The organism is Streptomyces sp. 135 (assembly GCF_020026305.1).
Classification (GTDB): Bacteria; Actinomycetota; Actinomycetes; order Streptomycetales; family Streptomycetaceae; genus Streptomyces.
The window spans coordinates 4714924-4771199 of record NZ_CP075691.1 but is presented as its reverse complement, the minus strand read 5'-3'; the positions used below and the strand labels follow the sequence as shown (position 1 = coordinate 4771199).

Here is a 56276-nt window from a genome sequence, read left to right as displayed (position 1 = left end):
GTCATCGGCTCGATCGCGGTCGTCTTCGGCGGCTGCGCCCTCGGCGTGCTGATCGGGGGCCAGCTGTCGCGGCGCCTGCGCAAGGCGGCGACGGCGGCGAGCGAGGTCGCCCAGGGGCAGACCGACGTCAGCGTCCGCGAGGCGATCGGCGGTGTCGTCAAGGACGAGACCGACGACCTGGCGAGCGCCGTGGACGCGATGGCCGACGCCCTCAAGCAGCGCCTGGAGGCCGAGCGCCGGGTGACCGCGGACATCGCGCACGAGCTGCGCACCCCGGTGACCGGGCTGCTCACGGCCGCCGAGCTGCTGCCGCCGGGCCGCCCGAGCGAGCTGGTCAAGGACCGCGCCCAGGCCATGCGCACCCTCGTCGAGGACGTCCTCGAAGTGGCGCGCCTGGACTCCGCGGCCGAGCGGGCCGAGCTCCAGGACATCACGCTCGGCGAGTTCGTGACGCGGCGGATGGCGTCCCTGACCACGGACGTGACGGTGACGGTGGTGCACGAGTCGGAGGTCACCACCGACCCGCGCCGTCTTGAGCGCATCCTCGGCAATCTCGTCGCCAACGCCGCCAAGCACGGCAAGCCGCCCATCGAGGTCAGCGTCGAGGGCCGCGTGGTCCGGGTGCGCGACCACGGGCCCGGCTTCCCCGAGGCCCTCCTGGACGAGGGGCCGAGCCGCTTCCGCACGGGCAGCGCCGACCGGGCGGGGCACGGCCACGGCCTGGGCCTGACGATCGCGGCGGGGCAGGCGCGGGTGCTCGGGGCGCGGCTCACCTTCCGCAACGTACGCCCGGCGGGGGCCTCGCCCGAGGAGCCCTCGGAGGGCGCGGTCGCGGTGCTGTGGCTGCCGGAGCACGCGCCGACGAACACGGGGAGCTACCCGGTCCTTCAGCTGCCGGACAACCTCTGACAGGCAGCGATCAGGGGGGGTCAGCAGGACCAGTCCTTGTCGAGGTCGAGGCCGCCCTCGCGGCGCTGCGTGAACGAGAACCAGTTCCCGGAGTCGTCGCGGAAGAGCGCCTCGATGCCGTACGGGCGCTCCTGCGGATCCTGGAGGAACTCGACGCCGCGCGCCTTGAGCTTCTCGTAGTCCCCGTGGACGTCGTCGGTGACGAGGACGCCCGCGCCGAGGACGCCCTTGGCGACCAGCTTCTTCATGGCCTCGGCCGATTCGGGGTCCATGGCGGGCGAGCCCGGCACCATCAGGGTCAGCTCCACGTCGGGCTGGTCCTTGGCGCCGACCGTGAGCCAGCGCATGCCGCCGTCGCCCATCGTCATGTCCGTACGGACCTCCAGGCCCAGCTTCTCGGTGTAGAACTCCTTGGCCCGGTCCTGGTCCAGGACCCAGACGGTGGAGATGGCGAGTCCCTTGATCATGGCGTGCTCCAAGCGGGAGGGATGCGCGGAGCGGGGTTCCGCCCCGCCCGGACACCGTAGGCAGCGCGGGCCTCAGCCCGCTTCTTCAGAATTGCGGCTCTCCTGGCCCCGCTCCGGCTCGGGGAAGCCGCCGGCCCAGAGCATCGCGTAACACCCGGGGATGAGGGCGGCGCCGCGGCCCACGTGCCGCGCGCGGTACTCGCTGGGGGTCAGGCCGGTGCGGCGCTTGAAGGTGGACGAGAACGTGCCGAGGCTGCTGAAGCCGACGAGCACGCAGATCTCCGTGACGGACAGGTCGGCCGCGCGCAGCATGTCCTCGGCGCGCTCGATCCGCCGGCGGGAGAGGTACTGGCCGGGCGGCTCGCCGTACACCTCCTTGAAGGCGCGGATGAAGTGGTACCGGGAGTAACCGGCGTGGGCCGCCACCGCGTCCAGGTCCAGGCGGGGGTCGGCCCAGTCGCGGTCCATGGCGTCCTTGGCCCGGCGCAGCAGCCGCAGTTTCTCCACACTCCGATGCTGGCACGCGGCACTGACAACGGCCCCCGGCGCGAGGGCGCCGGGGGCCGTGGGACTGCCTGGAGGTGTGCGGCCGGGTCAGGCCGGACCCGAGCCGCGCAGCGGGGTCTCCTTCACGAAGAGCGAGGCGAGGAGCGCCGCGACGCCGACGGCGGCACCGAGCAGGAACGCCGCGTGCGTACCGGAGGAGACCGCGAACTTGTACGCGTCGCTCACCTGTTCCGGCAGCTTCGCGAGGCTGGCCGCGTCGAGCTGCGCCGACTTCTCGGTGACCTTGCCGCCCAGTTCCCCGGCGCGCTCGGCCATCACGTGCTGGACGCGGTCGTTGAAGAGCGCGCCCATGATCGCGACGCCGAAGGAGGAGCCGAGCGTACGGAAGAGCGTGGCCGAGGACGAGGCGACGCCCATGTCCTTCATCTCGACGCTGTTCTGGGCGACCAGCATGGTGATCTGCATCAGGAAGCCCATGCCGGCGCCGAGCACCGCCATGTAGAGGCCCGAGGTGAGCCGCGAGGTCCCGGTGTCCATCTGCGCCAGCAGGAAGAAGCCGACGATCATCAGTACAGTGCCGACGACCGGGAAGGCCTTGTACTTGCCGGTGGCCGTGGTGAACCGGCCGGCGAACATCGAGACGACCATCATCGAGAGCAGCATCGGGAGCAGCAGCAGCCCCGAGTTGGTCGCCGATGCGCCCTGCACCGACTGCTGGTAGAGCGGCAGGAAGAGCATCGCGCCGAACATCACGAAGCCGGTGATGAAGCCGATCACGGCCATCAGCGAGAAGTTGCGGCTGCGGAAGATGTGCAGCGGCATGATCGGCTCGGCGGCCTTCTTCTGTACGAAGACGAAGCCGACGAGGGAGGCGACGCCGATCGCGACGAGCTCCATGATCACGGCCGAGCTCCAGGCGTACTCCGTGCCGCCCCAGGTGGTGACGAGCACGAGCGCGCTGATGCCGACGGTGAGCAGGGCCGCGCCGAGGTAGTCGATGCGCCCCTCCGCCTTCTTCTTGGGCAGGTGCAGGACGGCGGTCACCATGGCGAGCGCCACGGCGCCGAGCGGCAGGTTGATGTAGAAGGCCCAGCGCCAGCCGAGGTGGTCGGTGATGGTGCCGCCGACGAGCGGACCGCCGATCATCGCGACCGCCATGACGCCGGTCATCATGCCCATGTACTTGCCGCGCTCACGCGGCGGCACGAGGTCGCCGATGATCGCCATGACGCCGACCATCAGCCCGCCCGCGCCGAGGCCCTGGATGGCCCGGAAGCCGATGAGCTGTCCCATGTCCTGCGCCATGCCGCTCAGCACGGAGCCGGCCAGGAAGATGACGATCGCGGTGAGGAAGGCGCCCTTGCGCCCGTACATGTCGCCGACCTTGCCCCAGATGGGGGTCGAGGCGGCGGTCGCGAGGGTGTACCCGGTCACGACCCACGACAGGTGTTCCAGGCCGCCGAGGTCGCCGACGATCGTCGGCATCGCGGGGCTCACGATCATGTTGTCGAGCATCGCGAGCAGCATCGCGATCATCAGTGCCATCAGCACGACGCGCACGCTGCGCGGCTGCGGTCCGGCCTCCCCCCGTGGCTCGGTCTCCTGCTCCGGTTCGGCTTGCGCCGTGCTGTTGTCCGCCATGATCCCCACTCCCCGCGCCTTCCAGGGCGCCCCTGGCGCCCCCCTGAACCCACCCGACGCCTTACTTGCCGCCCGGCTAGTTGACTACACTGAGGGAAGGTAGACCCCTAACTAGCCGGGCGTCAAGTAAGTTAAGTGGAGCCGAGGAGCACCCGATGGGCACGGGCACAGGCAAGCAGCAGCGCCGCGGGGACACCCGCCAGCGCATCCAGGACGTGGCCCTCGGACTCTTCGCCGAGCAGGGGTACGAGAAGACGTCGCTGCGCGAGATCGCGGAGCGCCTGGAGGTCACGAAGGCGGCGCTGTACTACCACTTCAAGACCAAGGAAGACATCCTGAACAGCATCTTCGAGGACCTCACCAGGCCCATCGACGAGCTGATCGAGTGGGGCCACCAGCAGCCGCAGCCGCCCTCCCTCGACATCAGGAAGCAGGTCCTGCGCCGCTACAGCGAGATCCTGGTCGACGCGGCGCCGCTCTTCCGCTTCATGCAGGAGAACCAGGCCACGGTGCGCGACCTGAAGACGGGGGAGAGCTTCAAGGACCGCATGATCAGGCTCTACGACATCCTCAAGGACCCGGGGGCGCCGATGGCGGACCAGGTGCGGTGCTTCAGCGCGCTCTTCACGATGCACGGCGGGATGTTCGTGCTCAAGGACATCGAAGGCGACCCCGAGGAGAAGCGGAAGGCCATCCTCGAGGTCGCCATCGATCTGGTCACGCAGGCGCACTCGGGCGACTGAGCCCGGCGCGCCCCGGCAGGAGCCGTACGGGTCAGACCTTCACGCGTCAGACCTTCACGCCCACCGAGCGCAGGAAGGCGACCGGGTCCACGGCCGTGCCGTAGTTGGGGGTCGTACGGATCTCGAAGTGCAGGTGCGGACCGCTGGAGTTGCCGGTGTTGCCGGAGAGGGCGACGCGCTGGCCGGTGGTGACGTTCTGGCCCACGCGGACATCGACCTGCGAGAGGTGCGCGTACTGGGAGTACGTGCCGTTGCTGTGCTTGATCACGACGGCGTTGCCGTACGCGGGGCCGTCGCCGGCGCCGTTGGGGCCGGCCTTGACGACGGTGCCGCCGTGCACGGCCGCGACCGGGGTGCCCACCGGGACGGCGAAGTCCTGGCCGGAGTGCTTGTGGGACCACATGCTGCCGCCGAGACCGAAGCTCGCGGAGAGCGTGTAGCGCTGGACCGGGTGGACCCAGGAGGCGGCGGCCGGGGCCTTCTTGGCCGCCGCGGCCTTGGCCTTCGCGGCGGTCTTGGCCTTCTCGGCGGCCTTGGCCTGGGCGGCGGCCTGCGCGTGGACGGAGTTCACCGTGACGCCGGGCAGCGCGCCGCCGCTCTGGGCGCTGTCCGCAGCGACCGAGACCCCGGCCCCGAGAACCGCCGACACCCCGAGGCCCGCGGCGACGACGGCCGCCCGCGTACGGGAGAGGGACGGGCGGGGATGGTGGGACTTGGTGCGCTTCGACATGAGGACGTCCTTCGGAGCTTGGTGACGAGACAGGCGTGAGAGAACCCGGCGGACGGGGAGCGGGTGAGGTCCCGCTGAGCACGCTTCGCCGGGTCGGCCATCCCTTGGTAACCCGCCCTCGGCGTACGCCCAAACCCGCCATCTACTACCTAAAGCCGTAGGAGGCCGTTGGGATTTCACCCTCTTGACACCATCAAATCCGGACAATTCCACCGATGCGCGATCATGGGATTCCGCACCACCGCAGAGGTTTAAGCCCACGTAGGACCGCCCCGCCGCCCGCGTGCGCGCCCGGCCCCCGCCCCGGACCGCCCGACGCGGCAAAGGTCCCGGGGGTTGCGGGCCGAAGGTCCCGCGTCCCCCTCCACCCGGTCCCACTATTCCGGCTAGTACCGGACAAAACCCCTGTGCGGCATGTCACCGGCCGACAAGATCCACCCCACCGCGGATGTGACGCCCACTACGCTCACGCCCATGGATCCCGCGGTCATCGGCACCCGCCTGGCATCGAGCGTCATCGGCCCGCTGATCAAGAGACTGTTCGTCCGGGAAGGGCCGGGGGCGGGCCTCGCGGAGCGGCCCGTGCGGCTGGGCGGGCTCGTCTCCTTCCGGGGCGAGAAGCGCACGCTGACCGAGCCGGACGTGCGCCGCCTCGCGCAGCGCCTCGTGAACCGGTCCCTGGCCGCCCCCGGTGAGGCCCCCTTCCCGCCCGACGAGGCCACCGTCGTCACGGACGCCCTGGCCCGCGTGCTCCTCGCCCTCGGCGACCTCGACATGGACGACGTCCAAGCGGTCCGCCTCGGCCACCGGAAGCTGGCCCGCGAGCTCATCCACAGCGCTTCGAAGGGCGGCGTCCCGGTCGCCGCGGGGCTGTCCGCGGACGCCGCCTCCTACCTGGACTCCGTCACCGAGTGGGCCTGCCTGCACATCCTCCAGTTCTTCACGCAGCGCTCCACGTTCGTGGCGGCGACGCTGGTCGCGCAGAGCCGCGGCCAGGACGAGCTGATCGCCAAGGTCGACGAACTGATCGCCCGCGACCCGCGCCCCGGGGCGCTGGACGCCGCCTTCGAACGCCGCTACCTCGCGTACGTGGCGAAGAAGCACGGCAAGCTGACGATCTTCGGCATCGACCTGACGGACACCCCGGGCAAGTGGCCGCTGGACGTGGCCTACCTGTCCCTTGAGGCGACGGCACCCGGACGCGTGACGACGGCCCGGTTCCTGGCCGGAGCCGAGTACCACGCGGAAGAGGTGGAGGTGGTCGAGCACACCGCCCCGCTCCCCGCCGACCAGGCCCTCGCCGCCCACGACCGCGTCCTGCTGCGCGGCGAGGCCGGCTCCGGCAAGACGACCCTCGTGCAGTGGCTCGCGGTGAGCGCCGCCCGCCAGGAACCGGCCGAGGGCCCCATGACGTACCTCTACGACCGCGTCCCCTACGTGCTGCCCCTGCGCGCCCTCACCCGCCACGGCGAGCGGCTGCCCGCCCCCGCGGACTTCCTCGCGTCGGTCGGCTGCCCGCTCGCCGGGACGCAGCCCGCGGGCTGGGAGGCGCGGGTCCTGTCGGCGGGCCGCGCCCTGGTCCTGGTCGACGGCATCGACGAGATCCCGGACGCCGAACGCGCCCGCACGCGCGCGTGGCTCACGGATCTCATCGACGCCTACCCCGGCAACCACTGGCTGGTGACCTCGCGCCCCTCGGCGGTCCGCACCGACTGGCTCGCCGAAGAGGGCTTCACGGAGCTGACGCTCCCCGCGATGAGCGAGCCGGAGGTGGCCGCGTTCATCGAGCGCTGGCACACGGCGGCGGCCACCGGCAACGCCGAGGAGGACGCGCTCCTCAAGGCGTACGAGAGCCAGCTCCTCGCGGCGGTGAAGTCCAAGCCGGACCTCGGCCTCCTGGCCACCAACCCCCTGATGTGCGGCCTGATCTGCGCCCTGCACCGCGACCGCCGGGGTTTCCTGCCGCTGGGCCGCAAGGACCTCTACACCGCCGCCCTCTCCATGCTCCTGGTCCGCAGGGACCGGGAACGCCACATGACCGTCCCCGAACTGCGCGAGGAGCCGCAGCTCCAGCTCCTGCAACGCCTCGCGTACTGGCTGATCCGCAACGGCCGCACGCAGATGGACCGTTCACGGGCGGAGTCGATCATCGCGGACGCCCTCCCGGCCGTCCCGGAACTGGCCGCGCTCGGCGACGCGGAGGCCGTCTACGGCCACTTCCTGCACCGCAGCGGCCTGCTGCGCGAACCGGGCCCCGGCACCGTCGAATTCGTCCACCGCACCTTCCAGGACTTCCTGGGCGCCCGCGCGGCCGTCGACGAGGGTGACTTCGGCGTCCTCGCCCGCCACGCGGCGGACGACCAGTGGGAGGACGTCATCCGCATGGCGGTGGCCCAGGCGCGGCCACGGGAACGGACGGAGATCATCCAGAACCTGCTCGCGGCCGGTGACGGGCACCAGGAGGACCGCGCCCGCAAGCGGATCCACCTCCTGGCGGCCGCCTGCCTCGAACACGCGGCGGAACTGGCCCCGGAGGTGCGGGCGGAGGTACAGCGGCGCACGGCCCAGCTGATCCCGCCGCAGAGCCGCCGCGAGGCGCGCGAGCTGGGCGCGGTCGGCCCGATGGTGCTCGACCTGCTGCCGGGCCCCGACGGCCTCGACGACGCGGACGCCCGGGACGTGGCGATCACCCTGACGCACATCCGCTCGGACAGCGCGATCCCCCACCTCGCGCGCTTCGCCCGCCACCCCGCCCTAGCCGTACGCGCCCAGCTCATGTGGGGATGGAGCCGCTTCGAACGCCGGGCCTACGCCGAGCAGGTCATCGCGCGGCTGGACGACGGCACGACCCACTTCTCGATCCGCGACGACCAGCAGGTGGCGGAGCTGGAGCGCCTGGGGTTGCGCCCGGAGCACCTGGACATCCGCGAGACGGTGTCGCCCGAGGCCGCCTCCCGCCTGCTGGCCGCCACGGCCCCCGGCTACCTCTCGCTCGGCATCTCCCCCGCCCGCCTCACCGACGCGGCACGCGCGGCCGTACGCGGCGTGACGGAGCTGCGGCTGTGGAACATCCGCGAGCCCTACACCCTCGCCCCGCTGCCCCCACAGGCCCCGCTGCGCACCCTCGGGATCTACGACACCGACCGCCGGCTGGGCGACCTGCACCACGTGGACCGCTGGCCGCACCTGGCGGGCCTGATGATCTCCCACGAGAGCGCCGCGCTCGACGGCCTGCCGTGGGACACCTTCGCGCGCCTGCCCCGCCTCACGATGATGACGCTCCCGTCCGGCTGCCTGGCCGACGCGCCGCCCGGCGTGCGCCTGCCCGGGGTCACCGAGCTGACCCTCAACGTCGAGAGCGGCTGGGAGGCCGCCCAGGCCCGGCTCGGCGAGCTCTTCCCCGGCGTGCGGCGCCTGCGCCTGGCCGTGCTCCCCGACCGGGAACCGATCGACATCGCCCCGCTGCCCGCGCTCCTGCCGGACCTCGACCTGGTGAGCGTCCCGGTCGTCCAGGCGTTCGGTTACGAAACCTTCCCCATGCACATCAAGGTCGACGCGTACGCCCTGCTGACCGACGACTGAGCCGCCGCCCATGCGAAAGGGGCTGCCCCGGAACCGTACGGAACGGTCCGGGGCAGCCCCTTCAAGCGATCAGCTCGGTGCGAGCGTCACGCCTCCTTGCTCAGGTTCGGGCCCGCGCCGCCACCGGCGGCCGACTCGATCGGCGGCACGTCGGGCAGTGCCGCCTTCTCCTCGCCGCGGAAGGTGAAGGTCTTGTTCTCGCCCTCGCCCTCCGTGTCGACGACCACGATGTGGCCGGGGCGCAGCTCGCCGAAGAGGATCTTCTCGGAGAGGGTGTCCTCGACCTCGCGCTGGATCGTGCGCCGCAGCGGACGCGCGCCGAGCACCGGGTCGTAGCCCTTCTTCGCGAGCAGTTCCTTCGCGGACTGGGAGAGCTCCAGGCCCATGTCCCGGTCCTTGAGGCGCTCGTCCACCTTGGTGATCATCAGGTCGACGATCTGGAGGATGTCCTCCCGGCTGAGCTGCGGGAAGACGACGACGTCGTCCACGCGGTTCAGGAACTCCGGGCGGAAGTGCTGCTTCAGCTCGTCGCTGACCTTGTTCTTCATCCGCTCGTAGTTGGACTTCGTGTCGCCCTGAGCCGCGAAGCCCAGGTTGAAGCCCTTGGAGATGTCACGCGTTCCAAGGTTGGTCGTCATGATGATGACCGTGTTCTTGAAGTCCACGACGCGGCCCTGGGAGTCGGTCAGGCGACCGTCCTCCAGGATCTGCAGGAGCGAGTTGAAGATGTCCGGGTGGGCCTTCTCGACCTCGTCGAAAAGCACGACGGAGAACGGCTTGCGGCGGACCTTCTCGGTCAGCTGACCGCCCTCTTCGTACCCCACGTAACCGGGGGGCGAGCCGAAGAGACGCGAGACCGTGTGCTTCTCGCTGAACTCCGACATGTCGAGGGAGATCAGCGCGTCCTCGTCACCGAAGAGGAATTCGGCGAGCGCCTTGGACAGCTCCGTCTTACCGACACCGGACGGACCGGCGAAGATGAACGAACCACCCGGACGCTTCGGGTCCTTCAGACCCGCACGCGTACGCCGGATCGCCTTCGAGAGCGCCTTGACGGCGTCCTTCTGGCCGATGACGCGCTTGTGGAGCTCGTCCTCCATGCGCAGCAGGCGGGAGGACTCCTCCTCCGTGAGCTTGAAGACGGGGATGCCGGTGGCCGTGGCCAGGACCTCGGCGATCAGCTCGCCGTCGACCTCGGCGACGACGTCCATGTCGCCGGCCTTCCACTCCTTCTCGCGCTTGGCCTTCGCGGCGAGCAGCTGCTTCTCCTTGTCGCGGAGAGAGGCTGCCTTCTCGAAGTCCTGGGAGTCGATGGCCGACTCCTTGTCGCGACGGACGCCCGCGATCTTCTCGTCGAACTCGCGGAGGTCCGGCGGCGCGGTCATCCGGCGGATGCGCATCCGGGAACCGGCCTCGTCGATCAGGTCGATCGCCTTGTCCGGCAGGAAGCGGTCCGAGATGTACCGGTCGGCCAGGGTGGCGGCCTGGACCAGCGCCTCGTCGGTGATCGAGACGCGGTGGTGCGCCTCGTACCGGTCGCGCAGGCCCTTGAGGATCTCGATGGTGTGCGGCAGCGACGGCTCCGCGACCTGGATGGGCTGGAAGCGGCGCTCAAGGGCCGCGTCCTTCTCCAGGTGCTTGCGGTACTCGTCGAGCGTGGTGGCGCCGATGGTCTGGAGCTCACCGCGGGCCAGCATCGGCTTCAGGATCGAGGCCGCGTCGATGGCGCCCTCGGCGGCACCCGCACCGACCAGCGTGTGCAGCTCGTCGATGAACAGGATGATGTCGCCGCGGGTGCGGATCTCCTTGAGGACCTTCTTCAGGCGCTCCTCGAAGTCACCGCGGTAGCGGGAACCGGCGACCAGCGCGCCGAGGTCGAGGGTGTAGAGGTGCTTGTCCTTGAGGGTCTCGGGCACCTCGCCCTTGACGATGGCCTGCGCGAGGCCCTCGACGACGGCGGTCTTGCCGACGCCGGGCTCACCGATCAGGACCGGGTTGTTCTTGGTCCGGCGGGACAGTACCTGCATGACCCGCTCGATCTCCTTCTCGCGCCCGATGACCGGGTCGAGCTTGGACTCGCGAGCGGCCTGGGTCAGGTTCCGGCCGAACTGGTCGAGCACCAGGGACGTGGAGGGCGTGCCCTCGGCAGGACCGCCGGCGGTGGCGGTCTCCTTGCCCTGGTAACCGGAGAGCAGCTGGATGACCTGCTGCCGCACCCGGTTGAGATCGGCGCCCAGCTTGACCAGGACCTGGGCGGCGACGCCCTCGCCCTCACGGATCAGGCCGAGCAGGATGTGCTCCGTGCCGATGTAGTTGTGGCCCAGCTGAAGGGCCTCGCGGAGCGACAGCTCCAGGACCTTCTTGGCACGGGGGGTGAAGGGGATGTGCCCGGACGGAGCCTGCTGGCCCTGCCCGATGATCTCCTCCACCTGCTGGCGGACCGCCTCGAGCGAAATCCCGAGGCTCTCCAGGGCCTTAGCGGCGACACCCTCGCCCTCGTGGATCAAGCCCAGGAGGATGTGCTCGGTGCCGATGTAGTTGTGGTTGAGCATCCGGGCTTCTTCCTGAGCCAGGACGACAACCCGCCGCGCGCGGTCGGTGAACCTCTCGAACATCGTTAATCGCTCCTCAGAGCGGTCAGGCAGTAAGGGGTCGGTCCCCTCCCTGTCCTTCCGCAGCTTAGTCCCGCAAGCGGGGACCGCTCATTCCAACTGCCGACACCCGGCCCTCCTCTCGGAGGAACTCCTAGACCCCGAACGCCGACAACTGCCTCAACCCGATGGTGCGAGACGATGTTCCCGCAGGCCAGGCAGTTACCCCCACCACCACTACGCCGATGGCGAACGTGAGACGCCCGGAACCGCGTGTCGCCCCTCCCCACTAGGGATGTCTTACCCGTCAGGACCGACAGTCCATGCGGCGCGCACCGGTTCCCTCCGCTACGGGCGAACACTCTTGCGCCGCCGAACACGCCTTTACGCCCCCTTTCCGGACACCGTACGCATCCGGACCGCGACGCTGCGTAACCCGAGCGGTCCTCGGGCTGTTGCTCGTACATGGCCCCCACAGTTCCTCAGCCCCGGACCCCGGTCGAGCAGAGCGACCCGGTGCGGCAGTGGTACGAGAACGAGCTCGGCTGGGCGACCGCGCCCGGACCCGGTCCGGTACGTCTGGTGACGGGACTGCGCTTCGACGTCCTGGAGCTGCCCGCGGAGGCGGGCTTCGCGGCGCTGCGCCACCTCGGGCCGAAGGCTCCGGTGGCGCTGCGCGGGGAAACGATGCGCCTCTTGGTGGGCGCGGGAAGCGCGGACGAGCTGCCGGGACTGCTCGACTGGCTGGAGTGGGGGGACATCCCCCTCGACCTCACCGCCGTCGGAGCGGGCGGGCGCATCGACGCGCCCACGCCTCCGGGGTGGTCCGGCTCGCGGGGGGCCGCCGTCTGGCTGCGACCCCCGGAGCCCGGGTGCGAGGTGGAGCCGACGCTGCCGGCGCTGGTGTCCCTGCCCGCGGTGGGGGGAGGCGGGACCGCGCACCACAGCGACCCCGCCGTGGGCTCCGATCTCGTACGGCTCGTGGACACGGCGGCAACGCAGTGCCACCGGGTCCGGCTGCGACGTCGCAGCCGTCAGCCGTTGGCCTTCTCGTAGGCCTCGCGGATCGAGGCGGGAACACGGCCGCGGTCATTGACCTCGAAACCGTTCTCCTTCGCCCAGGCGCGGATCGCGGCGGTGTCCTGGCCACCGCTCGTCGACGCCGCACGCGCCTTGCCGCGGCCGCTCGAACCCCGGCCACCGGTACGCCGACCGGCCTTGACGAAGTCCTCCAGGGCGCCACGGAGCTTGTCCGCGTTGGCCGTGGTGAGGTCGATCTCGTAGGACTTGCCGTCCAACGCAAACGTCACGGTCTCGTCTGCCTCGCCGCCGTCGAGGTCATCGACAAGAAGGACCTGAACCTTCTGTGCCACCGGATTTCCTTTCATCGATAACTTCGAGGCCGGCCCGCACGGCGTACGCCGCCGATTCACCGGCCCCTGTTATATGCAGTACTGCAGTACGTCGGAAAGCAAACCGCTTTTGCACGAAAAACACAAACCCCTGGGAGAGACCGGAGACCTCGAGAGGCCTGGAAACATGCGCGTTTCGGACATAGGCCCCCAGGGCAGCGGGCCGCGCGGAATACCACGGCGGCGATCACAGATGCAGAAGCATCCGACTGTTGCCCAAGGTGTTCGGTTTCACTCGTTCGAGGCCGAGGAACTCGGCGACACCCTCGTCATAGGAACGCAGGAGCTCGCTGTAGACATCTGTGTCGACCGGAGTCTCGCCGATCTCCACGAAGCCGTGCTTCGCGAAGAAGTCGACTTCGAAGGTGAGACAGAAAACCTTCCGGACGCCGAGCCACCGGGCGGTCTGAAGCAACTTCCCGAGCAGCTGATGCCCCACTCCGGCTCCCTTGACCTCCGGATTCACCGCGAGGGTGCGTACTTCCGCGAGGTCTTCCCACATCACGTGCAGGGCCCCGCAGCCGACCAACTCGGCGTTGTCGTCCCGTTCCGCCACCCAGAACTCCTGGATGTCCTCGTAAAGCGTCACCGTCGCTTTGTCCAGGAGGATGCGCTCACGGACGTACGAGTCGAGGAGCCGGCGCACGGCCGGCACATCGGAGGTTCGCGCCCTGCGGACCGAGACCGCTTTTGCGCTGAGTTCGCTGAGTTCGGACCCCTCTGCTGCCATGAGCGGACGCTATCGCCCTGCGTCCGGCTCCGCGGCGCCGGGGTTCTCCGGGCCTTGGACGATACGCATGGCGTCGGTCAGGGCTTCGCGCTGTTCCGCCGACATCATGCCGAAGAAGGCGACGAGAGCGGCAGCGGGGTTGTCGCTCCGCGACCAGGCTTCGTTCATCAGTGCGGCTGCGTACGCGGCACGAGTGGAGACCGCCTCATATCGATAGGCGCGGCCTTCCGCTTCGCGGCGCACCCAGCCCTTCTGATGGAGATTGTCCAAAACGGTCATCACGGTGGTGTAGGCGATGGACCGTTCCTGCTGAAGGTCTTCCAGGACTTCTCGAACGGTCACGGGGCGGTTCCACTTCCACACCCGTGTCATGACGGCGTCTTCGAGTTCTCCCAATGGACGAGGCACAGCAGAACAATAGTGGGAGACGTCACTATTGGTGTGATGCGTGCGGGACGTGGCGTAGGCCTAATCGGGCAACATTACGCAACAAAAAGGGCGTACGACTCGAAGGGGGGAACGAGTCGTACGCCGTCGTGCGCCGTGGAGCGGGCGCGGTCGAGAGCCGGCCGGGAGTCGGTCGGGGTCAGGCTCCGCCGGTCTTGGAGGCCTGGTGGAGGGCCTCGGAGCGGCTGATCGCGGCGTCGGCCGCCGCGTCCTCCTTGGCCTTGTTGGCACCGCCCTGGGTCTTCACGATCGTCACGATGAGACCGCTGAAGAACACGGCCATCACTACGGGGGGCACGAGCGCGGAAACGTAGTCCATGCCCCCCAGAGTAGCTAGCCCGCGACGAGCTGGTGCGGCGGGCCCGCGGGGGGTGTGGGCGGCGTGGGGGATGCGGGAGGCGGGGGCGGTGGTGCGGATGGTGCCGGGGTCGGTGGTGCGGGGCGCCTGGGCGGGAAGACCTCGGCCGGGGTGGGGACCGGGCGGGTCGGTTCCTGCTCGGCGGCGCCGAGGCCGCCCGGCAGGGAGCGCAGGCGGGTGCGGGACGCGGGCACGGTGGGGCGTTCCTGGGCGGGCACCGGGAGGCGGCCTGCCAGGCGGGCGCGGACGGACCGTTCGGCGAGCGTCCGGCAGCGGTCGAGCAGGGCTGCGGCGAGGGGGTTGCCGCGTAGGGCGCGCAGGGCGGCGAGGTCGTCGGGGCCGGGCTGGTAGCCGGTCCCGAGTACGTCGTCCAGGAGGGCGAGGTAGCCGGTCGCGGTGCCGGGCAGCGCGGCCCGGTAGCGGGACAGGTCGGCCACGAGGAAGGCGCGGAGCCTCGCGCTCTCCCGCATGGCCTCGTCCACCGATTCGGCGAGGCGGAGACAGTCCTGGACGTCCTCGTCGGGGACAGGGCTGGGGTTCAGGGCGAGGGCCAGAGCGCGACGGAGCACACGCAGCTCCTCCGCGCTGAAGGCCATGCCGCCGCGGGATCCGTATGGCGTGGGCATGAGCTGACGATACGCGCCAAACGGACAAAATCGGCTTAACGCCAGTGTGTGTGGCGCGGCGGGGAGACGGGGGTTCGTCTGGGGGGCGGGGCCGCGGGGCACCGGGGGTTCGTGTGGGGGGCGGGTGCGGGTCGGTGGGGGTGCCGGTGGTCGCCCGGGGTGCGTCTTTGGGGCGGGGCCGCGGGGGTATGTCCGTGCTCGCCATCTTGGCGCGGGGCCTTTGCTGCTTCGCCCACCCTCATGACCACCACTGTGCTCCGCGCGCACATACCCCCACGCCCCCTCGGGCGCGCGGGCGACTGCGGGCCGTCGTCGGCTCATGTCCTCCCTCGGGCGCGTGGGCGACTGCGGCCGTCGTCGCCTCCACGTTCCCTCCGGCGCATGGGTGACGGGTCGTGGGCGGCTCATGTGCCCAGAGCCCCCGCCCGACGTGCCCTCGGGTACGCGGGCGCCTGTGGGCCGTCGGCGGCTCATGTGCCCCATGGCCCCCGCCCTACGTCCCCTCAGGCGCGCTCGCGGCTGCGTGCCGTCGTCGGCCCTTGTTTCCCTCGGGCCCACGTTCGACTGCGGGCGGTTGCCCGCCCTGCCCCGCCCCTACCCGGACATCTCGACGCCGAGTAACGGGCGGGTGGGTGGGAGGCGTCCGGCGCGGAGCGGCGGGGAAGGGGATACCGCCGGGCGCTTGTACCGCCCGGCGGGGTGCGTGACCCCGGTCTGCTCCTGCCTCGATGTCTCGACGCCGGGTTACGGGCGGGTGGGTGGGGGACATCCGGCGCGGAGCGGCGGGGTGGGGGATACCGCCGGGCGCGGGCTCAGGGGCGGGAGACGTTGCGTTCGTAGACCAGGCGGAGCCCGATCAGCGTCAACCACGGCTCGTGTTCGTCGATGACCGACGCCTCGCCGAGCACCATCGGGGCCAAGCCGCCCGTCGCGATCACCGTGACCTCGTCGGGGTCGCCGCCCGCCCCCACCAGTTCGCGCGCCATGCGGTTCACGACGCCGTCGACCTGGCCCGCGAAGCCGTACAGGATGCCCGCCTGCATGGCCTCCACGGTGTTCTTGCCGATGACACTCCGCGGGCGGGCCAGCTCGATCTTGCGGAGCTGCGCGCCCCGTACGCCCAGAGCCTCCACGGAGATCTCGATGCCGGGGGCGATGACGCCACCCGCGTACTCCCCGCGCGCGGAGACGGCGTCGAAGGTGGTGGCCGTGCCGAAGTCGACGACGATCGCCGGGCCGCCGTAGAGCTCGACGGCCGCTACCGCGTTGATGATGCGGTCGGCGCCGACCTCCTTGGGGTTGTCCATGAGGATCGGGACGCCGGTCTTGATGCCGGGCTCCACGAGGACGGCCGGCACGTCTCCGTAGTAGCGGCGCGTGACCTCGCGCAGCTCGTGCAGGACCGAGGGGACCGTCGAGCAGATCGCGATGCCGTCGATGCCGTCGCCGAGCTCCTCGCCGAGCAGCGGGTGCATGCCCATCAGGCCGTTGAGCAGCACGGCGAGTTCGTCGGCCGTGCGGCGGGCGTCGGTGGAGATGCGCCAGTGCTCGACGATGTCCTCGCCGTCGAAGAGGCCGAGGACGGTGTGGGTGTTCCCTACGTCGATCGTCAGCAGCATCAGTCGCGCACCGCTTCCCGCAGGTCCAGGCCGATGTCGAGGATCGGGGAGGAGTGAGTGAGGGCGCCCACCGCCAGGTAGTCGACGCCCGTGACGGCGTACGCACGGGCGTTCTCCAGGGTGAGGCGGCCCGAGGACTCCAGGAACGCGCGGCCGCCGACGATGGCGACGGCCTCCTCGGTCTCACCCGGCGTGAAGTTGTCCAGGAGGATCAGGTCGGCGCCCGCGTCGATGACCTCGCGCAGCTGGTGGAGCGTGTCGACCTCGACCTCGATCGGTACGTCCGGGAACTGCTCGCGTACGGCCTTGAAGGCCTGCGCGACGCCGCCCGCCGCGACCACGTGGTTGTCCTTGACCAGGGCCGCGTCGGAGAGGGACATGCGGTGGTTGACGCCGCCGCCCATCCGTACGGCGTACTTCTCCAGGGCGCGGTACCCGGGCGTCGTCTTGCGGGTGTCGCGGACCTTCGCCTTCGTGCCGTCGAGAACGTCCGCCCACGCGCGCGTGGCGCTCGCGATGCCGGAGAGGCGGCACAGGATGTTCAGGGCGCTGCGCTCGGCGGTGAGCAGGTCGCGGGTGCGGGTGGTGACGCTGAGGAGCACGTCACCCGCCTCGACGCGGTCGCCGTCCTCGACGTGCCGCTCGACCTCGAACTCCTCCTCGCACACCACGGAGACGACGGCCTCGGCGACGCGCAGGCCCGCGACCGTGCCCGCCTCGCGCGCGACGAAGTCGGCGGTGGCGACGGCGTCCTCGGGGATGGTGGCGACCGTGGTGACGTCCACGCCGCCCGCCAGGTCCTCCTCGATGGCCATGTGCGCGATGTCCTCGATCTGGAGGGGGTCGAGGCCCGCCTCGGCCAGGAGGCGCGCGAGAGCGGGGTCGAGGCCGCACTCCAGGGGGTCGAAGGCGTCCTCCCCGCCGCAGCCGCAGGCGTCGCCGCAGCCGCCGCCTGCGGCTGTGGGGGCGAGGGGGAGGTCGTCGGGGGTGCTCACGGTCACTGCTCCTGGGGACTGGGGCGGGTCGGGGGGAAGTCGTGGGTCTCGGTGGTGTGGGCGGCCAGGGTCCTGTCCGGGTTGAGGCGTACGACGATGTGGCGCCGCCAGGTCTCGTCGTCGCGGTCGGCGTGGTCCTCGCGCCAGTGGCAGCCCCGGGTCTCCTCGCGGCGCTGGGCGGCGGCCACCAGGACGCGGGCGACGCACAGGAGGTTGGTGGTCTCCCAGGTGTCGACGCCCGGCTCTGCCGTCTTGCCGTGCTCGGCCAGCGCCCCCGCGGCTTCGGCGTGGATGCGGGCCAGGCGGGCCGCCGCCTGAGTGAGGGATTCGGCGGAGCGGAGCACCCCGGCGCCCTCGGTCATCACGCGCTGGATGGCGAAGCGGGCCTCGGGCGGCAGCAGGGGGTGGGACGGGGTCTCGGGGTGGGTGACGGGGTGTGGCACGCGCGTGTGGAGGGTGTTCCGTGCGTGTTCGGCCGTGATGTCCGCAGCGATGCGTTCGGCGTAGACCAGGCCTTCGAGGAGGGAGTTCGAGGCGAGGCGGTTGGCGCCGTGCACACCGGTGCAGGCGACCTCCCCGCAGGCGTACAGGCCCGGGACGGTGGTGCGGCCGTGCGGGTCGGTGCGGACGCCTCCGGAGGCGTAGTGCGCGGCCGGGGCGACGGGGATGGGCTCGGTGACCGGGTCGATGCCGTGGGCGCGGCAGGCGGCCAGGATCGTCGGGAAGCGGGTGGCCCACATGTCGGCGCCGAAGTGCCGGGCGTCGAGGTACATGTGGTCGGTGCCCCGCTCCTGCATGCGGCGCGTGATGCCCTTGGCGACGATGTCGCGGGGCGCCAGCTCGGCCAGTTCGTGCTGGCCGACCATGAAGCGCACGCCGTCGGCGTCCACCAGGTAGGCGCCCTCGCCCCGCACCGCTTCGGAGACCAGCGGCTGCTGGCCCTCGGCGTCGGCGCCGAGGAAGAGCACGGTGGGGTGGAACTGCACGAATTCGAGGTCGGAGACCTCGGCGCCCGCGCGCAGGGCGAGCGCGACGCCGTCGCCCGTGGACACGGACGGGTTGGTGGTCGCCGAGAAGACCTGGCCCATGCCGCCGGTCGCGAGGACCACGGCGGGGGCGTGGACGGCGCCCACGCCGTCGTGCTGGCCCTCTCCCATGACGTGCAGGGAGACACCGGCGGTGCGGCCCTCGGCGTCGGTGAGCAGGTCGAGGACCAGGGCGTTCTCGACGGTCGGTATGCCACGCGCGCGGACCGCCTCGACGAGGGCGCGGGAGACCTCCGCGCCGGTCGCGTCGCCGCCCGCGTGCGCGATGCGACGGCGGTGGTGGCCGCCCTCACGGGTCAGCTCGATGGCTCCCTCGGGGCCGGTGTCGAAGTGGGCGCCGGTCTCGATGAGGCGGCGTACGGCGCCGGGGCCCTCGGTGACGAGGGTGCGCACGGCCTCCTCGTCGCACAGGCCCACGCCCGCCACCAGCGTGTCGTCCAGGTGCTGTTCGGGGGTGTCGCCCTCGCCGAGCGCCGCGGCGATGCCGCCCTGCGCCCAGCGCGTGGAGCCGTCGTCCAGGCGGGCCTTGGTCACCACGACCGTGCGCAGGCCGGCGGCCGAGCAGCGCAGGGCGGCGGTCAGTCCGGCGACTCCGGAGCCGACGACCACGACGTCGGCGTCCAGGGACCAGCCGGGCGCGGGTGCGTGCAGCCGTATTCCGGTGGCACTCATACGGCGACTCCGAACGTCAGCGGGATGTTGTCGATCAGCCGTGTCGAGCCGACCTTGGCGGCCACGGCGAGGATGGCTTCTCCGGTGTGGCCGGGGCGTACGTCGGTGAAGTCGGCGGGGTCCACCAGCGCCACGTAGTCCAGCTCCAGCGGGGGGCGCAGGCGCGCGGCCTCGTCGAGGACGTGCCGGGCCGCCGCGACGACGGCGGCGGGTCCGCGGGCGTCGAGGGCGCCGCGGACTGCGCCACGGCGTGGGCGTCGGCCGCCGCGCGGGACTCGCCCATCGCGCTGAGGGCGTCGGCCCGCGCGCGCGTGGCGGGCGCGCTGGCGGCACGCGCGCGCAGTGCCTCCTGCGCGGCGTGCCGGTCGCGGCCCGCGAAGAGGGCCCGGGAGAGGGCGAGGGCGGTGCGCCGCTCGTCAGGCGAGAGGTAGCGGTTGCGGCTGGAGAGGGCCAGGCCGTCGTCCTCGCGGATGGTGGGGACGCCGACGATCTCCACGGGGAAGTTGAGGTCGCGGACCATGCGGCGGATCAGGGCGAGCTGCTGGGCGTCCTTCTGCCCGAACAGCGCCACGTCCGGCACGGTGAGGTGGAGCAGCTTGGCGACGACGGTGAGCATGCCGTCGAAGTGCCCGGGGCGGGTGGCGCCTTCGAGGACCGTGCCCATGGGGCCCGCGCCGACGCGGACCTGGGGCTCCCCGCCCGGGTAGACCTCGTCCACGGAGGGGGCGAACACGGCGTCGGCGCCCGCCTGCTCGGCGATCTTGACGTCGGCTTCGAGGGTGCGGGGATAGCGGTCCAGGTCCTCGCCCGCGCCGAACTGGAGGGGGTTCACGAAGACCGTGACGACGACCTCGCCGTCGGGGCCCGCGTCGCGGCGGGCGGCGCGGATCAGCGAGGCGTGCCCGTCGTGCAGGGCGCCCATGGTCATGACGACCGCGCGGCGGCCGCCCCGCGCGCGGGTGCGCAGGGACTCGGCGGTGTGCAGGAGGGTGGTGGGCGTGCTGTGCGTGCCGCTCATCGGGAGCCCCCTTCGGTCCCGGTTCCGCCGGTGCCGCCCGCGCCGTTGGCCAGCACACCGAGGAGGTCCTCGGCGAGCTCCGGCTTGAGCAGGCCGTGGGCGAGGGCCCGGTCGGCGGTGGCGCGGGCCATCGCGAGGTAGCCGGCGACGGTCTGCGGGGCGTGCTTGCGCAACTCCGCGACGTGCGCGGCGACCGTGCCCGCGTCGCCGCGCGCGACGGGGCCGGTGAGCGCCGCGTCGCCCGAGCGCAGTGCGTTGTCCAGGGCGGCGCCGAGCAGCGGGCCGAGCATCCGGTCGGGGGCCGCGACGCCCGCGTCGCGCAGCAGGTCCATGGACTCGGCGACCAGGGTGACCAGGTGGTTCGCGCCGAGGGCGAGCGCCGCGTGGTAGAGCGGGCGGTTCCCCTCGGCGATCCACTCGGGCTCGCCGCCCATCTCGATGACCAAAGCCTCGGCGGCGAGCCGCAGCTCCTCGGGCGCCGTCACGCCGAACGAGCACCCGGCCAGGCGCTGCACGTCGACAGGGGTGCCGGTGAACGTCATGGCGGGGTGCAGCGCGAGCGGCAGGGCGCCGGCGCGCAGGGCGGGCTCGAGGACCTTGGTGCCGTACCGCCCGGAGGTGTGTACGAGGAGCTGGCCCGGGCGCACCGCGCCGGTCTCCGCGAGGCCTTCGACCAGGCCGGGCAGCGCGTCGTCGGGCACGGTCAGGAGCACCAGGTCGGCGCGTTCGAGGACCTCGGCCACCGGGACGAGGGGCACGTCGGGCAGCATGACGGCGGCCCGGCGCACTGAGGCGTCGGACACCCCCGACGCGGCCACCGGGCGGTGCCCGGCGAGCTGGAGCGACGCGGCGAGCGCGGGGCCGACACGGCCCGCTCCCACGACTCCCACCGTGAGCCTCGCGGGGCGATCCCGCGGGTCCGGCTGATGCGATGCGTTCACGCGATGACGCCTTCCGTTCCAGTCCGCTCGGGGTACCGGACGATTTCTCGTCATGCTAACGCGATTGCCCGGCGCCGCGTCTTCCGCTGTCCACAGGCTGTGGTTATTCATATGACCGGTGGTGACGGACGGGTCATCCTCGGGGGATGACTGCGAACGACGTGGACCAGACGCCCTCCGAGGACCGGCCGAGGGACGGTGAGCCCGACGGCCGGGCCAGGCACGTGGCGGCGGCCCGCGGCGCCGCCCGCACCCTGCACCGCTCCCCTCTCCACGTCCCCCTCACCGAACGTTTCTCGGCGCTGGCGGCGGCCGCCCCCGAGGTCGTCGGCGCGGACGAGGCCACGGATGTGTACGGGGACGGTGTCGTCGCCACGCTGGAGGACGAGGCCGCGGGTCTGCTCGGCAAGGAGGCCGCCGTCTTCTTCCCGACCGGCACGATGGCCCAGCAGATCGCCCTGCGCTGCTGGGCGGGCCGCACCGGGAACGCGACCGTCGCGCTGCACCCCAAGGCGCACCCGGAAGTCCACGAAGGAGGCGCCTTCTCCGCCGTCAGCGGCCTGCGCACGGTGCACCCCACGAATGAGCCGCGGTTGCCCACGGCCCACGAAGTGCGGGACTTCCCCGAGCCCTTCGGGACGCTGATGCTCGAACTGCCGCTCAGGGACGCCGGTTTCGTCCTGCCGACGTGGGAGGAGCTCGAAGCGGTCGTGGAGGCGGCCCGTGAACGGGACGCGGTCGTGCATGTCGACGGCGCCCGCCTGTGGGAGTGCGCGCCGCACTTCGGCCGTCCCCTTCCCGAGATCGCGGGCCTGGCGGACACCGTGTACGTGTCGTTCTACAAGTCCCTCGGAGGGCTGAGCGGCGCCGCGCTGGCCGGGCCTCGCACGCTCGTCGAGGAGGCGAGGGTGTGGCGCCACCGGTACGGAGGGCAGCTGTTCCAGCACTTCCCGGCCGCTGTCTCCGCCCTGTTGGGTCTGAAGCACACGCTGCCGCGGCTGCCCGATTACGTCGCCCACGCGCGCGTGGTCGCCGAGGCGCTGTACGAAGGGTTCACGGCCGCCGGGGTCGCCTGGTCCCGCGTACACCCGCGACGGCCGCACACCCACCAGTTCCAGGTCTGGCTGCCGTACGCGCCCGACGTGCTGGACGAGGCCTCGCTCGGGCAGGCCGAGGAGACCGGAACCCTGCTGTTCGGCCGCTGGTTCGCGGACGGGCCGCCCGGCCTCTCGGTCACGGAGGTCACCGTGACCGAGGAGGGCCTTGGCTGGACGGCCGACGACGTCAAGGAAGCGGTCGCGGACTTCGTGCGACGGATCCCCCGCTGAGGCGCCCGCCGCGGGTGAGCCGGGCCAGGGCGGCGCGGAGCCTGCCGTGGGCGGGGCGCTCCTCCATGACGGCACGGAAGCGGCCGTACTCGCGCACCTCGCGGACGGCCTGCCAGTCGTTCCGGCCCGGCGCGGGCGGCGTCGGCCCGCCCTGCTGGGCGGCGCGGTAGGTGTCGAGCAGATACTGCTGGGTGACGCTCATGACGTCTCACCTCTCGGGATAAACGTTACTTAACGGGCATCGCGGGGCCGTGGGATCCCCGTGCCGTGCGGACAGTTGAAGGGAGGGGCCCGGAGACCTCGGCGGCTCCGGTGATGACCCCAGATTGCTCCCGCCGGCCCGTCCCCGTCGCGTCGATTGACGGCGCTCGTCAATCGACGGCTGCGCTGTCAGTGGCGCGGTGCACCATGGGGCCATGAGCGTGCGCATCGACATCAGCGGCCTGTCGCGGGAGCGGATCCACGTCGTGCCCTCGCCCCTGGGCGAGCTCGGCATGGCGCTGCACGCACTGTCGGAGCCGGGCCACCACCCGGGGCTCCAGGGCTGGGCGACGGCCGTCTCGGCGCGCCTGGACCCCTGCCTGGCGGACCGCATGTGCGAGGCCGACTTCCTGTGGCGTACGACGTTCTCGGACGTGTTCGCGCCGTTCGCCGGCATCCAGGGGGCGAGGGCCCTCCCGGGTGCCACGCTCACCGAGGAGCTCGACCAGCTCGACCAGCTGACGGACGAGCAGTTCGTCGACGCCGCCCTTGAGTTCACCTGCCAGTCGACGTACTCGGACCCGGACCGCAATCTGCTGTCCGATGCCGCCGTGCAGCAGCGCGCGCTGGATCTGGCCGCCGCGCGCGGCCCTCACCAGGTGCGGTTCACCAAGCGCCTGCTGGACGACCCGCCGGTCGTCCGCGCGTGGCTCCGGGCGCTCCTGGAGGACTGCGACGAGGCCTTCTTCGCCGACACCTGGGCCCGTGTCAACCACCAACTGGCCGCGGACGCCCGGCACAAGACGGAGCTGCTGCGGCGCAAGGGCCTCGCGGAGGCCCTGAAGGCGATCTCCGGGGCGGTCTCCCTGGACGAGGACGCCCGGGTCATCACCGTCGACAAGATCAGCGAGGGGCGGACGACGTCGGGCGCGGGCGGCCTGGTGCTCGTGCCGACGAGTCTCGGGTGGCCGCACCTCATGGTCCTGCACCGCAAGGGCTGGCAGGCCGCGATCACCTACCCGATCAGCACCTCGGGCCTCACCGCACCGCCGACCGTGGAGCAGCTGACCCACCGCATGTCGGCGCTCGCCCACCCGGTGCGGATGCGGCTCTGCCGACACCTCGCGCGCGGGTCGTACACCACGGGCGAGCTGGCGGACGCGCACGGCATGACCGCGCCGGAGATATCCCGGCACCTGACCGTCCTGAAGAAGGCCGGCCTGGTCACCACGCGCCGCCGCGGGCGCTATGTGCAGCACCAGCTGGACATCGGCGTGGTGTCCCGCCTCGGCAGCGACTTCATCGAGGGCGTGCTGCGCTAGTGCCGCAGCGCTAGGAAGCGCCCCCGGCCCGTACGAGGCCCGTCTCGTACGCGAGGACGACGACCTGCACCCGGTCCCGCAGGCCCAGCTTGGTCAGGATGCGGCCGACATGGGTCTTCACGGTGGCCTCCGAGAGCACCAGCCGGGCCGCGATCTCGCCGTTCGACAGGCCCTGTGCGACGAGCACCATCACCTCGCGCTCACGGCTCGTGAGGCGCTCCAGCTCCTGGTGCTGCGGCTGCCCGCCCGCGTTCGGCAGCATCGGCGCGAAACGGTCGAGCAGGCGCCGCGTGGTGGACGGCGCGACCACCGCGTCACCGCTGTGCACGGAGCGGATAGCGGCGAGCAGCTCCCCCGGGGGCACGTCCTTGAGCATGAACCCGGAGGCGCCCGCCTTCAGCCCCGAGAAGGCGTACTCGTCGAGGTCGAAGGTGGTCAGGATCAGCACCTTCGGCGGGTTCGCGTCCTGGCAGACGCGCCGGGTCGTCTCGACGCCGTCCAGTTTCGGCATGCGTACGTCCATCAGCACGACGTCGACCTTGGTCGAGCGCAACACCTCAAGGGCCTCGACGCCGTCACCCGCCTCCGCGACGACCTCCATGTCCGGCTGCGCGGCGAGCACCATCCGGAATCCGGTGCGGAGCAGCACTTGGTCGTCGACGAGCATCACGCGGATCGACATCTTGGAGTCCCTTCGGGGGTCAATGCGGGGTACAGCACCGGTGACAGGTGTCATCGCCGGACGTGCGCGAGATCAGTGTGCTGGTTTGAGGGGCAGCAGCGCGCTGATCCGGAAGCCTCCGCCAGGACGCGGCCCCGCGTCCAGCGTGCCGCCGACCATGCCGACGCGCTCACGCATGCCGATCAGACCGTGTCCCCTGCCGTCGGCGCCGCCGTCCTCGTACAGCTCGTGCGGGGCGCCCTTGCCGTCGTCCTCGACGAGCAGCCCCAGGCCGTCGTCGAAGTAGACCAGGCGCACGCTCGCGCCCGCGTTCTCGCCGCCGTGCTTGCGCGTGTTCGTCAGCGCCTCCTGCACGATGCGGTACGCGGTGAGCTCCACGCCGCTGGGCAGCGGGCGCGGGGTGCCCTCCACCTTGTAGTCGACGGGCAGACCGGCCGTGCGCACCTGTTCGATGAGCTCGTCGAGCTGCTCGACGTCGGGCTGCGGAACGTACTCGGAACCCTCCTCGGGCTCCCCGGTGCGCAGCACACCGAGCAGGCGGCGCATCTCGGCGAGCGCCTGGCGGCCGGTCCCCGAAATGGTCTCCAGGGCCTTCTTGGCCTGGTCGGGCGCGGTGTCCAGGACGTACGCGGCGCCGTCGGCCTGGACGACCATCACCGAGACGTTGTGCGCGACGACGTCGTGCAGTTCGCGCGCGATGCGGGCCCGCTCCGCCGCCACCGCGACCTTCGACTGCGCCTCGCGCTCCTTCTCCAGCCGGTCGGCGCGCTCCTCCAGCTGCGCCAGGTAGGCGCGGCGGGTGCGGATGGAGTCGCCGAGGACCCAGGCGAGCGCGAAGGGAACGATCTGGAAGATCGTGAAGAGGACGCTGCCGAATACGGAGTCGTTCCCCGCGGACCAGCGCATCATCGACAGCGGCGCCGCGCACAGGCCGCCCACCAGAGCGAACCGCGAGGCCCACTGCGCCCCGTCGGCCGCCGCGGTGTAGATGATCACGAGCATGGCGAAGTTCGCGGGCATCGTCTCCACGTCGAAGACGAGCTGGAAGACGCCGATGACCGCGACGAGGACCAGCATCGGCTCGGTCGCCCGCCGGCGCAGCGCGACCACCAGGCAGAGTCCGAGGGCGACCGGGACCGCCAGGAGGGTCGGCTCGTGTCCGTTCCCGCCGGACATCGACACCAGACCGAGCCCGGAGATCCCGAGCAGGACGAAGGCCCAGAAGCCGTCGACCCATGTCGGGTGTCTGCGGAGGAAGTCATAGAGACGCTGCACGTAACCCAGCGTAGGCAGGCCCGTGGCACCCCGGGGTCAACCGGAGGTGCGATCCGTATCGAGCGTGTGTACTCCCCAAGGTGGAGGCCCCCTTAGCCTGCGGTCTGTGACGAACGACGACCGCGCGCCGGGAACAGGCGCCCCGCGGGGCTGGCGCGAGGCCACGGAGGCCGCCCTGTACGGCCCTGACGGCTTCTATCGCGGCCCCGGGGGACCCGCAGCGCACTTCCGCACCTCCGTCCATGCCTCGCCCCTCTACGCCGCCGCCGTGGCCCGCCTCCTGTGCCGGGTGGACGAGGCGCTGGGCCACCCGGAAGAGGTCTCCTTCGTGGACATGGGCGCGGGTCGCGGCGAACTGACGACGGCCGTCCTGGCGGCGCTGCCCGCCGACGCGGCGGCACGCGTGCGTGCGTACGCGGTCGAGCGCGCGGAGCGTCCCGTGGGCCTCGACCCCCGTATCGCGTGGCTGCCCGCGCCGCCGGCCGGTGTGACGGGCCTGCTCTTCGCCAACGAGTGGCTGGACAACGTCCCCGTGGACGTCGCCGAGGTGGACGGCGACGGAACGGCGCGCCGTGTCCTCGTACGCGACGACGGCACCGAGGTGCTTGGCGGTCCCGTCGAGGGCCCGGACGCCGCGTGGCTGGCGCGCTGGTGGCCGCTGGACGGGGAGCCCGGACTGCGCGCGGAGATCGGCCGCCCCCGGGACGAGGCGTGGGCGGCGGCCGTGGCGACGCTCACGCGCGGCCTCGCGGTCGCCGTCGACTACGCCCACGACCGGGGGTCCCGCCCGCCCTTCGGGACGCTCACGGGCTTCAGGGCGGGCCGGGAGACGGCTCCCGTGCCGGACGGCGGCTGCGACATCACCGCGCACGTGGCGCTGGACGCCTGCGCGGGTGAGGGCGCCGCGCTGCTCACCCAGCGGGCGGCGCTCGGCGCGCTCGGGGTGAGCGGCGGCCGTCCCCCGCTGTTCCTGGCCTCCGAGGACCCGGCGGCGTACGTACGTGCCCTCACGCGCGCGGGAGAGGCCGCGGAACTCACCGCGCCCGGCGGGCTCGGGGACTTCCGGTGGCTGCTCCAGCCCGTCGGCGTCCCCGAAGGCACCGCACTACTTGTCGATGTCGCCGACCACGAAGAAGAGTGACCCGAGGATCGCCACCATGTCCGCGACCAGCTGTCCAGGAAGCAGCTCGGCGAGGGCCTGGATGTTGTTGTAGGAGGCCGAACGCAGCTTCAGGCGGTACGGGGTCTTCTCGCCCTTGGAGACCAGGTAGTAGCCGTTGATCCCCAGGGGGTTCTCGGTCCACGCGTACGTGTGGCCCTCGGGGGCCTTGAGGACCTTCGGCAGGCGCTGGTTGATCGGTCCCTGCGGGAGATCCGCGATCCGGTCCAGGCAGGCGTCGGCGAGGTCGAGGGCGTTGTGGGTCTGCTCCAGGAGGCACTCGAAGCGGGCCAGGCAGTCGCCCTCCTGGCGCGTGACGACCTTCAGGGTGTCCTGGAGTTCGGGGTACGCGAGGTAGGGCTCGTCGCGGCGCAGGTCGAAGTCGACGCCGGAGGCGCGGGCGATGGGACCGCTCACTCCGTAGGCGTGCGCCGCCTCGGGGGTGAGGACGCCGACGCCGCGCGTGCGCCCCCGGAAGATCTCGTTGCCGAGCACCAGGCGGTCGTACACGTCCATGCGCGAGCGCACCGACGCGACGGCCTCCCGCGCGCGGGAGGTCCATCCGGCGGGCAGGTCCTCCTTGAGGCCGCCCACGCGGTTGAACATGTAGTGCATGCGGCCGCCGGAGATCTCCTCCATCACGTTCTGGAGCTCCTCGCGCTCGCGGAACGCGTGGAACACCGGGGTGATCCCGCCCAGTTCCAGGGGGTAGGACCCGAGGAACATCAGGTGGTTGAGCACGCGGTTCAGCTCGGCGAGCAGCGTGCGCGTCCACACGGCGCGCTCGGGGACCTCCATGCCGAGCATCCGCTCGACGGCCAGCACCACGCCGAGTTCGTTCGAGAACGCGGACAGCCAGTCGTGGCGGTTGGCCAGCATCACGATCTGCCGGTAGTCCCGTGCCTCGAAGAGCTTCTCGGCGCCGCGGTGCATGTAGCCGATGACCGGCTCCGCGTGCTGGATGCGCTCGCCGTCCAGGACGAGGCGCAGGCGGAGCACACCGTGCGTGGACGGGTGCTGGGGGCCGATGTTGAGCACCATGTCGGTGCTCTCGGCCGCGCCGCCGATGCCGAGCGTGGTCTGCGTGGTGGTCTCCGTCGTGGGACTCATGGACACAGTCTCTCGCACGCTCCCCATGCGTACGCGACCGTCGGGCCTACGCGGCTGTCGGAGGGCGTACGTACGCTGGGGGCATGGAAACGGGGACGGCAGGGACCGCTGGACCGGCGGGGGCACGGGTCGAGCCGGTGTGGACGGGCCTGCCACGGGGTCTGCTGAAGATGCGGCGGCTGCTGCTGGTGGTCTGGCTGGTGCCGCTCGCGGCGGCGGCCGGCGTGCTGCTCGGCCTCTTCGCGGGTCCGGCGTGGGCGGCCTTCGCGCTGCTGCCGCTGGCCGTGGTGGCGTGGGGCTGGCCGATGCTGGGGCGCAACTGGCGCTCGTGGCGGTACGCCGAGCGCGACGACGACCTGCTCATCAGCCGGGGCGTGCTGTGGCGCGAGGAGACCGTGGTCCCCTACGGCCGGATGCAGCTCGTCGAGGTGACGTCGGGGCCCGTGGAGCGGCACTTCGGCCTGGCGAGCGTGCAGCTGCACACCGCTGCCGCCGCCACCGACGCGCGGATCCCCGGGCTGCTCCCCGAAGAGGCCGAGCGGCTGCGCGACCGCCTCACGGAGCTCGGCGAAGCCCGATCGGCGGGGCTGTGAGCGGCGAGGGGCCGGGCCCGGGCGGCGGGGCCTTGGGTGGCGTGCGGGAGGCTCCGGACGGAGCGGTGGAGACCGGGGCCGTGACCGAGCGGCGGCTGCATCCCGTGACGCCGCTGCGCCGCGCCTGGGCGCCCTTCGCGATCCTGGTGGGCTGGGCCGTCCACGACCCGAACGGCACGCAGCAGCGCCTGTCCGCGCTGACGACCACCACCCTGCTCCTGGGCTGCGCGGCCGTGGTCCTCGGAGGCGCCGCGTACGGCTTTCTGAGCTGGTGGTTCACCCACTTCGCGGTCACCGACACCGAACTGCGCATCCGTACCGGCCTGTTCTTCCGGCGCACCGCCCACATCCGGCTCGACCGGCTCCAGGCCGTCGACGTGACGCGTCCGCTGCTCGCCCGCATCGCGGGGGTGGCCAAGCTGAAGCTGGACGTCGTCGGCGCGGACAAGAAGGACGAACTGGCCTACCTCGGTGAGCGCGACGCCGCCGCGCTGCGTGCCGAACTCCTCGCGCGGGCGGCCGGTTTCGCCCCCGAGGAGGCGCGTGAGGTCGGTGAGGCGCCGGTGCGCGGCCTCCTTCACGTACAGCCGCGCATGCTCGCCCTCTCCCTGTTGCTGACCGGCGCGCCCTGGGCGATGCTCGTCGCCGCGGTCGTCGTGCCCGCCTTCCTGTGGTTCGCCACGCACAACCTGTGGACGGTCCTCGCCACCGGACTGCCCATGCTGGGCGGCGCGTTCGCGAGCAGCGGCGGCCGGTTCATCAAGGAGTACGACTGGACGGTGGGCGAGTCCCCGGACGGCCTGCGCATCGACCACGGCCTGCTCGACAAGGCGCACGAGACGGTGCCGCCGGGGCGGGTGCAGACCGTGCACGTCGTACAGCCCCTGCTGTGGCGGCGGCGCGGCTGGGTGCGGGTCGAGCTGGACGTGGCGGGCTCGGCCAACAGCGTGCTGGTGCCGGTCGCGCCGCGGGAGCTGGCCGAGGCGGTGATAGCCCGGGTGCTGCCGGGCGCGCGCGTGCCGGGCGCCGCCGAGCTTTCGCGCCGCCCGCGCGCGCGGCGTGGTGCGTACCGCTCTGGTGGAAGGGTTACGGCCTCGCGGTCACGGACGCGGTCTTCGCGGCGCGGCACGGCCTGCTCAAGCGCCGCCTGTCGCTGGTGCCGCACGCCAAGGTGCAGAGCGTGCGGCTCTCACAGGGGCCGTGGGAGCGGTACAGGGGCGTGGCCGACGTACGGGTGGACACGGGCGCCAACAAGACGGTGACGGCACGGCTGCGGCCGGCCGCGGAGGCGGCGGCCCTCCTCCAGTCCCAGGCGTCCCGCTCCCGCACAAGCCGCAAAGAGGCCCGCCCGGACCGCTGGATGACCAGGTAACCCGGCCCGCCGAAGCAGCGCCCCGTCAGGGGCGCGGGGAACTGCGCGACCAGCCACGACCGACCCGCAGCCGACAACCCGACCCGCCCACCCCCGGCCAAGGCCACTGCCCCGCAGAACCCTCGGAGCGCTACGCCCGGAGGGCCGTCCGCAGCACCCCCACGTCGATCTGCTCCGTCTCGTCATGCGCCGTCAGATCGATGACCTGCCCCACGCCCCGCTCCGCGTCCCCCGCGGGCGCGTCCTTGAACTCCGCCTCGGCCTCCGCCTTGTGGACCGCGAGGGCTTCCTCACCCACCACATCGGCGAGGTCCGCGTTCTGCACGGACTCCAGCGCGGCCGGAGCCGCGCCCTTCGTGCCGAAGAAGTCGAATCCGCCCTGCGGCGCCTGGCGCCGGGCCTGAACGGGCGGCGCGACGGCGACCGCGCGCTCGTGCCCGCCGATTCCGTCGGCCGCCCCGGGCTTCCCCCGCGACTCGTCCTCCGCGTTCGGCGCGGCCTCCGGCTCCGGCCTCGCCTGCGACCGCGCCTTGGGCGCCGTCCGGGAAGCCATGCGGTCGAGCGCCGCGTTGGCCAGTACGAAGAGCGACGGTGTCGGGACCCCGTCCGGCCGCACGGAAGGCTCGGCGGCCTCCTCCGGGGACGGCGCAGCGGCGCGCTCCGCAGCCACCGCCGAACCCGGAGCCCGCACCGGCGCCCCCGCCCGCACAGCAGGCACCAGATCCGCGGCGCCACTACCGCCACCGGCAGCGGCACCGGAACCGGCACCCGACTCCGCGCCGGACGCCGGCAGCGCCGGTGCCGTGGACGACGCCTCTATGGCAAGCAGCCGCTGCCCCTCAAGGGCGCTGGCCCGCTCCGTCTCGGCGGTCGCGTACCGCCGCAGGAGCGCGGCGTGTTCGTTGCGCAGCGCGGCCAGCTCGGCCCGCTTGGCGCGCAGCTTCGTCTCCAGCTTGCCCCGCAGCTCGCGGGAGTCCTCGAGGTCCGACTCGGCCTCGGCTATCCGTTCCTCGTAACGCCACTCGTCGCTCGCCCGCGCGCGCGTGAGCTCGGCGACGCGCTTGCCCGCCGCCTGGTCCCAGCGGCGCATGACGACCGAACCGACGACGGCAGCGGCGGCCGCGGCCGCGACGAGCCCGCGGAGCACGACCGGTTCCGCGAACATCCAGGCGCCGCCGGCGCAGAGAACGGAAACACCGGCGACCGCCGAAGGGGGAAGCAGCCTGTGCAGGGGTGGGGAATGGCGGTGACGTCCACGTGGCATGGCCAGAAACTTACCGCGCGTAGACGAAGTCTGGTGCCTCGCCCGCCAAAAAGCAGGTGCCACATCGGTAACTCGCCACAACTCCCCATCCTTCCTCCGCTTTGCCCGGGCGGCCGACTTCCGCTTCACCATGGGAGCCACCCGGACGATTCCTTGATCAACTTCCGATCAGGCCCTTCGACTCCAGATACTCCCGCGCGACATCCGCTTCCTTCTGGCGCTCCTCGTCGACCTTCCGGTTGAGTTCGATGAGGTCTTCCGTCGTGAGCGTCTTGGTCAGCTTCGCGAGCGCGTCGGCTATCTCCTTGCCGCCCGCTTCCTCGGCGTTGACGACGGGAAGGATGTTGTCCGCGTTCTGGAGCTTCTTGTCGTCCTCAAGAATCACGAGGTCGTAGTTCTTCAGCGTCGCGTCGGTCGTCGTGGTCAGCACCAGCTGGTCCGTGCCGTTCTTCACGGCCTGCTTGGACTGCGTGGTCCCGACGCCCTTGGGGTCGATTCCGGCGACATCGATCCCGTACTTCTTCTTCAGGCCGGGCGCGCAGAACGGCCGCGACTCGCATTCGTCGCCCGCCGCGATCGTGACCTTCTCGCCCGACCTGCCGAGATCCGAGAGCGTCTTGAGCTTGTGCTTCTCGGCGTATTCCTTCGAGACCGCGAACGCGTTCTGGTCGACCGCCTCGCCCGCCGGGAGCACCTTCAAGCCCTGCGGCTTCGCGAGCTTCTCCAAGGCGCGCACCGTGGCGTCGAGATCACTGGAGGCGACGGCCTCGGCCTTCGGGCCGTTCTTCTCCAGGTTGAGGAATTCCGCGAGCGTCGCCGCGTATTCGGGCGTGACGTCGATGGAGCCCTTCTTCAGTTCGGGCTTGTAGATCTCGCGGTTCTGCACGGTCTTGACCTGCGTGTCATATCCGGCTTCCGCGAGAACGCCCGCGTACAGCTCGGCGAGGACCTTCTGCTCGGTGAAGCGCGCCGAACCCACCACGAGTGAGCCCTTCTTGCCGTCACCCGCCTTGTCCGAGCCCTTGCCCTCGCTCTCCAGGCTGTCCCCGCCGCACGCGGCGAGCCCCGCGGTCAGCGCCACGACGGCCGCGGCCGCCCCTGCCATCCGTCGCGCGCGACGCGTTGTGCTGTTCATCGGTGAACCACCATTTCGAAAGAGAATGACGACAGAACTCACGGGGCCTGACGCGCACCTGGCAGACGACCAGGACTCACCGCACCGCACCGCCCGACCGCCGCATCGGGTCGAAGACGCGCCCCGCCACCACCAGGACCCCCTCCACCAGCAGGGCCAGCAGCGCCACCAGGAAGGCGCCCGCGACCACTTGAGGGGTGTTCTGGAGGTTGAACCCGGCGGTGATGATCCGGCCGAGACCGCCCTCGCCCGCCATCGCGGCGAGCGTGGCCGTCGCGACGACCTGCACCCCGGCGGACCGGACGCCGGTCATGATCAGCGGATACGCGAGTGGCAGCTCGACCCGCGCGAAGAGCTGTCCGCCGCTCATGCCCATCCCGCGCGCGGCCTCCACCACCGCCCGGTCCACCTCGCGCATCCCGAGGTAGGCGTTGGTCAGCAGCGGCGGCACGGCGAAGAGGACCAGCGCGATCAGCGTCGGCGCGTCGCCGTGCTCACCGAGCGGGGTGAGCGTGAGCAGGACCAGCAGGGCCAGCGTGGGCACCGCCCGGCCGACGTTGGAGATGTTGACCGCGAGCGCCCCGCCCTTGCCGATGTGGCCGAGCCAGAGCGCGAGCGGCAGCGCGATCAGGCAGGCGACGGCGAGGCAGACCCCGCTGAAGTACAGGTGTTCGGCCAGGCGGTGCCACACCCCCTTCTCGCCCTGCCAGTTGGCGCCCGTGGTCAGCCAGTCGTACGCACCCGTGATCGCGTTCATACCGGCTCAGCCACCTTGGCCACGGCCGCCGCACGCCCGGCGCGGTTCGTGCGTATGCGAGGGGCCCTCGTCCAGGGCGTCAGCCACCGCTGGAGGGCGAGCAGCAGCAGGTCGGCGACGACGGCCAGCAGGACGCACAGCACGGACGCCGTGAGCACCTGGGCCTTGAAGGTCGTGTCGAGACCGTCGAGGATCAGGGTGCCGAGGCCGCCGTAGTCCACGATGGCGCCGACCGTCGTCAGGGCGACCGTGGAGACCGTGGTGATGCGGACGCCGGCCAGCAAGGCCGGGAGCGCGAGCGGCAGTTCCACCTCCCACAGGAGCCTGAGCGGGCCGTACCCCATCCCCTTGGCGGCGTCCCTGGCTTCGTCGGGGACGGCCTGGAGCCCGGCCAGGATGTTCCGCACGAGGACCGTCAGGGAGTACAGCACCAAGCCTGTGACGACCAGCGAGGCGGAGAGCCCGAAGAACGGCAGGAGCAGCGAGAACATCGCGAGCGAGGGCACCGAGTACAGCACGGTCGTCACGCCGAGGATCGGTCCCGACAGGAAGCGCCACCGCCGCGCGAGAAGCGCGAGCGGCAGGGAGACGGCGAGGCCGATCGCCACCGAGGCGAGCGTGATCCCGGTGTGCTGAAGGGTCGCGTCGGTCAACTCCTGGCTGCGCGTGCGGAGGTACTCCCCGCAGATCCAGTCGTTCGTCACCAGACAGTTCTGCTCGGCCACGCGGCCACACCTCCCCCGAATCCCCGGACGTATGCCGCACACACGTCCCCCCGTGTCTGGCGACCCTAACGCGCGGCACTGACAATCGCCGAGAGTCGTTGTACGGCCGCAACACGGCCGTGTACGGCCGCAACAGGGCCGTCGCACGCGGCCCGCCACCGCCCACCGCCGTCCGTCACAATGGGGAAGCATGATCCGGTTCGAGCACGTGACCAAGCGCTACGCGGACGGCACCACGGCCGTCGACGACCTGTCCTTCGAGGTCGCCGAGGGTGAACTGGTCACCCTCGTCGGCCCGTCGGGATGCGGCAAGACGACCACGATGAAGATGGTGAACCGGCTCATCGAGCCGAGCGAGGGCCGGATATTCGTGGACGGCGACGACATAGCGGCGACCGACCCGGTCCAGCTGCGGCGCCGCATCGGCTACGTCATCCAGCAGGTCGGCCTCTTCCCGCACAAGACCGTCCTGGAGAACACGGCGACCGTCCCGCACCTCCTCGGCGTCAAGCGCGGCAAGGCCCGCGAGCGCGCCGCCGAACTCCTGGACCTGGTCGGCCTCGACCCGTCCGTCTTCGGCGACCGCTACCCCGAGCAGCTCTCGGGCGGCCAGCGCCAGCGCGTCGGCGTGGCCCGCGCCCTGGCGGCCGATCCGCCGGTGCTCCTCATGGACGAGCCGTTCGGCGCGGTCGACCCCGTGGTGCGCGAGCACCTCCAGAACGAGTTCCTGCGCCTCCAGCAGGCCGTGCGCAAGACCGTGTTGTTCGTCACGCACGACATCGAGGAGGCGGTCCGCCTCGGCGACCGCATCGCGGTCTACGGCCAGGGCCGCATCGAGCAGTTCGACACCCCCTCGACGGTCCTCGGCGCCCCCGCGAACGGGTACGTGGCCGACTTCGTCGGCGCGGACCGCGGCCTGAAGCGGCTCTCGGTGACCCCGATCGAGGAGGGCGACCTCGAACAGCCGCCGGTGGTGCACCTCGACGACACGCTGCCCAAGAAGCTCGACGCCCCCTGGGCCGTCGTCCTGGACGGCGAGAACAACCTGCACGGCTGGATCTCCGCCGAGCACGCGCGCGTGGGCGGCGGCACGGTCCGCGCGCACGCCCGCCGCATGGAGGCCTGGCTCCCGGTCGGGGCGAGCCTGAAGCAGGCGTTCGCGACGATGCTCCAGCACGACGCGGGCTGGATCGCGGTCATCGACAAGGACAGCGAGGGCCGCTTCCTGGGAGTGCTGACACCGGCCCGGCTGCACGAGGCGCTGCGCCGGTCGACGGCGGCGGACGCGCGGGACATCGCGCGGGCGGAAGTCGAACTGGAGACGGTCGCGGCCATCGGCTCGGACTGACAACCGGGCGGCCATCGGCTCGGACTGACAACCGGGCGGCCATCGGCTCGGACTGCGCCCGGCCGCATCCGCCGAAAAGAGCGGCTCAAGAGAAGCGGCTCAGTTGTCGTCGAGCCGCCCGCTCATCCACTGGAGGGTGGCGGGGATCTCCCTGCGCCAGGTGTTGAAGTTGTGGCCGCCGCTTTCCAGTGTGATCGACGACACGCGCGTGGGCTTCTTCACCTTGTCGATGAACTTCAGGGTGTCCTGGTAGTTGTCCTCACCCTTCTTGCTGCTCGTGACCAGGAGGGAGGTCCTGGGCGCCGGCTTGTGGTCGAGGTACCACATCAGATCGGCCTCCCGCTGCAGCTGCTCGTCACCGTGGAAGAGGTCGCCGGTGGTGACGTCGATGGGCGCCTTGTAGTACGCCGACAGGCCCGCCGCGGCGCCGTACTGACCGGGGTGGTGCAGGGCGAACTTCAGGGCGCAGTAGCCGCCCGTGGAGTCGCCGATGACGCCCCAGTTCCGTGCCTTGGTGCCCACCCTGTAGTGCTGCGAGACGGCGCCGGGCAGGTCCTTGGCGAAGAACGTCTCCGCCTGCGGGCCGTCGGGGACGTCCACGCACTCCGTGTCGCGCGGCGGCGCCACGGTCGGCCGCAGCATGATCAGGATCATCGGCTGCATCTTGCCCTCGGCGGACAGCCTGTGGGCGGTCTGCGGGTAGTGCAGCCCTTTGATGAGCGCCTCGGCGGTGCCCGGGTAGCCGGTGAGGACCACGGCCGCGGGGAAGGTGCGGTTGCGGTAGAACGACTGGAAGTACTCGGGCGGCAGGTAGACGTAGGCAGGAGAGCCTATGCGCGACTCCTTCCCGCCGATCTCGACCTTCTGGATCTGGCCGCCGGTGGCGGGGCGGCCGCCACCGGGCACGTTCACGGTCTTGGTGTCGACGACCTTGACGGGCCCTGCTCCTTTGGCCGGATCGTGGTCCACCACGATGCCGGGGGTCGTCTCCTGGCCGAAGAGGTCGGCCCAGGTGGCGTAGAAGCCGAAGGCCTGGTTGGCCGCGAGGCCCACCGATGCGAAGATCGTCACCTGAGTGGCGAGGAGCAGGCCGACACGGCCCGTGATCGCCTTCCAGGTGCGGCGGGCGAGCCGCGGCCAGAGCCAGATGGTGCCGAAGAAGAGCAGTACGGCCAGCAAGACCGCAAGGGCGAGGACCTTGTTGCTCGTGAGACCCATGGGGTTTTCCTGCCTGCGCTTTCTACTACCGTTGCCTCGGGCTTACCGCGGCGGGACCGGAACAGGGCTGTGACCTTGCCGGCACGTGCCGAAAGCCTTGCCTGCGCTTTTCCAGCGGTTTCCGGTCGGGAATGAACCCGTTTCCCCGAAGGACCGTCCTAGAGGACGCAATGGTGCCGGATGCCGTTTTGGCACCGGATTCAAGCTCTCTCGCAGAACTACGGGATGCGATGTCTGTCAGGATAGATGGCGAAATGTCGGGTGGGGTTCCGGGGAGTGAGGACCGCCACCGCGACGGCCGCCTCCACCGGATACTGCGCGGTCCGCGACCCGAGGCCGTGCCGACCCTCGTCGCCAGAGCCTGCACGCTCGTAGGTCTGCTGAACGTCGCGGCGGGTGTCTTCCCCCGCTTCCGCTACAGCCGCATGCACGCCGTCGCCGAGGTGCTGCCCGGTGCGCTCGGCCCGTTCGCGGCCGCACTCGCGCTCAGCTCCGGCATCCTCCTGCTCCTGCTCGCGCACGGTCTGCGGCGCCACAAGCGGCGGGCCTGGCGGGCCGCCGTGGTGCTGCTGCCCGCGGGCGCCGTGGCGCAGTTCGCGTACCGTCACTCGGTGATCGGTGTCCTGATCTCGCTCGCGCTCCTCGCGCTGCTGCTGCGTCATCGTAGTGAGTTCACGGCCCTGCCCGATCCGCGCAGCCGCTGGCGGGCACTGGCCAACTTCGTCCTCCTCGGCGCCGGATCGATCCTGCTGGGCCTCGTGATCGTCAGCGTCCACCCAGGCAAGGTCATCGGGGACCCCAGCATCACGGAGCGCCTGGAGCACGTCCTCTACGGCCTCTTCGGCTTCGAGGGCCCCGTCGCGTACTACGGGAACACGTCCTGGACCGTCGGCTTCTCCCTCGGCGCCCTCGGCATGCTCACCGCCCTCACCACCATCTACCTGGCCTTCCGCCCGGAGCACCCGGCCGCGCGCCTCACCGAGGACGACGAGACCAAGCTGCGCGCCCTGCTCGACAAGCACGGCGCCCGCGACTCGCTCGGCCACTTCGCGCTCCGCCGCGACAAGGGCGTCGTCTTCTCCCCCAGCGGCAAGGCCGCCGTCACCTACCGCGTCGTCTCCGGAGTGATGCTCGCCAGCGGCGACCCGATCGGCGACGTCGAGGCCTGGCCCGGCGCCATCGAGCGCTTCATGGACGAGGCGAAGGCCCACTCCTGGACGCCCGCCGTCATGGGCTGCTCCGAGACGGGCGGCGAGGTCTGGACCCGCGAGACCGGCCTGGACGCCCTCGAACTGGGCGACGAGGCGGTGGTGGACGTCGCGGATTTCTCCCTGTCCGGGCGTGCGATGCGCAACGTACGCCAGATGGTCAAGCGGATCGAGCGCAATGGCTACGAGACGCGCGTACGGCGCATCCGTGACCTCGGTGAGCAGGAGCTGACCAGGATCCAGCGCGCCGCCGACGACTGGCGCGGCACCGACACCGAGCGCGGCTTCTCCATGGCGCTCGGCCGCATCGGCGACCCGAACGACGGCGACTGTCTGATCGCCACCGCCCACAAGGCCGACGAGGACCCGGGCCCCTACGGCGACCTGAAGGCGGTCCTCCACTTCGTCCCGTGGGGCAAGGACGGCGTCTCCCTGGACCTCATGCGCCGCGACCGCTCCGCCGATCCCGGCATGAACGAACTGCTCATCGTGGCCGCCCTCCAGGCCGCCCCGAAGCTCGGCATCGCGCGCGTGTCCCTCAACTTCGCGATGTTCCGCGCGGCCCTCGCCCGCGGCGAGAAGATCGGCGCGGGCCCGGTGCTGCGCGCCTGGCGGGGCCTGCTCGTCTTCCTCTCCCGCTGGTTCCAGATCGAGTCCCTGTACAAGTTCAACGCGAAGTTCCGCCCCCGGTGGGAACCCCGCTTCGTCGTCTACCGCTCCAGCAAGGACCTGCCCCGCATCGGCTTCGCCGCCATGCAAGCCGAGGGCTTCGTGACCCTCGCGCTGCCCCGCTTCCTGCGCAAGGGCACCCCGCAGCGCCGTCCCTGCCCGCACCGGACCACGGAACGCGAGATGCAGGCGGCGTAACCCGGCGCCGTCCGGGCCTACGCTGGAGGCATGAGTACGTTGAGCGGGCGGGGATCGGTCCAGGGGCTGCCGGAGTGGGACCGCTGCGCGGTCATGGGCGTCGTGAACGTCACGCCCGACTCCTTCTCCGACGGCGGCCGCTGGTTCGACACCACGGCCGCCGTGAAGCACGGCCTCGACCTGGTCGCCCAGGGCGCCGACCTGGTGGACGTCGGCGGCGAGTCGACCCGCCCAGGCGCCACCCGGGTGGACGAGGACGAGGAACTCAAGCGCGTCGTCCCCGTGGTGCGGGGCCTGGCCGCCGAGGGCGTCACCGTCTCCGTGGACACCATGCGCGCCACTGTCGCCGAGCAGGCGCTCGCCGCGGGCGCCGTCCTCGTCAACGACGTCAGCGGCGGCCTCGCCGACCCCCGCATGGTCCCCGCGGTCGCCGCCGCCGGCGCCCCCTTCGTCGTCATGCACTGGCGGGGCTTCCTCACCGACATCCACGCCAAGCCCGTGTACGAGGACGTGGTCTGCGAAGTCGTCGGCGAGCTCCACGCGCGCGTGGCGGCCGCCATCGAGGGCGGCATCGCCCCCGAGCGCGTCATCGTCGACCCGGGCCTCGGCTTCTCCAAGGAGGCCGAGCACGACCTGGCGCTCCTGGCCCGCCTGGACCGGCTGCGCGAACTGGGCCACGCCGTGCTGGTCGCCGCCTCCCGCAAGCGGTTCCTCGGCCGGGTCCTCGCGGGCCCCGAGGGCGCCCTGCCGCTTACCCGCGAGCGCGACGCCGCCACCGCCGCGGTCTCGGCGATCGCCGCCCACCAGGGCGCCTGGGCGGTCCGTGTGCACGAGGTGCGGGCGACGGCCGACGCCGTGCGCGTCGCCCAGGCCGTGACGGACGCCGCGGGCGGCCACCGGTGACCGGGGCACGCACCGACGTCGAGCAGGTGGAACTCGCCAACACGGCCTTCTACGAAGCACTGGAGCGCGGTGACTTCGACGAGGTCTCCGACCTGTGGCTGGACTCCGAGGCCGACAAGGTCACGGACGAGGTCACCGGCGATGACGACGACCGCACGGACGAGAGCGTGGACGGGACCGCCGACGGAGACGCGATCTCCTGCGTCCACCCCGGCTGGCCGGTCCTCACCGGCCGCGGCGAGGTCCTCAGGTCGTACGCGCTGATCATGGCGAACACCGAGTACATCCAGTTCTTCCTGACCGACCTGAAGGTCGGCGTGGCCGGTGACACGGCCGTGGTGACGTGCACCGAGAACATCCTCAGCGGGGGTCCGCCCCCGGAGGGCGGCGGGGAGCTCGGCCCGCTCGTGGGCCAGCTCGTGGTCGCCACGAATGTGTTCCGCCGCACACCCGACGGCTGGAAACTGTGGTCCCACCACGCCTCGCCCGTCCTGGCCGAAACCGACGACGACGAGGGTGACGAGACCCCCTCCTGAGTGGGTAGGGGGCGGAAGAAAAGCCGGATCGAGCGGGATCGCGGGGCCGCCGGGCCCTCTCGGAAGGCCCCGCGGGCGAGCACTGTCGGTGCTCGCAGGTAGATTCGATCGAGGCTGGTGTGCCGACCGCACTCGGTACAGGCCTGCCGATACCGACGATTGCAGGAGTGATTCGCGTGGATCGTGTCGCGCTGCGCGGCCTCAAGGCCCGCGGGCACCACGGTGTCTATCCGCGGGAGCGCGAAGAGGGCCAGACCTTCATCGTGGACCTGGTTCTCGGCCTGGACACGCGAGCGGCCGCGGCCGACGACGACCTGGCGAAGACCGTGCACTACGGCGTCGTGGCCGAAGAGGTCGTGGCCGTCGTCGAGGGCGAACCGGTCGATCTGATCGAGACCCTCGCCGAGCGCATCGCCCAGACGTGTCTGAAGCACGAGGGGGTCCTGGAGGTCGAGGTGTGCGTGCACAAGCCGGACGCCCCGATCACCGTGCCCTTCGACGACGTGACCGTCACCATCACCCGGAGCCGAGTATGACTGCGCCTTTCAAAGCGGGTCAGAGCGACCCCACCGTCCAGCCGGTGCCCACCTCCGTGGTCGAGCAGGTGGACGCCGCGGATACCACCCTGTCCAACCCCAAGCGGGCCGTGATCTCCCTCGGCAGCAACCTCGGCAACCGTCTGGAGACCCTCCAGGGCGCCATCGACGCCCTGGAGGACACGCCGGGCCTGCGGGTCAAGGCGGTCTCTCCGGTGTACGAGACCGAGCCGTGGGGCGTCGACCCCGGCACCCAGCCCTCGTACTTCAACGCCGTCGTGGTGGTGAAGACGACCCTGCCGCCCTCCTCCCTCCTGGAGCGCGCGCAGGCCGTCGAGGAGGCCTTCCACCGCGTCCGTGACGAGCGCTGGGGCCCGCGCACGATCGACGTGGACATCGTGGCGTACGCCGACGTGGTCTCCGACGACCCGGCGCTCACCCTGCCCCACCCGCGCGCGCACGAACGTGCCTTCGTCCTCGCCCCCTGGCACGACGTCGAACCCGAGGCCGAGCTGGCCGGCCGCGGCGCGGTGGCCGAGCTGCTCGCCGCCGTCACCCGCGAAGGCGTCGCGCCCCGCCCCGACCTGGAACTCCGGCTGCCCGAATAGTCGTTAGGGTCTAACGGGCCGGTACGAGGATGAAGGTGCCGCCGATCCGTACGAGGATGAAGGCAACGAAGGGTCACTCGTGAAGCAACTGCGCATCAGGACACTGGCCGGCCTCTTCGTCGTGGCCGGAGTGCTGTCCTGGTCGGGCGCCCGCCTGTGGGACTCCGTCGGCACGCTGCCCCGGGTCCCGCTGGCCGCGCCCATCGTGCTCGCGGTGATCGCCGTCGTGCTCCTGTCCACGGCTCTCTCGCTGCGCTCGCGCCTGCGGGCCCAGCGTGAGCGCCGCCCCGGTGCGAAGGGCGTCGATCCGATGATGGCCGCCCGCGCCGTCGTCTTCGGCCAGGCCAGCGCCCTGGTCGCGGCGCTCGTCGCGGGAATGTACGGCGGCGCGGGCGCCTTCCTGCTCGAATTCCTCGACATCCCCGGCCGCCGCGACCAGGCGATCTACGCCGGCCTCTCGGTCCTGATGGGCATCGCGGTGGTAGCGGCCGCCCTCTTCCTCGAACGGGTCTGCAAGCTCCCCGAGGACGACGACGAGGACGGCCAGGCGGCTCCGGCGGCCTGAGGCGGACAGGGAAACGCCGAGGCCGCCCGGCACGGCTCTCAGGGCCGGTTCAGCGGGCGATGATCAGACTCATCGCCTCATTGCGCGTCGCGGGGTCGCGCAGCTGACCGCGGACCGCTGAGGTGATCGTCTTGGCGCCGGGCTTGCGGATGCCGCGCATCGACATGCACATGTGCTCGCACTCCACGACCACGATGACGCCGCGCGGTTCCAGGATCTCCATCAGCGAATCCGCTATCTGAGTCGTCATCCGCTCCTGCACCTGGGGACGCCGGGCATAGACATCCACAAGTCGGGCGAGCTTCGAGAGCCCCGTGATTTTTCCGCTGGTGGCAGGGATGTAACCCACGTGCGCGACACCCCGAAACGGGACCAGGTGATGTTCGCAGCATGAGGTGACCTCGATGTCCTTCACCAGGATCATCTCGTCGTGCCCGAGGTCGAACGTCGTCGTCAGCACGTCCTCCGGCTTCTGCCACAGCCCGGAGAATATTTCCCGGTACGCCCGCGCCACGCGCGCCGGAGTCTCCAGGAGGCCCTCCCGGTCGGGGTCCTCCCCCACGGCGATCAGTAGTTCACGCACGGCGTTCTCGGCCCGCTTCTCGTCGAACTCGCCGATCGAGCCCTCGCCATCCAGGGTCACCGGGTCGGTCATGTTGTGCCTCGTTCCTGTGCGTCTCACGCGGGCGTACGGAAATGCCGCGCCCCCCAGGCTAAAACCAGGGGGACGCGGCAATCATTCCGGGCCTGCTGAGACGCGCGGTCAGCTCTCGGGGCGGTCCTCCGGGGCCACCTCGATGGGCTGCTCCGTGCTGCCGGCGGTCACCGCAGGGGTGGAGGCGCCGTTCGCACCGTTCGTCAGTGACAGCTCCTTGGGGGAGAGCACCGGCGGGCGGGTCGAGGGAGTGCGCCGCGAGGAGCCGGTCCACGCCGGGCGGGCCGGGCGCTTCACGATGCCGGCGAAGATCTCGGCGATCTGCTCCTTGCCGAGGGTCTCCTTCTCCAGGAGCTGGAGAACCAGGTTGTCGAGGATGTCGCGGTTCTCGACGAGGATCTCCCACGCCTCGTTGTGCGCGGTCTCGATGAGCTTCTTGACCTCTTCGTCGACCAGCGCGGCGACCTCTTCCGAGTAGTCCCGCTGGTGCGCCATCTCGCGCCCGAGGAACGGCTCGGTGTTGTCCCCGCCGAACTTGATCGCGCCGAGACGCTCGGTCATGCCGTACTGCGTGACCATCGCGCGCGCGGTGGCCGTGGCCTTCTCGATGTCGTTCGCCGCGCCCGTCGTCGGGTCGTGGAAGACGAGCTCCTCGGCCGCGCGCCCACCCAGCATGTACGCGAGCTGGTCGAGCATCTCGTTGCGCGTCGTGGAGTACTTGTCCTCTTCGGGCAGGACCATGGTGTAACCCAGGGCCCGGCCACGGGACAGGATCGTGATCTTGTGGACCGGGTCCGAGTTCGGCGAGGCCGCCGCGACCAGGGCGTGTCCGCCCTCGTGGTACGCGGTGATCTTCTTCTCCTTGTCGGACATGATCCGGGTCCGCTTCTGCGGGCCCGCCACGACGCGGTCGATCGCCTCGTCCAGCGCGTGGTTGTCGATCAGCTTCTTGTCGCCGCGCGCCGTCAGGAGCGCCGCTTCGTTCAGCACGTTCGACAGGTCGGCGCCGGTGAAGCCGGGGGTCCGGCGGGCCACCGCGCCCAGGTCGACGTCCGGGGCGACCGGCTTGCCCTTCTGGTGGACCTTGAGGATCTCCAGACGGCCCTGCATGTCCGGGCGGTCGACGGCGATCTGCCGGTCGAAGCGGCCCGGGCGCAGGAGCGCCGGGTCGAGGATGTCGGGGCGGTTCGTGGCGGCGATCAGGATGACGCCGCCCTTCACGTCGAAGCCGTCCATCTCGACGAGCAGCTGGTTCAGCGTCTGCTCGCGCTCGTCGTGGCCACCGCCGAGGCCGGCGCCGCGGTGGCGGCCGACCGCGTCGATCTCGTCGACGAAGACGATCGCCGGGGCGTTCGCCTTGGCCTGCTCGAAGAGGTCACGGACACGGGAGGCACCGACACCGACGAACATCTCGACGAAGTCGGAACCGGAGATCGAGTAGAACGGCACCCCGGCCTCACCGGCGACGGCGCGCGCGAGGAGCGTCTTGCCGGTACCGGGCGGGCCGTAGAGGAGGACGCCCTTGGGGATCTTGGCGCCGACGGCCTGGAACTTCGCCGGCTCCTGGAGGAACTCCTTGATCTCGTGGAGCTCCTCGACGGCTTCGTCCGAACCCGCCACATCGGAGAAGGTCGTCTTCGGGGTGTCCTTGGTGATGAGCTTGGCCTTGGACTTCCCGAAGTTCATGACCCGGGAGCCGCCGCCCTGCATCTGATTCATCAGGAACAGGAAGACGACGACGATGAGGACGAAGGGGAGGAGGGAGAGCAGGATGCCGACGAAGGGGTTCTGCTTCGACGGGGAGACGGTGTAACCGTCCGGGATGTCCTTGCTCTCGTACTTGGTCTGCAGCGAATTGGCGAGGGCGACGCCCTGGTCGCCGATGTAGCTCGCCTGGATCTTGCTGCTGCCCTTGACCTTCTGGCCGTCCTTGAGCTCGACCTTGATGATCTGCTCGTCACCGGTGGTGAGCTTGGCGGACTCGACCTTGTCGTCGTTGATCGCCTGAACGACCTGACCGGTGTCAACCGTCTTGTAGCCACCGGACGAGCCGACGACCTGCATCAACACGACCACGGCAAGGACGGCCAGCACGATCCACATGACTGGCCCACGGAAGTATCGCTTCACGTCCATCCATACGGAGCGATGACGCCCCGTCCCTCCTGCCATAGTGAGTTTGATAAAGACTGTTCTTCGGACGGTACCCCAGCATTGTGACCCGAAGCCGCACGGGACGGCTGGCAAACCCGTCTTCGCAGGGTTCAACGGCGGGAAACGGGTGAGGGTTCCCCGCCGCCTCGGGCAGTCCTACGAAACGTCAGCCGCCGTAGACGTGCGGGGCCAGCGTTCCGACGAAGGGGAGGTTGCGGTACTTCTCCGCGAAGTCCAGGCCGTAGCCCACGACGAACTCGTTGGGGATGTCGAAGCCGATCCACTTCACGTCGATCGCGACCTTCGCCGCCTCCGGCTTGCGCAGCAGCGTGCACACCTCCAGGGAGGCGGGCTCGCGCGAGCCGAGGTTGGACAGCAGCCAGGACAGCGTCAGACCGGAGTCGATGATGTCCTCGACGATCAGGACGTGCTTGCCCTTGATGTCGGTGTCCAGGTCCTTGAGGATCCGGACCACGCCGGAGGACTGGGTGCCCGCGCCGTACGACGACACGGCCATCCAGTCCATCGTGACGGGGGTGGACAGCGCGCGCGCCAGGTCCGCCATGACCATCACGGCGCCCTTGAGGACACCGACGATCAGCAGGTCCTTGCCCGCGTACTCCGCGTCGACCTTCGCTGCCAGCTCGGCCAGCTTCGCGTCGATCTCTTCCTTGGTGATGAGCACCGACTTGAGGTCGGTGCCCATGTCTTTCGCGTCCACCCGCATCACTTTCGGTCGTCCCACCGGCCGACCGGCCCGCGATGAGCACGGGCCTCACGTCAGCCTTGCCGGATCACCAGTCTGCCACCCTGGCGCCGGGCCACGACTTTGCCCGGGAGATTGATGGCTCCCTGGCCGCGCCAGCCGGTGATCAGACGGTCGACCTCTTCGATGTGCCGGGCGAAGAGCGAGCCGGCGGGCGCCCCGGCCTCGATGGCGGCCCTGCGCACGATGCGGCGGCGTACGGCGGGCGGCAGGGCGTAGAGCTTGGCGCACTCCAGGAGGCCCGCGTCGTCCCGGACGGTCGACTCGGCCCGGGCGGCCCATGCGTCGAGGGCGTCGGCGTCGTCACGGGAGAGCTGGGCCGTACGGGCGAGGGCTTCGACGACGCCCTTGCCGAGGGCCTTCTCCAGGGCGGGCAGGCCCTCGTGGCGCAGCCGGGAGCGGGTGTAGGCGGGATCGGCGTTGTGCGGGTCGTCCCAGACCGGCAGCGACTGGACCATGCACGCCTTGCGGGCGGTCTGGCGGTCGATGCGCAGGAAGGGGCGGCGGTAACGGCCGGCGACCCCCGAGGTCGCCGCCATTCCGGACAGGGAGCGGATTCCGGAGCCACGGGCGAGGCCGAGCAGGACGGTCTCCGCCTGGTCGTCGCGGGTGTGGCCGAGCAGGACGGCGGCCGCCGAATGCCGTGCGGCGGCGGCGTCCAGGGCTGCGTAGCGGGCGTCGCGGGCGGCGGCCTCCGGGCCGCCGGACCGGCCGACCTGGACGGCGACGGACTCGACCGGTTCGAGGCCGAGGGCGGTCATGCGGAGGACGACCTCGGCGGCGCGCAGGTCGGAGCCTGGCTGCAGTCCGTGGTCGACGGTGACACCGCCGGCGCGGATGCCGAGCCGGGGCGCTTCGAAGGCGAGGGCGGAGGCGAGCGCCATGGAGTCGGCGCCGCCGGAGCAGGCGACCAGCACGAGCGGCTGGGGGGACTGCTCGTGTGGGGGGCGTGGGGGGGCGTTCTCGGAGCTGCGCTGTACGTCGGTCAGTACGTCGTGGAGTACGCGGCGGACCGCCAGGCGTATCGCCGCGACCGCAGGATGGGGACCCATGTCCGGTTCCCTTCATGAAGTTCGGGGGTGAGCCTCGGACCAATCACTCAGGACCCACTCCGGAGACCGAGTCTGGTCGACCGGACCAGACATCGATATCCCGAGCGTTTAGTCACTCAGAGTGTGTCGATGGTGACAGAACCGAGCCGTTCCCCGAGCATCGCACGCCTACCCGTCGCCCACGGTCCCTCGGACGGGTGATTGCTGGGGCGTTCTCCTGCCGTCGGCCGCATCCGGTCCCTCAGTCTCCCTTACGGTGCACCCGCGCGACCCAGTCCGCCGGTTTGGCGATCTCCGCCTTCGTGGGCAGCGTGTTCGGCGAAGTCCACACGCGGTTGAAGCCGTCCATCCCGACCTCCTGCACGACGGCGCGCACGAATCGCTCGCCGTCCCGGTATTGGCGCAATTTCGCGTCGAGCCCGAGGAGCTTGCGCAGCGCCTGGTCGAGGCGGCTGGCGCCGCGGGCCCTGCGCTCCTTGAACTTCTCGCGGATCTCCTCGACGGAGGGCACCACGTCGGGGCCGACGCCGTCCATCACGAAGTCCGCGTGGCCTTCCAGGAGGGACATCACGGCGGTGAGGCGGGCGAGGATCTCGCGCTGGGCGGGGGTCTGCACCAGCTCGACGATGGAGCGGCCTCCGTCGTCCCCCTCCCCCTCCTCCCCTTCGGGGCGGCCACCGGCGAACGACTGGGCGGCCTCCCTGATGCGCTCGAGGACCGTCATCGGGTCGACCTCGGTCTCGCCGAGGAACGACTGGATCTCGCCTTCGAGGTGGTCGCGCAGCCAGGGCACGGCGGTGAACTGGGTGCGGTGCGTCTCCTCGTGGAGGCAGACCCAGAGGCGGAAGTCGTGGGGGTCCACGTCCAGTTCCCGCTCGACGTGCACGATGTTCGGGGCGACGAGGAGGAGCCTGCCGCCGCCGTTCGCCCCGGCGGGGAGGGCTCGGGTGGCCGGGGCGAAGGTCTCGTACTGGCCGAGGACGCGGGAGGCGAGGAACGACAGGAGCATGCCGAGCTCGACGCCGGTGACCTTGCCGCCGACCGCGCCGAGGACCGCGCCGCCGGGGCCGCCGCCGCGCTTGTCCTGCATCTTGTCCAGGAGGGGCTTGAGGATCTCCCGGAAGCCGGCCACGTTCGCCCGGATCCAGCCTGCTCTGTCGACGACGAGGACGGGGGTGTCGTGGGTGTCCTCCGTGCCCATGCCCGTGAAGGAACGGACGTGTTCCTCCGAGGACTTGGCGTGCCGACGGAGCTCCGCGACGACGGCTCGCGCCTCGTCCTTGCTCACTTCTGGGCCCGGCCGCACGAGTCGGGTCGCGGTCGCCACCGCGAGATTCCAGTCGACCATCTCCGCACCACCGATGCTCGTCATGCGTCAACGGTACGTGCTCGGCCCCTCTGGTGGAGGGGGTTGACCCCCCAGGTTGCCCTGGGGCGGCCCCTAGGGGGCGTGGCCTCGGTTGTCATGTGCGGGCCGTCCGTGGCTTGTCGCGCAGTTCCCCCGCGCCCCTGGCGGGGGCGCTTCTTACGGGGGCGGTCAGCGGCAGCCGCAGTTGGCCAGGGTGGAGGCCATGTGGTCCAGGGAGGACTGGGCCGCTCGGGGGTCCGTGGTGCCTGTGGTCATGAAGGCGAAGAGGAGGAGGCGGCCGTCGGCGTCCACCACCGTGCCCGCGAGGGTGTTCACGCCCGTGAGCGTGCCGGTCTTGGCGCGGACGACGCCCGTGCCCGGGGATTCCTTCGGGTAGCGGTCGACCAGCGTGCCGGTGAAGCCCGCGACGGGCAGGCCCGTCACCACGGGGCGCAACTCGGGGCGGCCCGGGTCGGCGGCGCGGTCAAGGAGCGCGGCGAGCAGCTCGGCGGAGATCCGGTCGGCGCGGTCGAGGCCGCTGCCGTCGGCGATCTCGGCGTCCGAGACCGGCAGCTTCAGCTCGGCCAGCTCGGCGCGGACCGCGTCGCCCGCGCCGTCGAAGCTGGCGGGTTCCTTCGCCGCGAGGGCCGTCTGGCGGGCCAGGGCCTCGGCGATGTCGTTGTCGCTGTGGGTCAGCATCCGCTCGACCAGGGTGGACAGGGGCGGCGACTGGACCTCGGCGAGGGACGCGGCGCGGTCGGACGCCTTGGTCGGGCCGGGCTCGCCCTGCGTCTCGATGCCGTGGTCCTTGAGGAAGCCCGCGAACTTCTTCGCCGCGTCGCCCGCCGGGTCGCCCGAGCGCGGCGCCGGCCCGCTGGTGGAGTCGTCGAGGCGGCCCTCGTCGGCCATCAGGGCGCTGACCGGGGTGATGTTCTCGTTCGGGCCGATGGGGTGCTGCGGCGGCCCGGAGTACAGCGAGGTGTCGTAGGAGAGCCGCACCTCGTCGATGTCGCGGTCCTTCAGGGCGCGGGCGGTGTCCTTCGCCAGGGTGCGCAGGTTCGCGGCGGTGTCGGTGTAGCGGCCGTCCTTGCGGGCGGTCAGCGTGGGGTCACCGCCGCCGATCAGGACGAGGTCCTTCGAGTCCGGTTCCACGACCGTCCTGGTCGTGATGCGGTGGTCCGGGCCCGCCGCGGAGAGTGCGGCGACCGCCGTCGCGAGCTTGATGGTCGACGCGGGCGTCAGCTCATCCCCCGCCGCCTTGTCGTAGACCCGCTTGCCGGAGACCGCGTCGAGCACGACCGCCGAGCGCTTCGGGCCGAGCGCCGGGTCCTTCAGAAGCGGATCCAGTACGTCCGCGAGGGCGCGGTCCGTGGGCCGCGGCGCCGTCCCCGCGGGCGCGCCGAGCCCGGCGAGCACCGCGGGGGCGCTCGGAGCGGCCTCGGGACCCTGTCCGGACGTGTTGCCGCCGTGATCTGCGCCACCCCCGGCCTCCTGAGCGGCGGCCCACTCCCGCTCGGCCGTACGCTGACCGGAGGAGTCCCAAGGGCCGGCCGCGGCCACCGCCCCGGCCGAGATCACCAGGCCGAGGGTGGCGGCACCCGCCGTGAGCTGCCAGGTCTTGAGCTTCCCCGAGAACCGGGAAAGCTCGATGGCGGAAGGCTTTGCCAGCTGTCGCATCAGCTGTCGAGGCCGCTGCCAAGGTCTGAGCTCCGGCACGACGACCAGCCCCTTTCGCGATCACACATCTGCGTGAGGGACACTTAATCACCCGAAGTATGTGCTGATCATGGAGGAGCCACCCGTGGAGTTCGACGTCACCATCGAGATTCCGAAGGGTTCGCGGAACAAGTACGAGGTGGACCACGAGACCGGCCGGATCCGTCTGGACCGTCGCCTCTTCACTTCGACCAGCTACCCCGCGGACTACGGCTTCGTCGAGAACACCCTCGGCGAGGACGGTGACCCGCTGGACGCCCTGGTCATCCTGGACGAGCCGACCTTCCCCGGCTGCCTCATCAAGTGCCGCGCCATCGGCATGTTCCGCATGACCGACGAGGCGGGCGGCGACGACAAGCTGCTCTGCGTCCCGGCCTCGGACCCGCGTGTGGAGCACCTGCGTGACATCCACCACGTCTCCGAGTTCGACCGCCTGGAGATCCAGCACTTCTTCGAGGTCTACAAGGACCTTGAGCCCGGCAAGTCCGTCGAGGGCGCCGACTGGGTCGGCCGCGCGGACGCCGAGGCCGAGATCGAGAAGTCGTACAAGCGCTTCGAGGCGCAGGGCGGCCACTGAGCCTCCCGCCCCGTACGGGCCGCGCGATCCGGGACCCCCGGGCCGCGCGGCCCGTTCGTGTATTTGTGCCCATACTGGCCATACGGAGGGTGCGCACGAGTCGTATGAGAAGTGAGGGCAGTAGTGGCCGAGCATGAGGCCGAGGACCGAAAGCCTCAGTCGGACGAGGCCCGCAGCGCGTTCGCGCAGCCCAGCGGAGTGGCGCCGCAGCCGGCGGCTCCCGAGGACGAGTCACAGACCACCTCCGAGTTCGCCATCCCCGACGGTCTCGCCGCCCCGGCCCCGACGACGGCACAGGAGCCCGAGAAGTCGGCGTTCTCCACGCCGCACACCTACAGCGCCCGCAACGCCCCGCAGGCCTTCACGCCCGCGCACGGCGTCCCCCTGGTGAAGCTCACCAAGGAGGCGCCCTGGCAGGACCAGATGCGCACGATGCTGCGGATGCCGGTCACCGAGCGGCCCGCGACCGAGCCGGCGCAGAAGCACGAGGACGAGGCCGGGCCCGCCGTGCCGCGCGTGCTGGACCTGACGCTGCGTATCGGGGAGCTGCTGCTCGCGGGCGGTGAGGGCGCCGAGGACGTGGAGGCGGCGATGTTCGCGGTCTGCCGCTCCTACGGCCTCGACCGGTGCGAGCCGAACGTGACGTTCACGCTCCTGTCGATCTCCCACCAGCCGTCCCTGGTGGACGACCCCGTCACGGCCTCCCGGACGGTACGCCGCCGGGGCACCGACTACACCCGGCTCGCGGCGGTCTTCCACCTGGTGGACGACATCAGCGACCCGGAGATCGAGGTCTCCCTGGAGGAGGCCTACCGCCGCCTCGCGGGGATCCGGCGTAACCGTCACCCCTACCCGGGGTGGGCCCTCACGGCGGCCAGCGGGCTCCTCGCGGGCTCCGCGTCCGTCCTGGTGGGCGGTGGCGCGCTGGTCTTCGTGGTGGCCGCTGTCGGCGCGATGCTCGGCGACCGGCTGGCGTGGCTGTGCGCGGGGCGCGGGCTGCCGGAGTTCTACCAGTTCGTGGGGGCCGCGATGCCGCCCGCCGCGATGGGCGTCGCGCTGAGCTTCGCGCACACCGAGGCGACGATGGCGTCCGCCGTCATCACCGGTGGCCTCTTCGCGCTGATCCCGGGGCGGGCCCTGGTGGCGGGCGTGCAGGACGGTCTGACCGGCTACTACATCACCGCGGCCGCGCGCCTGCTCGAAGTGATGTATCTGATCGTGGGCATTGTCTGCGGTGTGCTGCTGGTGCTCTCGCTCGGCGTGATGCTGGACGCGACGAACCTGACGCCGGAGACGGAGTTCGGGGTGTCGTCGACGCGTCCGGTCATCCAGATACTGGCGTCGATGGCGCTGAGTCTCGCCTTCGCGATACTCCTCCAGCAGGAGCGCAACACGGTCCTGATCGTGACGCTCAACGGCGGCATCGCCTGGGTGATGTTCGGCGCCCTGGCGCACACGCCGCTGGAGCTGTCGCCCGTCGCCGCGACGGCCGTGGCGGCCGGTCTCGTGGGGCTGTTCGGGCAGCTCTTCTCGCGCTACCGGTTCGCGTCCTCACTGCCGTACGTGACGGCGGCGATCGGGCCGCTGCTGCCCGGCAGCGCGACGTACTTCGGGCTGCTCGCCCTGGCGCAGAACGACCTCAACACCGGCATCAACTCGCTCACCAAGGCGGTCGCCACGGCGCTGGCCATCGCGATCGGCGTGAACCTGGGGAGCGAGGTCTCCCGACTGATCATGAAGGTGCCGGGCGCGGCCTCGGCGGCGAACCGCCGGGCGGCGAAGCGGACCAGGGGCTTCTGACCGCCCCTGGCCCCTGGCCCCTTGAGGGGCTACCGCTTGGCGTGGCGGCCGCGCGGCGCCGCGGGGGCGCCCTCGGCCAGTGCCGCCTTCTTGGACTTGCCGCGCGCCCGCAGGAACTCGATGGCGATCGGCACCACCGAGATGAGGACGATCAGGATCAGGATCGCCTCGATGTTCTTGTGGACGAAGTCGATGTTCCCGAGCCAGGCGCCGAGCAGGGTGACGCCCGCGCCCCACAGGATGCCGCCGATGATGTTGAACGTGATGAACGAGCGGTACCGCATGCCGGAGACGCCGGCGATGATCGGCGTGAACGTACGGACGATCGGGACGAAGCGGGCCAGGACCAGCGACTTGGGGCCGTACTTCTCGAAGAAATCGTGGGCCTTGACCACGTTCTCCTGCTTGAACAGCTTGGAGTCCGGGCGGTTGAACAGCGCCGGGCCGACCTTCTTGCCGAAGAGGTAGCCCGCCTGGTCGCCGAGGATCGCGGCGAGGCAGATCAGGACGCAGGCCAGCCACAGGGGGGTGTCCAGTTTGTGCGTGGTGATCAGCAGGCCCGTCGTGAACAGCAGCGAGTCACCGGGCAGGAAGAAACCGATCAGCAGGCCCGACTCGGCGAAGACGATCACCAGCAGGCCCCAGAGGCCGAACTGGTTGAGCAGGTAATCCGGATCCAGCCAGCTTGGTCCGAGCGCAAGCGTCGTCACGGTTCCGGGCTCCTGAGGGTGAGGGGGCGGTGCGGCGGCAGGTGCAGCCGACCAAAGTTATCAACGTGGGGCGGCACGGCCAGGTTCCACGGTCCAACTAGGCAGCATAGTAAGGGGCGCTCTCCCCTCGAGAACGCTGTGAACGCTCCTCACCGGCCCCCCATCCCGTACTGATCAGCTGTTGCGCACCGCGTTCGCGAGGATCGCGTCCCGCATGAACACCGCGAGTCCGGGCCGGATGGCCTCGTAGAAAGCGGTGAACCGCTCGTCGGCGACGTACATCTCGCCGAGGCAGGTGTGCGTCTCGTACGCGCACTCGTAGTGGTGCCGGGAGATGAAGAGGCGGTGCTCCTCGGCGCCGTCCATCGCCTCCGGGGAGTCGGCCGCGAACCCCTGGGCGAGCAGGTCCCCCATGCGGGCGTGGACCGCCGCGAACTCGTCGTTGATCCGCTTCCAGTCGTCCTTGGTGTACGACGCGGACCGGCGCTGCGCCTCGCGGTAGGCCTCGGTGTCGCCCCAGCGCCGCTCGACCTCCTCCGCGTACTGCTCGGGGTCGTGGTCCCCGAAGACCTCGAACTTCTCCTCGGGCGTGAGGTTGATGCCCATCTTCTTCGCCTCCATGGCGGTCTCGACGGCGGCGGCCATCTCCTGGAGCCGGGCGATCCGGGCGGTCAGCAGCCCGTGCTGGCGGCGCAGGTGCGCGCGCGGGTCCGCCTCCGGGTCGTCCAGGAGGGACGCCACCTCGTCGAGGGGGAAGCCGAGCTCTCGGTAGAACAGGATCTGCTGGAGCCGGTCGAGGTCGGCGTCGGTGTAGCGCCGGTGACCCGCGTGGCTGCGCTCGCCGGGCACGAGCAGGCCGATCTCGTCGTAGTGGTGCAGTGTGCGCACCGTCACCCCGGCGAAACCGGCGACCTGTCCCACGGAGTAGTTCATGGCTTCCGCCCTCCTTCTCGGTACGCGGATCAGCCTGCGTCCTCACGTCGCGTGAGGTGCAAGCCCGGACCGGGAGCGCGGCTCAGCCCCGGTCGCCCGCGCGCGGCTCGCCCGTCGCGAAGGGGTTCTCCTCGCCGTCGGCGAGCACGCCGACGAACGGCTCGCCCTCGCCCGCGAAGGTGTAGGCGCCGCCCTCGATCCGCTCGATGAGGCCCCGTGCCCACTCCATGCCGCCGTCGGCGGCGTGCACCCAGTAGTTCATGATCTCGCCGATGTGACCGAGCTGCCCGGGGCCCTCCTCGGGCGTGTAGTACTCCGTGACGGACGTGCGCCACGCCTCGATCGCCCGCACCCGCTCCTTGAGCAGCGCGACCGCCTCGTCGCGCGGCAGGTCCACGACGAAGCCGAGGGCGGACGTGAGCATGTCGGGCCGCTGGTCGTACGTGGCGAGGGCCTCGCGGAGCAGTGTGAAGAACTCCCCGGTGCCCTTCTCCGTGATCTCGTACTCGGTGCGCGGGGGGCCGCCCACGGTGGAGGGCGCGGTCTCGTGGGCGAGCAGGAAGCCCTGCTTGGCCAGCTGTTTCAGCGCATGGTAGATCGAGCCGGGCTTGGCGTTGGACCACTCGTGGGCGCCCCAGTACTCCAGGTCGTTGCGGACCTGGTAGCCGTGGGCGCGGCCGTGCTGGCGCACGGCCCCGAGAACCAGTAGCCGGATCGCTGACATTTACCGCGCCCTTCCGCTAGCCCCCCAGTCATCAATTTTGACTAGGGTATCCCTGCTCCAGCGCCACGAGCTCGAAAGCCGTCTTTCCGTCCAGGGACTCCCGGATGATGTCGGCGTGGCCCGCGTGCCGGGCGATCTCCTCGACGAGGTGCAGCATCAGCCAGCGCATCGACACCGCCCCGTCCTTGGGGAACCAGGGCGCCTCGGGCAGCGGGAAGGTGTCGTCGAGGCTCGGCACGGCGCGGATGAACTCCTCGACCTCTCGGGCGACGCCGTCCCAGAAGGCCAGCGTCCCGGCGAGCGTCTCGCCCTCCACGAGGCGGAAGCTGTCGCCGTAGCTTTCCTCGGTGCGTGCCCTCTCGTTCGGCTTCCGCTGGGCCATGCGCAGCCAGTTCAGCTCCATCTCGGCGACGTGCTTCACGAGGCCGGACAGGGAGAGCGCGCTGGCGCTCGGCCGCCGGGCGGCCTGCTCGTCGCTGAGGCCGAGCACCGCGCGGCGCAGGCCGCCGCGCTGGGCCTCGACGAAGGCGATGAGCGCGCCGCGCTCGTCGCCGCGGGCTTCGGCACTGACGTGGGTGACCATGATGTCCGCCTTCTCTGGGGCTCTGGGGGCTCTGGGGGTTGAGGGTCCGCCGGCTCCGGCTTCCCCCCGACACCTCAAACGCTACGGACCCTTGCGGTCAGGTTCTGACCGCAAGGGTCCGCGAGAGCCGACGAAGGGTGGAAGCCGGCGAAAGGCGAAAGAGGAAAGAGGAAAGAGGAAAGTCAGAACGGGAAGCGGGAGCGCCCGTACTGCACCGAGATCCACTTCTGCGTGGTGAAGACGTCCACCGTCGACTCGCCGTTCAGCCTGCCGACGCCGGAGCTCTTCTCACCGCCGAACGGCACGATCGCCTCGTCGTGGACCGTGCCGTCGTTGACGTGGATCATGCCGGTCCGCACGCGCTTGGCGATCCGCACACCGCGCTCGATGTCGGCCGTGTGCACCGCGCCGCTCAGGCCGTACGGGGTGTCGTTGGCGATCCGTACCGCCTCGTCCTCGCCGTCGAAGGGCAGGATCAGGGCCACGGGGCCGAAGATCTCCTGGCCGAGGACCGGGGAGTCGGCCGGCAGGCCCGTCAGGACGGAGGGGGCGACGACGTTGCCCTCGGTGCTGCCGTGCAGGAGGGCGGTCGCTCCCGCGGCGACGGCCTGCTCGACGACGGCCGAGACGGCGTCCGCCTGCGAGGAGTTGATCAGCGGGCCGATGTGGGTGCCGGGCTCGGCCGGGTCGCCGACCTTGAGCGAGGCGGCCTTGGCGACGAACTTCTCGGTGAACTCCGCCTCCACCGACCGGTCGACGAGGATGCGGTTGGCGGCCATGCAGACCTGGCCCTGGTGCACGAAGCGGCTGAAGACCGCCGCGTCCACGGCGTAGTCGATGTCGGCGTCGTCCAGGACGATCAGCGCGCTGTTGCCGCCCAGTTCCAGGACCGAGCGCTTGAAGTGCGAGGCGCAGACGGTGGCGACGTGCCGGCCCACGCGGTCGGAGCCGGTGAAGGAGATGAGGCTCGGCACCGGGTGCTCGATCAGGGCGTCGCCTATCTCGGCTATGTCCGTGATGACCACGTTGAGCAGCCCGCCCGGCAGTCCGGCGTCCTCGAACACCTTGGCCACCAGGCTGCCGCCGAGCACCGGCGAGTTCTGGTGGGGCTTGAGGACGACCGCGTTGCCGAGGGCGAGGGCCGGGGCGACGGACTTGACCGACAGCAGGAACGGGAAGTTGAACGGGCTGATGACACCGACGACGCCCACGGGGACGCGGTACAGGCGGTTCTCCTTGCCGTCCTCCGGGGAGGGCAGGAGCCGCCCCTCGGCGCGCAGCGCGAGGTGCACGGCCTCGCGCAGGAACTCCTTGGTGAGGTGGATCTCGAAGGCCGCCTTGAGCCGGGTGCCGCCCAGCTCGGCGATGATCGCCTCGGTGATCTCCTCCTCGCGGTCCTCGATGATCCGCAGGGCGCGCTCGAAGACGCCGCGCCGGGCGTAGGGGTTGGTGTCGGCCCACTCCCGCTGCGCGCGCTCGGCGGCGCGGTAGGCCTGGTCGACCTCGTCGGCG

51 protein-coding genes and 2 pseudogenes (2 of these 53 only partly in view) are annotated in these 56276 nt (G+C 71.2%); 18 read left to right on the top strand and 35 right to left on the bottom strand.

Features of this window, described 5'->3' with window-relative positions; all coding sequences use genetic code 11:
* Nucleotides 1-909 carry the 3' portion of a two-component system sensor histidine kinase CseC gene (cseC, locus tag KKZ08_RS21510; protein ID WP_223779138.1) on the top strand. Its footprint begins 663 nt before the window's first position, so the window shows 909 of its 1572 coding nt (coding positions 664-1572); its start codon lies beyond the left edge, outside the window; it ends in the stop codon at nt 907-909.
* A gap of 20 nt (nt 910-929) precedes the next feature.
* On the opposite strand, the gene KKZ08_RS21505 is transcribed toward cseC, so the two are convergent.
* The 3 genes from KKZ08_RS21505 to KKZ08_RS21495 form a co-directional block, all read right to left on the bottom strand.
* On the bottom strand, nt 930-1376 hold the full coding sequence (locus KKZ08_RS21505) for a VOC family protein (RefSeq protein ID WP_223776012.1): 447 nt from the start codon (nt 1374-1376) through the stop codon (nt 930-932).
* Between the two features lie 72 nt (nt 1377-1448).
* Nucleotides 1449-1874: a helix-turn-helix transcriptional regulator gene (locus KKZ08_RS21500; RefSeq protein WP_223779137.1), complete on the bottom strand. Its 426-nt coding sequence runs from the start codon at nt 1872-1874 to the stop codon at nt 1449-1451.
* A 96-nt stretch (nt 1875-1970) separates the two neighbouring features.
* Nucleotides 1971-3428 carry an MDR family MFS transporter gene (locus KKZ08_RS21495; protein ID WP_223779136.1) on the bottom strand — a complete coding sequence of 486 codons (1458 nt, stop codon included), beginning with the start codon at nt 3426-3428 and terminating at the stop codon, nt 1971-1973.
* A 251-nt stretch (nt 3429-3679) separates the two neighbouring features.
* Here KKZ08_RS21495 and KKZ08_RS21490 point away from each other — a divergent pair, with 251 nt between their 5' ends.
* Nucleotides 3680-4267: a TetR/AcrR family transcriptional regulator gene (locus tag KKZ08_RS21490; RefSeq protein WP_223776011.1), complete on the top strand. Its 588-nt coding sequence runs from the start codon at nt 3680-3682 to the stop codon at nt 4265-4267.
* A 46-nt stretch (nt 4268-4313) separates the two neighbouring features.
* On the opposite strand, the gene KKZ08_RS21485 is transcribed toward KKZ08_RS21490, so the two are convergent.
* The gene (locus KKZ08_RS21485; RefSeq protein WP_223776010.1) at nt 4314-4997 is read right to left on the bottom strand and encodes a M23 family metallopeptidase; all 684 of its coding nucleotides are present in this window, start codon (nt 4995-4997) and stop codon (nt 4314-4316) included.
* 474 nt (nt 4998-5471) lie between these two features.
* Between KKZ08_RS21485 and KKZ08_RS21480 the strand changes: the two genes are divergently transcribed.
* Complete coding sequence (locus KKZ08_RS21480; protein WP_223776009.1) at nt 5472-8579, top strand: NACHT domain-containing protein; 3108 nt, start codon at nt 5472-5474, stop codon at nt 8577-8579.
* A gap of 86 nt (nt 8580-8665) precedes the next feature.
* On the opposite strand, the gene KKZ08_RS21475 is transcribed toward KKZ08_RS21480, so the two are convergent.
* Nucleotides 8666-11194 (bottom strand): ATP-dependent Clp protease ATP-binding subunit, encoded by a 2529-nt coding sequence (locus KKZ08_RS21475; RefSeq protein WP_223776008.1) that lies wholly within the window; start codon nt 11192-11194, stop codon nt 8666-8668.
* A 441-nt stretch (nt 11195-11635) separates the two neighbouring features.
* Here KKZ08_RS21475 and KKZ08_RS21470 point away from each other — a divergent pair, with 441 nt between their 5' ends.
* Nucleotides 11636-12226, top strand: a complete 591-nt coding sequence (locus tag KKZ08_RS21470; protein WP_223776007.1) for an SCO3374 family protein — start codon at nt 11636-11638, stop codon at nt 12224-12226.
* On the opposite strand, the gene KKZ08_RS21465 is transcribed toward KKZ08_RS21470, so the two are convergent.
* The 10 genes and pseudogenes from KKZ08_RS21465 to KKZ08_RS21420 all read right to left on the bottom strand — a co-directional run bounded on the left by KKZ08_RS21465 (nt 12205) and on the right by KKZ08_RS21420 (nt 21034).
* Entirely contained in the window at nt 12205-12543 is a 339-nt protein-coding gene (locus KKZ08_RS21465) for an Lsr2 family protein (RefSeq protein WP_223776006.1), read from the bottom strand. The two genes, KKZ08_RS21470 and KKZ08_RS21465, sit on opposite strands and share 22 nt — an antisense overlap.
* Nucleotides 12544-12769: 226 nt before the next feature.
* Complete coding sequence (locus tag KKZ08_RS21460; protein ID WP_223776005.1) at nt 12770-13312, bottom strand: amino-acid N-acetyltransferase; 543 nt, start codon at nt 13310-13312, stop codon at nt 12770-12772.
* Nucleotides 13313-13321: 9 nt separating this feature from the next.
* Nucleotides 13322-13720: a BlaI/MecI/CopY family transcriptional regulator gene (locus KKZ08_RS21455; protein ID WP_223776004.1), complete on the bottom strand. Its 399-nt coding sequence runs from the start codon at nt 13718-13720 to the stop codon at nt 13322-13324.
* Nucleotides 13721-13898: 178 nt separating this feature from the next.
* The gene (locus tag KKZ08_RS21450) at nt 13899-14078 is read right to left on the bottom strand and encodes a hypothetical protein (RefSeq protein WP_223776003.1); all 180 of its coding nucleotides are present in this window, start codon (nt 14076-14078) and stop codon (nt 13899-13901) included.
* 14 nt (nt 14079-14092) lie between these two features.
* The gene (locus KKZ08_RS21445; protein WP_223776002.1) at nt 14093-14743 is read right to left on the bottom strand and encodes a hypothetical protein; all 651 of its coding nucleotides are present in this window, start codon (nt 14741-14743) and stop codon (nt 14093-14095) included.
* Between the two features lie 812 nt (nt 14744-15555).
* On the bottom strand, nt 15556-16362 hold the full coding sequence (locus KKZ08_RS21440) for a type III pantothenate kinase (RefSeq protein WP_223776001.1): 807 nt from the start codon (nt 16360-16362) through the stop codon (nt 15556-15558).
* A complete protein-coding gene (gene nadC, locus KKZ08_RS21435) occupies nt 16362-17363 on the bottom strand; it encodes a carboxylating nicotinate-nucleotide diphosphorylase (protein ID WP_223776000.1) in 1002 nt (333 codons plus the stop codon). The genes KKZ08_RS21440 and nadC overlap by 1 nt, the downstream gene beginning before the upstream one ends.
* Nucleotides 17360-19075 carry an L-aspartate oxidase gene (locus KKZ08_RS21430; protein ID WP_223775999.1) on the bottom strand — a complete coding sequence of 572 codons (1716 nt, stop codon included), beginning with the start codon at nt 19073-19075 and terminating at the stop codon, nt 17360-17362. The genes nadC and KKZ08_RS21430 overlap by 4 nt, the downstream gene beginning before the upstream one ends.
* Nucleotides 19072-20093, bottom strand: a pseudogene (gene panC, locus KKZ08_RS21425) (pantoate--beta-alanine ligase). The gene KKZ08_RS21430 and the pseudogene panC overlap by 4 nt, the downstream one beginning before the upstream one ends.
* Nucleotides 20090-21034, bottom strand: a complete 945-nt coding sequence (locus KKZ08_RS21420; RefSeq protein ID WP_223775998.1) for a DUF2520 domain-containing protein — start codon at nt 21032-21034, stop codon at nt 20090-20092. The pseudogene panC and the gene KKZ08_RS21420 overlap by 4 nt, the downstream one beginning before the upstream one ends.
* A 146-nt stretch (nt 21035-21180) precedes the next feature.
* On the opposite strand from KKZ08_RS21420, the gene KKZ08_RS21415 reads away from it, so the two are divergent.
* Complete coding sequence (locus KKZ08_RS21415; RefSeq protein WP_223775997.1) at nt 21181-22362, top strand: beta-eliminating lyase-related protein; 1182 nt, start codon at nt 21181-21183, stop codon at nt 22360-22362.
* Here KKZ08_RS21415 and KKZ08_RS21410 read toward each other — a convergent pair.
* On the bottom strand, nt 22319-22564 hold the full coding sequence (locus KKZ08_RS21410; RefSeq protein ID WP_223775996.1) for a hypothetical protein: 246 nt from the start codon (nt 22562-22564) through the stop codon (nt 22319-22321). The genes KKZ08_RS21415 and KKZ08_RS21410 overlap by 44 nt on opposite strands.
* Before the next feature lie 214 nt (nt 22565-22778).
* Between KKZ08_RS21410 and KKZ08_RS21405 the strand changes: the two genes are divergently transcribed.
* Complete coding sequence (locus tag KKZ08_RS21405) at nt 22779-23885, top strand: DUF5937 family protein (protein WP_223775995.1); 1107 nt, start codon at nt 22779-22781, stop codon at nt 23883-23885.
* Between the two features lie 10 nt (nt 23886-23895).
* On the opposite strand, the gene KKZ08_RS21400 is transcribed toward KKZ08_RS21405, so the two are convergent.
* Nucleotides 23896-24567 (bottom strand): response regulator transcription factor, encoded by a 672-nt coding sequence (locus tag KKZ08_RS21400; RefSeq protein WP_223775994.1) that lies wholly within the window; start codon nt 24565-24567, stop codon nt 23896-23898.
* A gap of 72 nt (nt 24568-24639) precedes the next feature.
* Nucleotides 24640-25842 (bottom strand): sensor histidine kinase, encoded by a 1203-nt coding sequence (locus tag KKZ08_RS21395; protein ID WP_223775993.1) that lies wholly within the window; start codon nt 25840-25842, stop codon nt 24640-24642.
* A gap of 106 nt (nt 25843-25948) precedes the next feature.
* On the opposite strand from KKZ08_RS21395, the gene KKZ08_RS21390 reads away from it, so the two are divergent.
* Nucleotides 25949-26983: an SAM-dependent methyltransferase gene (locus KKZ08_RS21390; protein ID WP_223775992.1), complete on the top strand. Its 1035-nt coding sequence runs from the start codon at nt 25949-25951 to the stop codon at nt 26981-26983.
* Here the strand turns inward: KKZ08_RS21390 and KKZ08_RS21385 are convergent.
* Entirely contained in the window at nt 26948-28111 is a 1164-nt protein-coding gene (locus KKZ08_RS21385; protein ID WP_223775991.1) for an NADH-quinone oxidoreductase subunit D, read from the bottom strand. The two genes, KKZ08_RS21390 and KKZ08_RS21385, sit on opposite strands and share 36 nt — an antisense overlap.
* 83 nt (nt 28112-28194) lie before the next feature.
* Here KKZ08_RS21385 and KKZ08_RS21380 point away from each other — a divergent pair, with 83 nt between their 5' ends.
* Nucleotides 28195-28704, top strand: coding sequence for a PH domain-containing protein (locus KKZ08_RS21380; RefSeq protein ID WP_223775990.1), 510 nt, complete (start codon nt 28195-28197; stop codon nt 28702-28704).
* Between the two features lie 41 nt (nt 28705-28745).
* Nucleotides 28746-30076, top strand: a pseudogene (locus tag KKZ08_RS21375) (PH domain-containing protein).
* A gap of 130 nt (nt 30077-30206) precedes the next feature.
* Here the strand turns inward: KKZ08_RS21375 and KKZ08_RS21370 are convergent.
* From KKZ08_RS21370 to KKZ08_RS21355, 4 genes are all read right to left on the bottom strand, one after another.
* Nucleotides 30207-31340: a hypothetical protein gene (locus KKZ08_RS21370; protein WP_223775989.1), complete on the bottom strand. Its 1134-nt coding sequence runs from the start codon at nt 31338-31340 to the stop codon at nt 30207-30209.
* A 157-nt stretch (nt 31341-31497) separates the two neighbouring features.
* Nucleotides 31498-32475 carry an ABC transporter substrate-binding protein gene (locus tag KKZ08_RS21365; RefSeq protein WP_223775988.1) on the bottom strand — a complete coding sequence of 326 codons (978 nt, stop codon included), beginning with the start codon at nt 32473-32475 and terminating at the stop codon, nt 31498-31500.
* Between the two features lie 76 nt (nt 32476-32551).
* The gene (locus tag KKZ08_RS21360; protein ID WP_223775987.1) at nt 32552-33232 is read right to left on the bottom strand and encodes an ABC transporter permease; all 681 of its coding nucleotides are present in this window, start codon (nt 33230-33232) and stop codon (nt 32552-32554) included.
* A complete protein-coding gene (locus KKZ08_RS21355) occupies nt 33229-33957 on the bottom strand; it encodes an ABC transporter permease (RefSeq protein WP_223775986.1) in 729 nt (242 codons plus the stop codon). Before KKZ08_RS21355 ends, KKZ08_RS21360 begins: the two co-directional genes overlap by 4 nt.
* A 190-nt stretch (nt 33958-34147) precedes the next feature.
* Between KKZ08_RS21355 and KKZ08_RS21350 the strand changes: the two genes are divergently transcribed.
* A complete protein-coding gene (locus KKZ08_RS21350; RefSeq protein WP_223775985.1) occupies nt 34148-35305 on the top strand; it encodes a betaine/proline/choline family ABC transporter ATP-binding protein in 1158 nt (385 codons plus the stop codon).
* A gap of 99 nt (nt 35306-35404) precedes the next feature.
* Here KKZ08_RS21350 and KKZ08_RS21345 read toward each other — a convergent pair whose 3' ends face one another.
* On the bottom strand, nt 35405-36523 hold the full coding sequence (locus tag KKZ08_RS21345) for an alpha/beta hydrolase-fold protein (protein ID WP_223775984.1): 1119 nt from the start codon (nt 36521-36523) through the stop codon (nt 35405-35407).
* Between the two features lie 254 nt (nt 36524-36777).
* On the opposite strand from KKZ08_RS21345, the gene KKZ08_RS21340 reads away from it, so the two are divergent.
* The 6 genes from KKZ08_RS21340 to KKZ08_RS21315 all read left to right on the top strand — a co-directional run bounded on the left by KKZ08_RS21340 (nt 36778) and on the right by KKZ08_RS21315 (nt 41746).
* A complete protein-coding gene (locus KKZ08_RS21340) occupies nt 36778-38598 on the top strand; it encodes a phosphatidylglycerol lysyltransferase domain-containing protein (RefSeq protein ID WP_223775983.1) in 1821 nt (606 codons plus the stop codon).
* 30 nt (nt 38599-38628) lie between these two features.
* Nucleotides 38629-39501: a dihydropteroate synthase gene (folP, locus tag KKZ08_RS21335; RefSeq protein WP_223775982.1), complete on the top strand. Its 873-nt coding sequence runs from the start codon at nt 38629-38631 to the stop codon at nt 39499-39501.
* Entirely contained in the window at nt 39498-40037 is a 540-nt protein-coding gene (locus tag KKZ08_RS21330) for a nuclear transport factor 2 family protein (protein ID WP_223775981.1), read from the top strand. The genes folP and KKZ08_RS21330 overlap by 4 nt, the downstream gene beginning before the upstream one ends.
* Before the next feature lie 176 nt (nt 40038-40213).
* Nucleotides 40214-40573, top strand: a complete 360-nt coding sequence (folB, locus tag KKZ08_RS21325; RefSeq protein WP_223775980.1) for a dihydroneopterin aldolase — start codon at nt 40214-40216, stop codon at nt 40571-40573.
* Nucleotides 40570-41181, top strand: coding sequence for a 2-amino-4-hydroxy-6-hydroxymethyldihydropteridine diphosphokinase (gene folK, locus KKZ08_RS21320; RefSeq protein WP_223775979.1), 612 nt, complete (start codon nt 40570-40572; stop codon nt 41179-41181). The genes folB and folK overlap by 4 nt, the downstream gene beginning before the upstream one ends.
* Before the next feature lie 79 nt (nt 41182-41260).
* Nucleotides 41261-41746, top strand: a complete 486-nt coding sequence (locus KKZ08_RS21315; protein WP_223775978.1) for a DUF3180 domain-containing protein — start codon at nt 41261-41263, stop codon at nt 41744-41746.
* Nucleotides 41747-41795: 49 nt separating this feature from the next.
* Here the strand turns inward: KKZ08_RS21315 and folE are convergent, their stop codons facing one another.
* From folE to dacB, 6 genes are all read right to left on the bottom strand, one after another.
* On the bottom strand, nt 41796-42401 hold the full coding sequence (gene folE / locus KKZ08_RS21310; protein WP_223775977.1) for a GTP cyclohydrolase I FolE: 606 nt from the start codon (nt 42399-42401) through the stop codon (nt 41796-41798).
* Nucleotides 42402-42509: 108 nt separating this feature from the next.
* On the bottom strand, nt 42510-44537 hold the full coding sequence (ftsH, locus tag KKZ08_RS21305; protein ID WP_223775976.1) for an ATP-dependent zinc metalloprotease FtsH: 2028 nt from the start codon (nt 44535-44537) through the stop codon (nt 42510-42512).
* Nucleotides 44538-44721: 184 nt separating this feature from the next.
* Complete coding sequence (hpt, locus tag KKZ08_RS21300; RefSeq protein ID WP_055565725.1) at nt 44722-45282, bottom strand: hypoxanthine phosphoribosyltransferase; 561 nt, start codon at nt 45280-45282, stop codon at nt 44722-44724.
* A gap of 53 nt (nt 45283-45335) precedes the next feature.
* A complete protein-coding gene (gene tilS / locus KKZ08_RS21295; RefSeq protein WP_223775975.1) occupies nt 45336-46373 on the bottom strand; it encodes a tRNA lysidine(34) synthetase TilS in 1038 nt (345 codons plus the stop codon).
* Between the two features lie 241 nt (nt 46374-46614).
* On the bottom strand, nt 46615-47745 hold the full coding sequence (locus KKZ08_RS21290; RefSeq protein ID WP_223775974.1) for a zinc-dependent metalloprotease: 1131 nt from the start codon (nt 47743-47745) through the stop codon (nt 46615-46617).
* A 165-nt stretch (nt 47746-47910) separates the two neighbouring features.
* Nucleotides 47911-49398 carry a D-alanyl-D-alanine carboxypeptidase/D-alanyl-D-alanine-endopeptidase gene (gene dacB / locus KKZ08_RS21285; RefSeq protein WP_223775973.1) on the bottom strand — a complete coding sequence of 496 codons (1488 nt, stop codon included), beginning with the start codon at nt 49396-49398 and terminating at the stop codon, nt 47911-47913.
* A gap of 124 nt (nt 49399-49522) precedes the next feature.
* Here dacB and KKZ08_RS21280 point away from each other — a divergent pair, with 124 nt between their 5' ends.
* Both KKZ08_RS21280 and KKZ08_RS21275 read left to right on the top strand, forming a co-directional pair.
* The gene (locus KKZ08_RS21280; RefSeq protein WP_030785786.1) at nt 49523-50014 is read left to right on the top strand and encodes an inorganic diphosphatase; all 492 of its coding nucleotides are present in this window, start codon (nt 49523-49525) and stop codon (nt 50012-50014) included.
* A gap of 123 nt (nt 50015-50137) precedes the next feature.
* Nucleotides 50138-51814: a threonine/serine exporter family protein gene (locus KKZ08_RS21275; RefSeq protein WP_223775972.1), complete on the top strand. Its 1677-nt coding sequence runs from the start codon at nt 50138-50140 to the stop codon at nt 51812-51814.
* 29 nt (nt 51815-51843) lie between these two features.
* Here the strand turns inward: KKZ08_RS21275 and KKZ08_RS21270 are convergent, their stop codons facing one another.
* The 5 genes from KKZ08_RS21270 to KKZ08_RS21250 form a co-directional block, all read right to left on the bottom strand.
* Entirely contained in the window at nt 51844-52524 is a 681-nt protein-coding gene (locus KKZ08_RS21270; RefSeq protein ID WP_223775971.1) for a VTT domain-containing protein, read from the bottom strand.
* A 174-nt stretch (nt 52525-52698) separates the two neighbouring features.
* Nucleotides 52699-53457 (bottom strand): MerR family transcriptional regulator, encoded by a 759-nt coding sequence (locus KKZ08_RS21265; RefSeq protein ID WP_223775970.1) that lies wholly within the window; start codon nt 53455-53457, stop codon nt 52699-52701.
* An 82-nt stretch (nt 53458-53539) separates the two neighbouring features.
* On the bottom strand, nt 53540-54181 hold the full coding sequence (locus tag KKZ08_RS21260) for a PadR family transcriptional regulator (protein ID WP_223775969.1): 642 nt from the start codon (nt 54179-54181) through the stop codon (nt 53540-53542).
* Nucleotides 54182-54212: 31 nt separating this feature from the next.
* Complete coding sequence (locus KKZ08_RS21255) at nt 54213-54764, bottom strand: DinB family protein (RefSeq protein ID WP_223775968.1); 552 nt, start codon at nt 54762-54764, stop codon at nt 54213-54215.
* Nucleotides 54765-54946: 182 nt separating this feature from the next.
* Nucleotides 54947-56276 carry the 3' portion of an aldehyde dehydrogenase family protein gene (locus tag KKZ08_RS21250; protein WP_223775967.1) on the bottom strand. The gene runs 128 nt beyond the window's last position, so only the last 1330 of its 1458 coding nucleotides appear in the window; its start codon lies off the right edge, out of view — the gene reads right to left on this strand; its stop codon occupies nt 54947-54949.

Coding starts and splice junctions, on each gene's coding strand:
- KKZ08_RS21405 (WP_223775995.1), top strand. CDS start 22,779: ATGAGCGTGCGCATCGACATCAGCGGCCTGTCGCGGGAGCGGATCCAC.
- KKZ08_RS21410 (WP_223775996.1), bottom strand. CDS start 22,564: ATGAGCGTCACCCAGCAGTATCTGCTCGACACCTACCGCGCCGCCCAG.
- KKZ08_RS21385 (WP_223775991.1), bottom strand. CDS start 28,111: ATGAGTCCCACGACGGAGACCACCACGCAGACCACGCTCGGCATCGGC.
- KKZ08_RS21470 (WP_223776007.1), top strand. CDS start 11,636: ATGGCCCCCACAGTTCCTCAGCCCCGGACCCCGGTCGAGCAGAGCGAC.
- KKZ08_RS21475 (WP_223776008.1), bottom strand. CDS start 11,194: ATGTTCGAGAGGTTCACCGACCGCGCGCGGCGGGTTGTCGTCCTGGCT.
- KKZ08_RS21445 (WP_223776002.1), bottom strand. CDS start 14,743: ATGCCCACGCCATACGGATCCCGCGGCGGCATGGCCTTCAGCGCGGAG.
- KKZ08_RS21290 (WP_223775974.1), bottom strand. CDS start 47,745: ATGACGAGCATCGGTGGTGCGGAGATGGTCGACTGGAATCTCGCGGTG.
- folE (WP_223775977.1), bottom strand. CDS start 42,401: ATGACCGACCCGGTGACCCTGGATGGCGAGGGCTCGATCGGCGAGTTC.
- KKZ08_RS21440 (WP_223776001.1), bottom strand. CDS start 16,362: ATGCTGCTGACGATCGACGTAGGGAACACCCACACCGTCCTCGGCCTC.
- KKZ08_RS21340 (WP_223775983.1), top strand. CDS start 36,778: ATGTCGGGTGGGGTTCCGGGGAGTGAGGACCGCCACCGCGACGGCCGC.
- folP (WP_223775982.1), top strand. CDS start 38,629: ATGAGTACGTTGAGCGGGCGGGGATCGGTCCAGGGGCTGCCGGAGTGG.
- KKZ08_RS21480 (WP_223776009.1), top strand. CDS start 5,472: ATGGATCCCGCGGTCATCGGCACCCGCCTGGCATCGAGCGTCATCGGC.
- KKZ08_RS21360 (WP_223775987.1), bottom strand. CDS start 33,232: ATGAACGCGATCACGGGTGCGTACGACTGGCTGACCACGGGCGCCAAC.
- KKZ08_RS21365 (WP_223775988.1), bottom strand. CDS start 32,475: ATGAACAGCACAACGCGTCGCGCGCGACGGATGGCAGGGGCGGCCGCG.
- KKZ08_RS21430 (WP_223775999.1), bottom strand. CDS start 19,075: ATGAGTGCCACCGGAATACGGCTGCACGCACCCGCGCCCGGCTGGTCC.
- KKZ08_RS21400 (WP_223775994.1), bottom strand. CDS start 24,567: ATGTCGATCCGCGTGATGCTCGTCGACGACCAAGTGCTGCTCCGCACC.
- folK (WP_223775979.1), top strand. CDS start 40,570: ATGACTGCGCCTTTCAAAGCGGGTCAGAGCGACCCCACCGTCCAGCCG.
- hpt (WP_055565725.1), bottom strand. CDS start 45,282: ATGCGGGTGGACGCGAAAGACATGGGCACCGACCTCAAGTCGGTGCTC.
- KKZ08_RS21490 (WP_223776011.1), top strand. CDS start 3,680: ATGGGCACGGGCACAGGCAAGCAGCAGCGCCGCGGGGACACCCGCCAG.
- KKZ08_RS21460 (WP_223776005.1), bottom strand. CDS start 13,312: ATGGCAGCAGAGGGGTCCGAACTCAGCGAACTCAGCGCAAAAGCGGTC.
- KKZ08_RS21415 (WP_223775997.1), top strand. CDS start 21,181: ATGACTGCGAACGACGTGGACCAGACGCCCTCCGAGGACCGGCCGAGG.
- KKZ08_RS21345 (WP_223775984.1), bottom strand. CDS start 36,523: ATGGGTCTCACGAGCAACAAGGTCCTCGCCCTTGCGGTCTTGCTGGCC.
- KKZ08_RS21495 (WP_223779136.1), bottom strand. CDS start 3,428: ATGGCACTGATGATCGCGATGCTGCTCGCGATGCTCGACAACATGATC.
- dacB (WP_223775973.1), bottom strand. CDS start 49,398: ATGCGACAGCTGGCAAAGCCTTCCGCCATCGAGCTTTCCCGGTTCTCG.
- KKZ08_RS21350 (WP_223775985.1), top strand. CDS start 34,148: ATGATCCGGTTCGAGCACGTGACCAAGCGCTACGCGGACGGCACCACG.
- ftsH (WP_223775976.1), bottom strand. CDS start 44,537: ATGGACGTGAAGCGATACTTCCGTGGGCCAGTCATGTGGATCGTGCTG.
- KKZ08_RS21265 (WP_223775970.1), bottom strand. CDS start 53,457: ATGAACTACTCCGTGGGACAGGTCGCCGGTTTCGCCGGGGTGACGGTG.
- KKZ08_RS21450 (WP_223776003.1), bottom strand. CDS start 14,078: ATGGACTACGTTTCCGCGCTCGTGCCCCCCGTAGTGATGGCCGTGTTC.
- KKZ08_RS21260 (WP_223775969.1), bottom strand. CDS start 54,181: ATGTCAGCGATCCGGCTACTGGTTCTCGGGGCCGTGCGCCAGCACGGC.
- KKZ08_RS21505 (WP_223776012.1), bottom strand. CDS start 1,376: ATGATCAAGGGACTCGCCATCTCCACCGTCTGGGTCCTGGACCAGGAC.
- KKZ08_RS21255 (WP_223775968.1), bottom strand. CDS start 54,764: ATGGTCACCCACGTCAGTGCCGAAGCCCGCGGCGACGAGCGCGGCGCG.
- tilS (WP_223775975.1), bottom strand. CDS start 46,373: ATGGGTCCCCATCCTGCGGTCGCGGCGATACGCCTGGCGGTCCGCCGC.
- KKZ08_RS21370 (WP_223775989.1), bottom strand. CDS start 31,340: ATGCCACGTGGACGTCACCGCCATTCCCCACCCCTGCACAGGCTGCTT.
- KKZ08_RS21380 (WP_223775990.1), top strand. CDS start 28,195: ATGGAAACGGGGACGGCAGGGACCGCTGGACCGGCGGGGGCACGGGTC.
- KKZ08_RS21485 (WP_223776010.1), bottom strand. CDS start 4,997: ATGTCGAAGCGCACCAAGTCCCACCATCCCCGCCCGTCCCTCTCCCGT.